Annotated in this window: 48 protein-coding genes and 2 pseudogenes (2 of these 50 cut by a window edge); 37 read left to right on the top strand and 13 right to left on the bottom strand. The window is 70.3% G+C overall.

Going from position 1 to position 57,671, the window contains the following annotated elements:
- From SMIR_RS09650 to rpmB, 3 genes are all read right to left on the bottom strand, one after another.
- Window positions 1-110: the beginning of an FAD-dependent monooxygenase gene (locus tag SMIR_RS09650; RefSeq protein WP_168495905.1), read on the bottom strand. The gene continues 1,135 nt to the left of window position 1, outside the view; the window shows 110 of its 1,245 coding nt (coding positions 1-110); the start codon lies at window positions 108-110; its stop codon lies off the left edge, out of view.
- Window positions 111-192: 82 nt separating this feature from the next.
- Window positions 193-3,270 carry an AfsR/SARP family transcriptional regulator gene (locus SMIR_RS09645; RefSeq protein WP_168495907.1) on the bottom strand — a complete coding sequence of 1,026 codons (3,078 nt, stop codon included), beginning with the start codon at window positions 3,268-3,270 and terminating at the stop codon, window positions 193-195.
- 205 nt (window positions 3,271-3,475) lie between these two features.
- On the bottom strand, window positions 3,476-3,661 hold the full coding sequence (rpmB, locus tag SMIR_RS09640; protein WP_003993230.1) for a 50S ribosomal protein L28: 186 nt from the start codon (window positions 3,659-3,661) through the stop codon (window positions 3,476-3,478).
- A gap of 259 nt (window positions 3,662-3,920) precedes the next feature.
- Between rpmB and fakA the strand changes: the two genes are divergently transcribed.
- Window positions 3,921-5,732 carry a fatty acid kinase ATP-binding subunit FakA gene (gene fakA / locus SMIR_RS09635; protein ID WP_168495909.1) on the top strand — a complete coding sequence of 604 codons (1,812 nt, stop codon included), beginning with the start codon at window positions 3,921-3,923 and terminating at the stop codon, window positions 5,730-5,732.
- A gap of 52 nt (window positions 5,733-5,784) precedes the next feature.
- Here fakA and SMIR_RS09630 read toward each other — a convergent pair whose 3' ends face one another.
- On the bottom strand, window positions 5,785-8,877 hold the full coding sequence (locus SMIR_RS09630; RefSeq protein WP_249938408.1) for a tetratricopeptide repeat protein: 3,093 nt from the start codon (window positions 8,875-8,877) through the stop codon (window positions 5,785-5,787).
- Entirely contained in the window at window positions 8,874-10,712 is a 1,839-nt protein-coding gene (locus tag SMIR_RS09625) for an HSP90 family protein (protein WP_168495911.1), read from the bottom strand. The genes SMIR_RS09630 and SMIR_RS09625 overlap by 4 nt, the downstream gene beginning before the upstream one ends.
- Before the next feature lie 166 nt (window positions 10,713-10,878).
- On the opposite strand from SMIR_RS09625, the gene recG reads away from it, so the two are divergent.
- From recG to mutM, 8 genes are all read left to right on the top strand, one after another.
- Entirely contained in the window at window positions 10,879-13,101 is a 2,223-nt protein-coding gene (gene recG / locus SMIR_RS09620; RefSeq protein ID WP_168495913.1) for an ATP-dependent DNA helicase RecG, read from the top strand.
- Window positions 13,102-13,140: 39 nt separating this feature from the next.
- Window positions 13,141-13,728: a 16S rRNA (guanine(966)-N(2))-methyltransferase RsmD gene (gene rsmD, locus SMIR_RS09615; protein ID WP_168495915.1), complete on the top strand. Its 588-nt coding sequence runs from the start codon at window positions 13,141-13,143 to the stop codon at window positions 13,726-13,728.
- A gap of 26 nt (window positions 13,729-13,754) precedes the next feature.
- Entirely contained in the window at window positions 13,755-14,234 is a 480-nt protein-coding gene (coaD, locus tag SMIR_RS09610; RefSeq protein ID WP_180362364.1) for a pantetheine-phosphate adenylyltransferase, read from the top strand.
- Window positions 14,235-14,333: 99 nt separating this feature from the next.
- Window positions 14,334-15,407: a F0F1 ATP synthase subunit B gene (locus SMIR_RS09605; protein ID WP_168495919.1), complete on the top strand. Its 1,074-nt coding sequence runs from the start codon at window positions 14,334-14,336 to the stop codon at window positions 15,405-15,407.
- Window positions 15,408-15,584: 177 nt separating this feature from the next.
- On the top strand, window positions 15,585-16,232 hold the full coding sequence (locus tag SMIR_RS09600; RefSeq protein ID WP_168501317.1) for a YceD family protein: 648 nt from the start codon (window positions 15,585-15,587) through the stop codon (window positions 16,230-16,232).
- A 2-nt stretch (window positions 16,233-16,234) separates the two neighbouring features.
- Entirely contained in the window at window positions 16,235-16,408 is a 174-nt protein-coding gene (rpmF, locus tag SMIR_RS09595; RefSeq protein ID WP_006139588.1) for a 50S ribosomal protein L32, read from the top strand.
- Between the two features lie 19 nt (window positions 16,409-16,427).
- Window positions 16,428-17,285 (top strand): ribonuclease III, encoded by an 858-nt coding sequence (gene rnc, locus SMIR_RS09590; protein ID WP_168495921.1) that lies wholly within the window; start codon window positions 16,428-16,430, stop codon window positions 17,283-17,285.
- Window positions 17,286-17,452: 167 nt separating this feature from the next.
- A complete protein-coding gene (mutM, locus tag SMIR_RS09585; protein WP_168495923.1) occupies window positions 17,453-18,337 on the top strand; it encodes a bifunctional DNA-formamidopyrimidine glycosylase/DNA-(apurinic or apyrimidinic site) lyase in 885 nt (294 codons plus the stop codon).
- Between the two features lie 31 nt (window positions 18,338-18,368).
- On the opposite strand, the gene SMIR_RS09580 is transcribed toward mutM, so the two are convergent.
- On the bottom strand, window positions 18,369-18,776 hold the full coding sequence (locus SMIR_RS09580) for a winged helix-turn-helix transcriptional regulator (protein WP_168495925.1): 408 nt from the start codon (window positions 18,774-18,776) through the stop codon (window positions 18,369-18,371).
- A 101-nt stretch (window positions 18,777-18,877) separates the two neighbouring features.
- Here SMIR_RS09580 and SMIR_RS09575 point away from each other — a divergent pair, with 101 nt between their 5' ends.
- Window positions 18,878-19,486, top strand: coding sequence for a flavodoxin family protein (locus SMIR_RS09575; protein WP_168495927.1), 609 nt, complete (start codon window positions 18,878-18,880; stop codon window positions 19,484-19,486).
- A gap of 156 nt (window positions 19,487-19,642) precedes the next feature.
- Here the strand turns inward: SMIR_RS09575 and SMIR_RS09570 are convergent, their stop codons facing one another.
- On the bottom strand, window positions 19,643-20,632 hold the full coding sequence (locus tag SMIR_RS09570) for a CAP domain-containing protein (protein WP_168495929.1): 990 nt from the start codon (window positions 20,630-20,632) through the stop codon (window positions 19,643-19,645).
- Between the two features lie 140 nt (window positions 20,633-20,772).
- Between SMIR_RS09570 and SMIR_RS09565 the strand changes: the two genes are divergently transcribed.
- The 4 genes from SMIR_RS09565 to SMIR_RS09550 all read left to right on the top strand — a co-directional run bounded on the left by SMIR_RS09565 (window position 20,773) and on the right by SMIR_RS09550 (window position 27,283).
- Window positions 20,773-21,054, top strand: coding sequence for an acylphosphatase (locus SMIR_RS09565; RefSeq protein ID WP_168495931.1), 282 nt, complete (start codon window positions 20,773-20,775; stop codon window positions 21,052-21,054).
- Window positions 21,055-21,435: 381 nt separating this feature from the next.
- A complete protein-coding gene (locus SMIR_RS09560) occupies window positions 21,436-21,639 on the top strand; it encodes a hypothetical protein (RefSeq protein WP_028802434.1) in 204 nt (67 codons plus the stop codon).
- A 213-nt stretch (window positions 21,640-21,852) separates the two neighbouring features.
- Window positions 21,853-25,611 (top strand): SMC hinge domain-related protein, encoded by a 3,759-nt coding sequence (locus SMIR_RS09555; protein ID WP_212726878.1) that lies wholly within the window; start codon window positions 21,853-21,855, stop codon window positions 25,609-25,611.
- Window positions 25,612-25,864: 253 nt separating this feature from the next.
- Entirely contained in the window at window positions 25,865-27,283 is a 1,419-nt protein-coding gene (locus SMIR_RS09550; RefSeq protein WP_168495935.1) for a sugar porter family MFS transporter, read from the top strand.
- Between the two features lie 87 nt (window positions 27,284-27,370).
- Here SMIR_RS09550 and SMIR_RS09545 read toward each other — a convergent pair whose 3' ends face one another.
- Both SMIR_RS09545 and SMIR_RS09540 read right to left on the bottom strand, forming a co-directional pair.
- Window positions 27,371-28,342: an LLM class flavin-dependent oxidoreductase gene (locus tag SMIR_RS09545; protein ID WP_075031213.1), complete on the bottom strand. Its 972-nt coding sequence runs from the start codon at window positions 28,340-28,342 to the stop codon at window positions 27,371-27,373.
- A 45-nt stretch (window positions 28,343-28,387) separates the two neighbouring features.
- A pseudogene (locus SMIR_RS09540) lies at window positions 28,388-29,570 on the bottom strand (purine-cytosine permease family protein); the annotation flags it as partial.
- A 244-nt stretch (window positions 29,571-29,814) separates the two neighbouring features.
- Between SMIR_RS09540 and ftsY the strand changes: the two are divergent.
- Window positions 29,815-31,023: a signal recognition particle-docking protein FtsY gene (gene ftsY, locus SMIR_RS09535; RefSeq protein ID WP_168495937.1), complete on the top strand. Its 1,209-nt coding sequence runs from the start codon at window positions 29,815-29,817 to the stop codon at window positions 31,021-31,023.
- A 93-nt stretch (window positions 31,024-31,116) separates the two neighbouring features.
- On the opposite strand, the gene SMIR_RS09530 is transcribed toward ftsY, so the two are convergent.
- Complete coding sequence (locus tag SMIR_RS09530) at window positions 31,117-31,779, bottom strand: bifunctional DNA primase/polymerase (protein WP_168495939.1); 663 nt, start codon at window positions 31,777-31,779, stop codon at window positions 31,117-31,119.
- 457 nt (window positions 31,780-32,236) lie between these two features.
- Between SMIR_RS09530 and nsdA the strand changes: the two genes are divergently transcribed.
- From nsdA to ftsH, 6 genes are all read left to right on the top strand, one after another.
- Window positions 32,237-33,712, top strand: a complete 1,476-nt coding sequence (gene nsdA / locus SMIR_RS09525) for a transcriptional repressor NsdA (RefSeq protein WP_168495941.1) — start codon at window positions 32,237-32,239, stop codon at window positions 33,710-33,712.
- Between the two features lie 337 nt (window positions 33,713-34,049).
- Window positions 34,050-35,387: an ammonium transporter gene (locus SMIR_RS09520; RefSeq protein ID WP_168495943.1), complete on the top strand. Its 1,338-nt coding sequence runs from the start codon at window positions 34,050-34,052 to the stop codon at window positions 35,385-35,387.
- Complete coding sequence (locus tag SMIR_RS09515; RefSeq protein ID WP_054235369.1) at window positions 35,384-35,722, top strand: P-II family nitrogen regulator; 339 nt, start codon at window positions 35,384-35,386, stop codon at window positions 35,720-35,722. Before SMIR_RS09520 ends, SMIR_RS09515 begins: the two co-directional genes overlap by 4 nt.
- Window positions 35,723-35,748: 26 nt before the next feature.
- On the top strand, window positions 35,749-38,199 hold the full coding sequence (locus SMIR_RS09510; protein ID WP_168495945.1) for a [protein-PII] uridylyltransferase: 2,451 nt from the start codon (window positions 35,749-35,751) through the stop codon (window positions 38,197-38,199).
- A gap of 162 nt (window positions 38,200-38,361) precedes the next feature.
- Window positions 38,362-39,915: a signal recognition particle protein gene (ffh, locus tag SMIR_RS09505; protein ID WP_168495947.1), complete on the top strand. Its 1,554-nt coding sequence runs from the start codon at window positions 38,362-38,364 to the stop codon at window positions 39,913-39,915.
- A gap of 147 nt (window positions 39,916-40,062) precedes the next feature.
- Window positions 40,063-42,000 carry an ATP-dependent zinc metalloprotease FtsH gene (ftsH, locus tag SMIR_RS09500; RefSeq protein ID WP_168495949.1) on the top strand — a complete coding sequence of 646 codons (1,938 nt, stop codon included), beginning with the start codon at window positions 40,063-40,065 and terminating at the stop codon, window positions 41,998-42,000.
- Between the two features lie 17 nt (window positions 42,001-42,017).
- Here the strand turns inward: ftsH and SMIR_RS09495 are convergent, their stop codons facing one another.
- Window positions 42,018-42,845 carry a class I SAM-dependent methyltransferase gene (locus SMIR_RS09495; protein ID WP_168495951.1) on the bottom strand — a complete coding sequence of 276 codons (828 nt, stop codon included), beginning with the start codon at window positions 42,843-42,845 and terminating at the stop codon, window positions 42,018-42,020.
- 199 nt (window positions 42,846-43,044) lie between these two features.
- Between SMIR_RS09495 and proS the strand changes: the two genes are divergently transcribed.
- From proS to SMIR_RS09415, 16 genes and pseudogenes are all read left to right on the top strand, one after another.
- Window positions 43,045-44,460 (top strand): proline--tRNA ligase, encoded by a 1,416-nt coding sequence (gene proS / locus SMIR_RS09490; RefSeq protein ID WP_168495953.1) that lies wholly within the window; start codon window positions 43,045-43,047, stop codon window positions 44,458-44,460.
- 251 nt (window positions 44,461-44,711) lie between these two features.
- Window positions 44,712-45,308, top strand: a complete 597-nt coding sequence (locus tag SMIR_RS09485; RefSeq protein ID WP_054235363.1) for a hypothetical protein — start codon at window positions 44,712-44,714, stop codon at window positions 45,306-45,308.
- A 308-nt stretch (window positions 45,309-45,616) separates the two neighbouring features.
- On the top strand, window positions 45,617-46,045 hold the full coding sequence (gene rpsP / locus SMIR_RS09480; protein ID WP_060901212.1) for a 30S ribosomal protein S16: 429 nt from the start codon (window positions 45,617-45,619) through the stop codon (window positions 46,043-46,045).
- Window positions 46,046-46,047: 2 nt separating this feature from the next.
- Window positions 46,048-46,287 carry an RNA-binding protein gene (locus SMIR_RS09475; protein WP_005479813.1) on the top strand — a complete coding sequence of 80 codons (240 nt, stop codon included), beginning with the start codon at window positions 46,048-46,050 and terminating at the stop codon, window positions 46,285-46,287.
- 107 nt (window positions 46,288-46,394) lie between these two features.
- Window positions 46,395-46,982 carry a ribosome maturation factor RimM gene (rimM, locus tag SMIR_RS09470; RefSeq protein WP_168495955.1) on the top strand — a complete coding sequence of 196 codons (588 nt, stop codon included), beginning with the start codon at window positions 46,395-46,397 and terminating at the stop codon, window positions 46,980-46,982.
- The gene (gene trmD, locus SMIR_RS09465) at window positions 46,982-47,803 is read left to right on the top strand and encodes a tRNA (guanosine(37)-N1)-methyltransferase TrmD (RefSeq protein ID WP_168495957.1); all 822 of its coding nucleotides are present in this window, start codon (window positions 46,982-46,984) and stop codon (window positions 47,801-47,803) included. The genes rimM and trmD overlap by 1 nt, the downstream gene beginning before the upstream one ends.
- Window positions 47,804-47,934: 131 nt before the next feature.
- Window positions 47,935-48,285: a 50S ribosomal protein L19 gene (gene rplS, locus SMIR_RS09460; RefSeq protein ID WP_054235359.1), complete on the top strand. Its 351-nt coding sequence runs from the start codon at window positions 47,935-47,937 to the stop codon at window positions 48,283-48,285.
- A gap of 45 nt (window positions 48,286-48,330) precedes the next feature.
- Entirely contained in the window at window positions 48,331-49,047 is a 717-nt protein-coding gene (lepB, locus tag SMIR_RS09455) for a signal peptidase I (protein ID WP_168495959.1), read from the top strand.
- A complete protein-coding gene (gene lepB, locus SMIR_RS09450) occupies window positions 49,040-50,122 on the top strand; it encodes a signal peptidase I (RefSeq protein ID WP_168495961.1) in 1,083 nt (360 codons plus the stop codon). Before lepB (SMIR_RS09455) ends, lepB (SMIR_RS09450) begins: the two co-directional genes overlap by 8 nt.
- Window positions 50,007-50,957 carry a signal peptidase I gene (gene lepB, locus SMIR_RS09445; RefSeq protein WP_212726877.1) on the top strand — a complete coding sequence of 317 codons (951 nt, stop codon included), beginning with the start codon at window positions 50,007-50,009 and terminating at the stop codon, window positions 50,955-50,957. The genes lepB (SMIR_RS09450) and lepB (SMIR_RS09445) overlap by 116 nt, the downstream gene beginning before the upstream one ends.
- An 80-nt stretch (window positions 50,958-51,037) precedes the next feature.
- A complete protein-coding gene (gene lepB / locus SMIR_RS09440; RefSeq protein ID WP_168495965.1) occupies window positions 51,038-51,781 on the top strand; it encodes a signal peptidase I in 744 nt (247 codons plus the stop codon).
- Window positions 51,771-52,301, top strand: coding sequence for an NUDIX hydrolase (locus tag SMIR_RS09435; RefSeq protein ID WP_168495967.1), 531 nt, complete (start codon window positions 51,771-51,773; stop codon window positions 52,299-52,301). The genes lepB (SMIR_RS09440) and SMIR_RS09435 overlap by 11 nt, the downstream gene beginning before the upstream one ends.
- 55 nt (window positions 52,302-52,356) lie before the next feature.
- Window positions 52,357-52,665 carry a DUF2469 domain-containing protein gene (locus SMIR_RS09430; RefSeq protein WP_003965949.1) on the top strand — a complete coding sequence of 103 codons (309 nt, stop codon included), beginning with the start codon at window positions 52,357-52,359 and terminating at the stop codon, window positions 52,663-52,665.
- 145 nt (window positions 52,666-52,810) lie between these two features.
- Window positions 52,811-53,182, top strand: a complete 372-nt coding sequence (locus SMIR_RS09425; protein WP_168495969.1) for a YraN family protein — start codon at window positions 52,811-52,813, stop codon at window positions 53,180-53,182.
- Complete coding sequence (locus tag SMIR_RS09420; RefSeq protein ID WP_212726876.1) at window positions 53,182-54,807, top strand: YifB family Mg chelatase-like AAA ATPase; 1,626 nt, start codon at window positions 53,182-53,184, stop codon at window positions 54,805-54,807. Before SMIR_RS09425 ends, SMIR_RS09420 begins: the two co-directional genes overlap by 1 nt.
- Window positions 54,804-55,475: pseudogene (locus SMIR_RS09415) on the top strand (DNA-processing protein DprA); the annotation flags it as partial. The gene SMIR_RS09420 and the pseudogene SMIR_RS09415, both read left to right, overlap by 4 nt.
- A gap of 199 nt (window positions 55,476-55,674) precedes the next feature.
- On the opposite strand, the gene SMIR_RS09410 reads toward SMIR_RS09415, so the two are convergent.
- On the bottom strand, window positions 55,675-56,196 hold the full coding sequence (locus tag SMIR_RS09410) for a DUF6262 family protein (protein WP_212726875.1): 522 nt from the start codon (window positions 56,194-56,196) through the stop codon (window positions 55,675-55,677).
- Window positions 56,193-57,671, bottom strand: partial view of a tyrosine-type recombinase/integrase gene (locus tag SMIR_RS43410; RefSeq protein WP_249938407.1) — the 3' portion only. 732 nt of this gene lie beyond the right edge of the window; the window shows 1,479 of its 2,211 coding nt (coding positions 733-2,211); the start codon falls outside the window, past its right edge — the gene reads right to left on this strand; the stop codon is at window positions 56,193-56,195. Before SMIR_RS43410 ends, SMIR_RS09410 begins: the two co-directional genes overlap by 4 nt.

Below are 57,671 nucleotides of genomic sequence, written 5' to 3'. Positions count from 1 at the left end.
GCCGGACCCGCGACGCTGGCGCCGGAGACGAGGACGTGGAGGTGGGCGAGCTTCCGCGCCGGGTTCTCCGCCGTGTTCTGTGTCGTGTTCTGTGTCGTGTTCGTTGTCATGGGCAGGAGCTTGGCGGGAGGCGCTGACCGTGCTCCTACCGTTCGCTGACCGTGTGCCCGGCCGCCGGTCGGAGCCGCCGTCCTAGTCGGCGGCGAGTGCCGCCGCCCCGAGCACTCGCCCCTGCTCAAAGGCCCTTTCGTACGCTTCGGGGGACAGCTTTTCGCGGATGTCCCGCTCATTGCGTACGGCTTCGGGATCGCCCCGCAGCGCCGCCCCGCGCAGGCCGACGGCGGCGCCCAGCAGGACGGCGGCGCGCTCGGGCGATTCGGCGAGGACCGCCAACGCCTCCGCGGACTCGGCGAGTTCCAGTACTCCGGGACTCTCGACGGCGAGGTCGGCCGCCTGGCGGGCCCACTCACGCGCCTCGTCGAGGCGCCCCTCCGCGGCCGCGGATCGGCCCAGACCGATGAGGATGCGCACGGTCTCTCCGATGCTGAACCAGTTGGCGGCGCAGGCTTCCAGGGCGCTTTCGTAGTGCACACGCGCGTGGCCGGTGTCTCCCGCGAGACGAGCGGCGTCGCCCAGGCCCCGCAGGGCGCCCGCCACCTTGTCGGTGAGGCCCACGGTGCGGGCCAGCGTCAGGGCCTGCCTGAAGTGCTCCCTCGCCTCGGCCAGTTCCCCCTGGTGCAGCAGCACGGTCGCACGGTTGCGCAGGAGGTCCGAGGTCTCCTCGGGGGCGGCCAACTCCCGGACGTACGAGAGCCCTTCGTCGAGCAGTTCGAGAGCGCGCCGGTGTTCCCCGCGCCAGTCGGCGAACATGCCCAGCGGGTCGAGGCAGTTCGCCATGCCCCAGCGGTCCCCGGTCGCGCGAAAACCCGCCAGAGACCGTGCGAACGACTCCTCGGACGCCGCCGGACGCCCGGCGAACTGCTCCTGGAAGCCGAGGCCGACATCAAGAAGAGCCCGCCCCCACGCGTCGCTCCCGACCTGCACCCGCACCCGGTCGTTCGCGTCGGGCCGCGGTCCGCCCACCACCGACCACAGCACCACGGTGAAGGGCAGCCGCAGGGGTCCGCTCAGCCCGGCCAGCACGTCCTCCACGCGGGCCAGGCGCTGCTGGTCGGCCGGATCGTCGCTCTCACCCGAGAGCGCGTTGATCACGCACAGGACGTACTCCTCCGCGAGACCCGACGGCGGCTCGGCGCCCACGGCCGCGAGCAGCTCCCTGGCCGAGGACGCCTGCTCTCCGTAGAGACCGCGCAACCGCCAGAACCAGGAGAGCCCGGCCATCAGCCGCAGGGCCTTCTCCCGGTCGGCGCGCACGAGATGACGCAAGGCCGCGTCCAGGTTTCCGTGCTCGGCGGTCAGCCGGTCCAGCCAGGGCAACTGGCCACCGCCGCGCAGAAGCGGCTCCGCCCGTTCGGCCAACCGCAGGAAGTACGCGGCGTGGGCGTCCCGCAGCCGGTGCTGCTCGCCCGCGCGGACGAGGTGCTCGGCGCCGAACGCGCGGATGGTCTGCAGCATCCGGTAGCGCCCCTCGGTGACCTCCAGGAACGATTTCTCGGCCAGCGAGGCCAGCAGATCCTCCGGAAAGGGCGTCCCGCACACGGCGTCGACCGCCTCGACCGTCGCGCCCCCGGAGAACACGGTCAGCCGTCGCGCCAGCTCCCGCTCCTCCTCGTCCAGCAGCTCCCAGCTCCACTCCACGACGGCACGAAGGGTGCGGTGCCGGGGTGCCTTGGTGCGGTCACCCCGGGACAGCAGCCGGAAGCGGTCGTCCTCGACGTGCTCGGTGAGGCGGTCGGCCAGTTCGTCCGGGGTCAGCGTCCGCAGTCGCGCCGCCGCCAGCTCGATCGCCAGCGGCAGCCCGTCCAGGGCGGCGCAGATGTCCGGCACACGCGCGTGCCCCGCGAAACCGGGGCGCACGGCGGCCGCCCGGTCCAGGAACAGTCGCGCGGCCGGCTCCGCCGACAGCGGTGGTACCGGGCACAGCACCTCACCGGTGATCCCCAGCGACTCACGGCTCGTGGCGAGGATCCGCACACCCGGGCAGGCGCCGAGGAGCAGCCCGGTGATCCGTGCCACGTCCTCGACCAGATGCTCGCAGTTGTCCAGGACGAGCAGCAGCTCGCTGTCCTCCAGAGCGGCGAGGAGGCGGTCGGTGGTGTCCCCCGCGGGGGTGCGGAAACCTTCGCGCAGACCGAGGGCGGTGAGCAGGGCGTAGGGGAGCTGGGAGGGGTCGGTGAGAGGGGCGAGCTCGACGAGGCAAACGTGTGCGTAAGCGTTTGCGCAATCGTTTACGCGAGCGTTTGCGTCGACGCGCGCGTCCGCGTTCGCATGGGCGAGCTCGATCGCCAGGCGGGTCTTGCCCGCTCCGCCCGGCCCGGTGAGTGTGACCAGGCGCTCCTGGGTGAGCAGAGCGCCGATGCGCGCGAGTTCGCCGTCGCGCCCGATGAAGCGGGTCAGCTGGGCGGGGAGCCGCCGGTGGGCGGGGCCCACGCCCTGGAGCAGTTCCAGGTGGAGGGCGGACAGGTCGGGCGAGGGGTCGACGCCCAGTTCCTCGGCGAGGGTGCGCCGCGCCTCCTCGTACACCGTCAGCGCCTCGGCGGCCCGGCCGCTCGCGTGCAGGGCCCGCATCAGCTGTCCGTACAGCCGCTCGCTCAAGGGATGCGCGCCGAGCCGTTCGCGCAGCTCCGGGACGAGTGCGGGGCCGCCGCCGAGCGCGAGGTCCGCGTCGACACGGTCCTGTACGGCGGTGAGCCTCAGTTCTTCGAGGCGGGTCACCTGGGCGTGCGCGCCCGGGAGGTCGGCCAGGGCCGGGCCGCGCCACAGGGTGAGCGCCTCCCGGAGCAAGGCCGCGGCTCGGGAGTGGTCGCCCTGGGCGAGGGCCGAGGCTCCCTCGCGGGAGAGCCGCTCGAAGCGGTGGGCGTCGACGGCGTCGGGGGAGACGGCGATGCGGTAGCCGGTGGGGTCGGCCTCGATCCCGGTGTCGGGGCCGAGCCGCCTGCGCAGCCGGGAAACCTGGGACTGGAGGGCGTTGGCGGCCCCGGCCGGCGGCTCGGTGCCGTACAGGCCGTCGGTCAGCCGCTCCACGGAGACGGTCCGGCCCGCATCCAGGAGGAGCAGGGTGAGCAGCGCGCGGGGGCGGGGGCCGCCGGGGTCCAGGGGGCTGCCGTCCGTGGTGCGGATCTCGAGGGGGCCCAGGATGCCGAAGCGCATTCGGCAGATTCTGGCAGGTCCGGAAGACGGGGGCTACGCGCGCGTGGGACACCCCACGCCCGATACGGCACAGCGGAAGGAAGCAATGAAGACAACAAAAAACCGGCCCACCGTGAGGTGGACCGGTTCTTAAGCGAACCAGCAGTGGCCGCGCGCATGGGGGTTCCCCCTGCTCGAGCGGAGTCGAGAGCTTGGGGGAGTTGCGTCAGCGCGAGACCTTGCCGGCCTTGATGCACGAGGTGCAAGCGTTCACGCGCTTCGGCGTCCCGCCCACCACGGTACGGACGCGCTGGATGTTGGGGTTCCAGCGACGGGACGTACGGCGGTGCGAGTGCGAGATGTTGTTGCCGAAGCCCGGCCCCTTGCCGCAGACGTCGCAGTTGGCAGCCACGGGTCACTCCAAAGACTTCAGATGCTCTTACGGTTGATCCCGGCATGCCGGAATCGAGATCTAGGATCTGAGTGGCGGTGCCAGGGGGAAGACCCGATCGAATCGGGCAACTGGAGCAGCATACAACGACTGCGTCCGGAGAACGAAACTACCATGGCTGCCCCGGGGCTCATCCCAGCCCTCCTTGGGGCCCCCTACCGTCAGTAACCCGTCCTGGGTCTACGCTGCGTGCCACGTCCAGAAGCTCAAGGAGGCGCAGGTGCCGCAGGTGCCGCAGACATTGGATGCTCTCGCGGTGCGCACCTGGTGCGGCCTCGCGCTGGAGGCGCTGGGGCGGGCCCGCGAGGAGATCGACGCCATCAATGTCTTCCCGGTCGCGGACGGGGACACCGGGACGAACCTGTATCTGACGGTGGAGTCCGCGGCAGCGGCGGTGGAGGCGGTTTTCGCGGGCTACGAGACGGTGACGGGGGCCGGTCCCACGGGGTCCGCTCCCACTGGAGCCGTTTCCACGGGGGTCACGGGGATCGGTCTGCCTACTCTCGCCGACGCCGTGCGGGCGATGGCGCACGGGGCGCTGATCGGGGCCCGCGGGAACTCCGGGACGATCCTCGCGCAGCTGCTGCGCGGCATGGCGCAGGTACTCGCCGCCGATGGTGAGGCCGGGAGCGAGACCGCCGGTGAGTCCGAGGGTGAGACCGCTCACACCGACGGACAGGGCCTTCGGCTGGCCCTGCGACAGGCCGCCGACTCCGCACGCGAGGCCGTGGCGCACCCCGTGGAGGGCACGGTCCTCACGGTCGCCGCGGCCGCCGCCGAGGCGGCCACCGGTACGGAGGGCGACTGCGCCACGGTCGCGTGCGCGGCGTACGAGGGAGCGCGGGCGGCCCTCATGGCGACCCCCGGTCAGCTGGCCGTGCTGGAGCGCGCCGGTGTGGTCGACGCGGGTGGGCGGGGGCTGCTGGCGGTGCTGGCGGCACTGGCGGAGACGTTCACGGGGGAGTCCCCGGGCGCCGGACGGGTGGCGGGCGAAGTCCATACGCGCGTGAATGGCATGGACGGAGTGAGTGGCGTGGACCGTGTGGACGGCGTGGACCGTGTGGATGTGAACGGCGTGTGCGTGGACGACCGGCCCGGGGAAGACAACCCGGCCTTCGAGGTGACCTATCTGCTGGAGGCCGAGGACGCGGACGTGGCGCGGTTGCGGGCCCGGCTCGACCGCCTCGGCAACTCGCTCGTCGTGGTCGGCGGGGACGGGCTGTGGAACGTCCATGTGCACGCGGACGACGCCGGTGCCGCCGTGGAGGCGGGGGTCGAGGCCGGGCGGCCGTACCGGATCAGGATCACGCACTTCGGGCTCGGCGACGCCCACACGGCGGGCGCGGCCGGGAGGCCGCCCCGGGAGCGGGCGCAGCGGGCCGTGGTGGCGGTCGTGCCCGGCGAAGGGCTGGCCGGGCTGTACGCCGAGGCCGGGGCGACCACCGTGCTCGCGCGGCCCGGGGAACCGCCCGCGAGCGGGGAACTCGTCGAGGCCGTACGCCGGGCCCACGCGCGCGAGGTGGTGTTGCTGCCCAACGACGCCGATCTGCGCCACACCGCGGCGGCCGCCGCCGAGCAGGCTCGTACGGAGGGCATCCGGGTCGCGCTGATCCCGACCCGCTCCGCGGTCCAGGGCATCGCCGCGCTCGCCGTCCACGAGCCCGAACGTCGCTTCGACGAGGACGTCGTCGCCATGACCTCGGCGGCGGGCGCCACGCGTTACGCCGAGGTCGCCGTCGCCGAGCGTCAGTCCTGGACCATGGCCGGCATCTGCCAGGCCGGCGACGTCCTCGGGCTCATCGACGGCGATGTCGCCGTGATCGGCTCCGACATCACCGCCACCGCCGAAACCGTCCTCGACCGCATGCTCGCCGCCGGCGGGGAGATGGTCACCCTCGTCCTGGGCGACGAGGCTCCCGGCTCCATCGCCGCCCATCTCGAAGCACGGGTCCGGGAGTCGTACTTGGCCGTGGACACGGTGGCGTACCGGGGCGGGCGACAGGGTGCGTTGCTGCTGATCGGGGTGGAGTAGCCGCCTGGGGCGCCGCCTCAGGACCCCGGGTGTGTTCTTCGGCCCCGGCCCGTCACTGGTCCCGCTGCTGCTCCATCACGCCCAGCATGTTCTCTGCCTCGGCCCGACGTGCCTCCGCGGCCTCCCCGTCCACACCCGCGTACGCGGAAAGCACCGCACGCGCGCGTGCGGCCGCCGCCGCGGGCCGGAGCAGATCGGCCTCCAGCCACCCCGCCGCGAGCTCGGCCCCGGTGCGCGCGTCGAGGGCGTCGTCGCCGAGGGACGCGAAGACGGAGATGGCCCGCGTGTAGTGGGCCAGAGCCTCCCGCGCGTCGTCCGGAACGGAACGGGCGACGAGGTCACCGAACTGCCGATGTGTGTGACCGAGTTCGGCGACAAGGCGATGACGGGCCTCCACGGCATCGGAGTCCTCCACGGCATCGGAGCCCACCACAGCCTCGGCCCCGACGGAGGACGACATCGCCAGAAGCCCGTCCTCGCACTCCCGCACCGCCGCCGCCATCGACTCCCGCGCCCCGTCCGGCCCCGAGTCCGTACGCAACGCGACCCACGCCCGGGCCCGCAGCGACCGGATCAGACCGTGGACGTTGCCGACGGCACGCCACAGGTCACCGGCGCGCGCGTACGCCTGCTCGGCCTGCGCGGGCAGTTCGGCGTGGCCGAGCGCCTCGGCGGCGAGATGGGCGAGCATCGCGTGGTCACGCTGCTCGGGCCAGTGCCGGGCGATGTCCGCGGCCCGCAACCAGTGCTCGGCCGCCGCACGGTGTTCGCCGAGCTCGGTGAGACAGTCGCCGAGCCACCACCGCGTCTGCACGATCGCACCGTCGCCGTGCATCTCGGTGGTCAGGTCGGGCAGCGCCGACTCCAGGATCTCCGCGGCCTCGGCCCACCGCTCCTGACGGAGCAGGAACCCGCCGAGCTGGTGCCGGGCCCAGGCGCCGAGGGTGGGCCCCTGGCCCGCCTCGTCGGCCCAGTGCGCGGCCTCCAGGGCGTGTTCCGATGCGGGCCCGAACTGCCCGGTGGCGCCCAGGACCTCGGCGAGCTGCAGGTGCAGCTGCGCGTGCCCCATCGGCTCCAGGCGAGGCCCTCCGTGCTCCAGCGCCGCGCGCGCGGCCCGCTCGGCCCCCTCCGTGTCGCCCAGGTGCCGGGCGATCCCGGCGAGCCGGGACTCGTACTCGACGGCGAACCACGGCAACCCGGCCGCCACGAACGCCTCCGAGGCCTGCCCGAGCAGTTCCGCGGCGGCCTCGGCGTCCCCGGCGTGCGCCGCGAGCTCCCCGAGCATCGCCCGCGCCTCCGCGGCCCGCGAGGCCATCCGCACGTCCGAGATGTGCGGCCCGGCCAGCGCCAGCAGCTCCCGCACGGCCGCCTCGGCGGCGCCCACGACCTCGTCCCCGGCGGTCCCGGAATCGGCGGTCCCGGAGCCGGCCGTCCCGGATGCCGTCGCCCCCGGCTCGTCCTCGTCCGCGCCCTCCTGCACCAACTGCATCAATATCCGCGCCCGCCCCACCAGCACGGACGCCACCTGGGAGACCCCCGTCCCGCCGTCCGCGAGGAGGGCGAGCACCCCCTCGTACAGCTCCGAGACGGTCGCGAGCGCCTCCTCGGGTCCGCCGGTGAGGGCGAGGACGTACGCGGCACGGGCACGGGCCGCGAGCGCCTCGCCGGGGTCGCCCGCCTCGGCGTAGAGCCCGGCCGCCTCGTGGAAGAGTTCGATGCCCTCGGGACCGCGTTCCATCGCTGCGTGGTCGGCGATCTCCGCACGGTCGCGGACGTCCAGCTCCCGGCCCTCGGCGGCCCGTGAGACCGCCGCCCAGGCGTCGACGGCGTCCGGGCTCCGGGTCGCGGACAGCCGCCGGGCCTCGGCGAGCAGCGCCGAGAGCGAGGACGGGTCCGAGCCGGCATCCGACTCCACGAAGGCGGCAGACGATCGGGCCGAAGCCGAAGCCGAAGCCGAAGCCGAAGCCGAAGCCGAAGCGGAACTCGAACCTGTAGCGGAGCCCGAAGGCGACAAGTGTCGCGCGGACCGGGACCGCACTCCCAGCGGCAACCGCTCGACCAACGGCCGCTGATCCATCCGCCCACGAGCCCGCTCACTGACGTACAACGTGCCGTTACGCGCGTCGAAGAGCGCAGCCAGCGAAAGGGCCTGCCCGCGCGCGTGGGCAGCGAGCCCGCTCGCGGTCCACTCCCGGCCGGCCGGTCCCGGCACCGGCTGATCGCCGAGACCGAGCCCGGTCAGGCGGTCCATGAGGAGAGCCGTCACTGCCATGAAGTCGAGCTTGCTGCGCGGGTCCCCGGAGTCGGTGAAGTAGGCGGGGCGCTCCGCGAGCAGCTCCAGGGCGCGCGCCTCGTTGCCGGAGAGCGCGCAGAACTCCACGTGGTCCGCGTACGCGCCGCGCATGCTCTCCATGGGGCGAACCAGCCGGAAGCCCCGCAGGTGGTGGGCACGGGCCTCGTCCAGGCGGCCCAGACGCAGCAGGGGGACCAGGGAGGACGCCAGGACGGTGTGCGGCTCGTGGGCGCAGGTGTACTCGCCCTCCAGGACCGGGCGCCACAGTTCCAGCGCCTCCTCGTCGGCGTCGCGCTCCGCCCGCCACCACCCCTGGCTGTGGAGTTCGCACGCGTGGCAGTCGGCCATGGTGTCCCGGTCGGCGGCCAGCCACGCGGTGTACGCCCGCTCGGCGCGATCCAGGTCGCCCAGGTGCGCGGCGACGCTGAACTCGGCCCCGCGCACGGCCCGTTCGGAGTGCCCGGCCAGCCGGTAGCGGTGCTCCATCTCGCCGAGCCACTTCTCTATGGAGGCGAGCGGGATGTGCGGCTGGTCGAGCATGCCGGCCGACATCCACTTGAAGACCCAGTGCAGGGAGTGGGTCTCGTACTCGTCGAAGTCCTCGGGGCGCTCGTCCCACATGCGCAGCAGGCGCGCGAAGGGGACGAACATCTTGTCCTTCTCGGAGCTGTAGTTGTAGACCTTCAGCTGGTGTCCGAGCGCCTCGATCACGGCGAGCGGGATGTTCAGTTTCTCGGCCTCGACGAGCAGTTGCTCCGCGCGCGCGTTGCGGGCGGGACCCTCCGGCTGCTCCTGGTTGTCCGCCATCGCCTGGCGCAGGGTGTCGAAGTCCATGCCCATGGCCTGGCTCATCGGAGGTCGTCCTTCCCGGGCTCGGTGTGGGTGGCCCACTCCAGGAGGCCGATGAACGCGCGGTTGAGGAGCGCGGAGTCGGCGGGCCGCAGGGGGCGCTGCGCCATGAGGAGGGCCTGTCCGTAGAGGGACTCCGTGGCGGTGCCCATCAGCTCCGGGTCGCGCAGTGAACTGATCCTTCGGATCAGTGGGTTGAGGTGGTTGAGGACCAGGCGGGCGCGGGGCGCGCTGCCGCGCAGCGAGCCGAGAATGCCCGCCCACAGGTCGTCGGCCTGCTCCTCGGCCTCCGCGCGGGCCTGCTCGTGGCGGGCCGCCCGGTCGTCCAGGTGCAGGGCGGGCACGGAGAGCGGGTGGAAGGCGCGCAGCACCACGTCGCAGCCCAAGGGGTCGAGCTTGGCCCGGGCCGCCATCAGGAAGCCCGAGAGGGCCAGCTCCTCGGCCGGGTCGACGGCGTCCAGGTGCGCCGTCACGGTGTCGGCGTCCAGTTCCGAGACGACCGTCCCCGGACGCACCGACGGCAGCGCCTCCACCAGCTCGGTGTCGTACGTGTAGCCGCCGTTGATCACGCCGATGCCCTGCGCGGAGGCGATGGGCGCGACCTGCCGGTACTCCTCCACGGTCCGCGTGAAGTGCACCACCGGGTGACGCAGCGCGAACTCCTCCAGGGACAGCCGTCCGTCGGTCGTCTCGAAGGGCAGCCACGGCAGCATCGTGCGCAGCATCTCGTTGTCGTGCCGCGCCAGGGACTTCACGCCCAGGTGGTGCACCGACAGGAAGGCCGCCAGACGCTCCGGGTCGCCCGCCGCGAGCCCCGTCAGCCACGACCGGATGCGCTCGCCCAGGGCCTCGCGTACGGCCGCCAGGGTCTCGTCCTCGTACAGCGACTCGCGCGAGGCGGTGGGCCGCAGACTGTCCGTGTCCAGGACGCAGCGCACGAAGAACGCCCAGTCGGGCAACAGTTGTTCGGCCCGCTCGGTGAGCAGCATGCCCTTCAGGTGCACCCGATGGCTCGCGCGCTGAGCGGGGCTGACCGCGGACGGCAGGACGTACGCCACGCCGCGGACTCCGGCGAGCGGCACGTTCAGGTCGATCGTGTCCAGTGGTGTGAAGCCGAACAGGTCGTGGCAGTGGCGGGCCAGGGCCACCCTGCGGGTGGCGGGGCTCGGATGGGTGCGGTCCCAGGGCGCCGGAAGGTCCGCGATCGCCTCGTCGCCGACGCGTACGTCGTACGGCAGCAGCGAGCCGAAGTCCCGGGCCAGGGAGCGGACCCGCTCCTCGGTGAGCCATTCGCCGGCTCCGGCGCGCGCCACCAGGTGCACGGTGGTGCCCGGTTCAGGACGGGCCTCGTGCGGCAGCGTGCGCACGGTGTACGAGCCGTCGTCGGTCGCCGTCCACTCCACGGGCGCCGCCTCGGGCGTACGCGCGCTGCGGCTGACGACGCGGATGCGTTCGGCGACCACGAAACAGGCCAGCAGCCCGATGCCGAACTGCCCCAGGAAGTCGGAGCGCGCCGCCTGCAGGCCGTCCTCCCGCTTGGAACTGCGGCCGATCGTCGCGAGGAGGCTGTGGACGTCGGATTCGGTGAGCCCGATGCCGGAGTCCTCCACACGCAGCGTGCCGCCCTCGGCGTACAGGCGCACGGCGGCCGGGGCGTCCGGCTGCTCCGCCCGTCGGGCGGTGATCGCGTCCACGGCGTTCTGCAGCAGTTCGCGCAGGTAGACCTTGGGACTGGAGTAGAGGTGATGGGAGAGCAGGTCCACCAGACCACGCAGGTCGACCTGGAAGGTGTGAGGTGACTGGGATGCCTGTGATGACTGTGAGGTCTGGGAGTCCATCGTCGCTGCGCCGAGGGTGGGGGGACGTGCGACGGCGCGGGGTCGGGCGGTCCCGGGGGACGGTGACCGCGAAGAGGGCCGGAGCGCGTCATCCTAGGCCCGGAACGAGCCGTCTGACCAGCGGATTTCCGGGACGTATACGGCAATGTCAGTGGTGTGGTGTGCAATGGATCTCGTGCCCGCGCTCGATGAACCACTGAAGAAGGTACTCGGTCCCCCCACCGCGAAGGTGATGGCCGAGCACCTCGGCCTGCACACCGTCGGCGACCTGCTGCACCACTACCCGCGCAGATACGAGGAGCGCGGGCAGCTCACCCACCTCGCCGACCTGCCCATGGACGAGCACGTCACGGTGGTCGCCCAGGTCGCCGACGCGCGCCTGCTCACCTTCGCCTCCGCCAAGGCGCCCCGCGGCAAGGGCCAGCGCCTCGAAGTGACCATCACCGACGGCAGCGGCCGCCTCCAGCTGGTCTTCTTCGGCAACGGCGTGCACAAACCCCACAAGGACCTGCTGCCCGGCACCCGCGCGATGTTCTCTGGCAAGGTCTCCGTCTTCAACCACCGCCTCCAGCTGGCCCATCCGGCGTACGAGCCGCTGCGCGCCGACAGCGACGACGCCGCCGAGACCGTCGACTCCTGGGCGGGCGCGCTCATTCCGATCTACCCGGCCACCGCCAAGCTGGAGTCCTGGAAGATCGCCAAGTCCGTGCAGACGGTGCTGCTCAGCGCCCAGGAGGCCGTCGACCCGCTGCCGGACTCCCTCCGGGACGGTCGTGGCCTGGTCTCCCTCCCCGAGGCCCTCCTGAAGATCCACCGCCCGCACACCAAGGCGGACATCCATGACGCCCGAGCCCGTCTCAAGTGGGACGAGGCCTTCGTCCTCCAGGTCGCCCTGGCCCGCCGCCGCCACGCCGACGCCCAACTCCCCGCCATGGCCCGTCTCCCCAAGCCGGACGGGCTGCTGACCGCCTTCGACGCCAAGCTGCCCTTCACTCTCACCGAGGGCCAGCAGAAGGTCTCCAAGGAGATCTTCGACGACCTCGCCACCGAGCACCCGATGCACCGGCTGCTGCAGGGGGAAGTCGGTTCCGGGAAGACGATGGTCGCCCTGCGCGCCATGCTCGCCGTCGTCGACGCGGGCGGGCAGGCCGCGATGCTCGCGCCGACCGAGGTGCTCGCCCAGCAGCACCACCGGTCGATCACCGAGATGATGGGCGAGCTGGCCGAGGGCGGCATGCTCGGCGGGTCCGAGCACTCCACCAAGGTCGTGCTGCTCACCGGGTCCATGGGGGCGGCGGGGCGGCGGCAGGCGCTGCTCGACCTGGTCACCGGTGAGGCCGGGATCGTGATCGGCACCCACGCGCTGATCGAGGACAAGGTGCAGTTCCACGACCTGGGCCTGGTCGTGGTGGACGAGCAGCACCGCTTCGGTGTCGAGCAGCGCGACGCCCTGCGCGGCAAGGGCAAGCAGCCGCCGCACCTCCTGGTGATGACCGCCACGCCCATTCCACGCACGGTCGCGATGACCGTCTTCGGCGACCTGGAGACCTCGGTCCTCGACCAGCTCCCCGCCGGGCGTTCGCCGATCGCCAGCCATGTCGTCCCCGCCGCCGACAAGCCGCACTTCCTCACGCGCGCGTGGGAGCGCGTGCGCGAAGAAGTGGAGAACGGCCATCAGGCGTACGTGGTCTGCCCGCGCATCGGCGACGACATCGATGAACCTGCCGACCCGAAGAAGGCCAAGAAGAAGTCCCCCGAGGACGAGGCCGAGAAGCGCCCGCCCCTCGCCGTCCTCGACGTCGCCGACCAGCTCGCCAAGGGACCCCTCCAAGGACTCAAGGTCGAGGTCCTGCACGGCCGTATGCAGCCCGACGACAAGGACGCCGTGATGCGTCGTTTCGCCGCGGGCGAGACGGACGTCCTGGTCGCCACGACGGTGATCGAGGTCGGGGTGAACGTGCCGAACGCCACGGCCATGGTGATCATGGATGCCGACCGGTTCGGCGTGTCCCAGCTCCACCAGCTGCGCGGCCGCGTCGGCCGTGGTTCCGCCGCCGGACTGTGCCTCCTGGTCACCGAGATGCCGGAGGCGAGCCCGGCCCGCCAGCGACTGACGGCGGTGGCGTCCACGCTCGACGGCTTCGAGCTCTCCCGCATCGACCTCGAACAGCGCCGTGAGGGCGACGTGCTCGGCCAGGCCCAGTCCGGCGTCCGCTCCTCGCTGCGCATGCTCGCCGTCATCGAGGACGAGGAGATCATCGCCGAGGCCCGCGAGGAGGCCGCCGCGGTCGTCGCCGCCGACCCCGAGCTCACCGCCCTCCCCGGCCTGCGCACGGCCCTGGAGGCGCTCCTCGACGAGGAGCGCGAGCAGTACCTGGACAAGGGCTGAGAGACTGGCCCCGACACACTTCCAGCGCAAAGGACCCTCATGACCCGCGTGATCGCCGGCCGGGCCGGCGGACGCCGTCTGGCCGTCCCGCCGGGCACAGGCACCCGCCCCACCGCCGACCGGGCGCGCGAGGGCCTCTTCTCCACCTGGCAGTCGCTGCTCGGCGGCCCGCTGGAGGGCGAGCGCGTCCTCGACCTGTACGCGGGCTCGGGCGCCGTCGGCCTGGAGGCGCTCAGCCGCGGCGCCGGGCACGCCCTCCTCGTCGAGGCCGACGCCCGCGCGGCCCGGATCATCCGCGAGAACGTGAAAACGCTGGGCCTGCCCGGCGCCGAGGTCAGATCGGGCAAAGCGGAGCAGATCGTCCAGGGATCGGCGCCTACGGATCCGTACGACCTGGTCTTCCTCGACCCGCCGTACGCCGTCTCCGACGACGATCTTCGCGAGATTCTGCTCACACTCCGGACGCAGGGCTGGCTCGCGGACGAAGCGCTCGTCACCGTGGAGCGCAGCACCAGAGGCGGCGAATTCGGCTGGCCGGACGGTTTCGACGCGATCCGGGCCCGTCGTTACGGCGAGGGGACGTTTTGGTACGGTCGCGCCGCCTCTACGTGCGAAGACGCACGATGACCGGACCGGAGAGCGAGGGATCACAGTTGCGCCGCGCCGTCTGTCCGGGGTCATTCGACCCCATCACCAATGGACACCTCGACATCATCGCCCGCGCTTCCAGGCTCTACGACGTCGTGCACGTCGTGGTGATGATCAATCAGTCGAAGCAGGGCCTGTTCACCGTCGACGAGCGGATCGAGCTGATCCGTGAGGTCACCGCAGAGTTCGGCAACGTCCAGGTCGAGGCGTACCACGGCCTCCTCGTCGACTTCTGCAAGCAGCGCGACATCCCCGCCATCGTGAAGGGCCTGCGCGCGGTCAGCGACTTCGACTACGAACTCCAGATGGCCCAGATGAACAACGGCCTCTCGGGCGTCGAGACGCTGTTCATCCCGACCAGCCCCACCTACAGCTTCCTCTCCTCCTCGCTCGTGAAGGAGGTCGCCCAGTGGGGCGGCGACATCTCCCACCTGGTGCCGGAGGTCGTCCTGGAGGCGCTCAAGGGGCGGCTCGGAAAGAGCTGAGCCCCTGACAGTGCGTCACCAGGTGTCGGGCGGGGTGGGAGTGGTCGTACAGTCGACCCGTCCGTCTCCATCACAGCTGTAGAGAGTGGCGAGCACACGGTGGACGTGCAGAAGAAGCTCGATGAGATCGTCGCGGCGGTCGGCAGCGCCCGTTCCATGCCCATGTCGGCCTCGTGCGTGGTCAACCGCGCCGAGCTCCTCTCGATGCTCGAAGAGGTGCGCCAGGCGCTGCCCGGCTCCCTCGCGCAGGCCGAGGAGCTGATCGGCGGCCGCGAGCAGATGGTCGAGCAGGCCCGCCAGGAGGCCGAGCGGATCATCGAGTCGGCGCACGCCCAGCGCGGCTCCCTGATCTCCGACACCGAGGTCGCCCGCCGCTCCCAGAACGAGGCGGACCGCATCCTCGCCGAGGCCCGCCAGGAGGCCGAGGAGATCCGCGCGGAGGCCGACGACTACGTCGACTCCAAGCTCGCTAACTTCGAGGTCGTCCTCACCAAGACCCTCGGCTCCGTCGGCCGCGGCCGCGAGAAGCTCCTCGGCACCGGCCCCGGCACCGACGAGCAGGGCTACGAGGACGAGGACGCTCCCGAGCGCAGCCACGACCCGGAGACCCTGCGCCGGGACGCCGACGTGTACGTGGACGTCAAGCTCGGCGCCTTCGAGGCGGTCCTCGCCAAGACCCTGGAGGCCGTCGGCAAGGGTCGCCAGAAGCTGCACGGCCGCATCGCCAGTGACGACCTGGGCGAGCTGGGCACCTTCGCGGAGGACGGGACGCCCGGCCATCACACCAGCGACTCCGACTACCTGGCCGGCCTCGCCGAGCTCTCGCAGACCCCCGAGCGGCCCGTGCAGACCCCCGAGGTGCCGGCCCAGCCGAACTACGGACAGCAGCAGGACGCCTACGCGTACCAGCAGCAGCCCGACCCCTACGGCTATCAGCAGCAGTACGCCCAGCAGGACGCGTACGGCTACCAGCAGGCCGACCCGTACGCCGCCTACCCGCAGCAGCAGGGCTACGACCAGCAGGCGGCGTACGACCAGAGCGGGCAGCAGGCCTATCCGCAGCAGCAGCCGGGGGCGCTGGACCCGATGGCGAACGCCCTGGACGAGACCAGCCTCTTCGACACCACCATGATCAGCGCCGAGCAGCTGCGGGCGTACGAACAGGGTCGCTGACCCCGAACGGACACCGGACGGACATTGTCCGGGTACCGGCTGGGCACCGGATTGGGCCGAGAGGGAAAGGTCCAGTATCCTGGTTCTTCGGTCGCGTGTACGTCCGCGATCACTGCTGCCCGGGAACATCAGGGGCGGCGACCCCTCGAGTTTCGAAGATCGAAAGCAGGAACGGCTCTGAACACCCACCTTGACCACCGCAACCCTCTCGTGTTCGACACACACGAGCTGGGGCGGCGTCCTGGTGCGCTGCAGCGCTTGACCCGCACGATCGACGCCCCCAAGGATCTCGGGATCCAGGGAGTCATCGGAGTGCCGGAAGGCGCCCCGATGGAGCTCGAGCTCCGGCTCGAGTCGGTCATGGAAGGTGTGCTTGTCACAGGCACCGCCCGTGCACGGGCCGAGGGGGAGTGCGTAAGGTGTCTGGAGCCGCTCGAGCTGGAGCTCGCAGCGGACTTCCAGGAGATGTTCTCGTACCCTGACGCCGACGACCGGGGCCGTGTCAAAGCGGAGCCGGCCGACGACGCCGAGGAAGACGAGGACAGGCTCTTCATCGAGGACGGACTGTTCGACCTCGAACCCGTGCTGCGTGATGCGGTGGTGCTCGCACTGCCGATGCAGCCGGTGTGCCAGGACGACTGCCTGGGCCTGTGCTCCGAATGCGGAGTCCGGCTCGCGGACGACCCGGACCACCACCACGACGCCGTCGACATCCGTTGGGCGGCACTGCAGGGACTCGCTGGTTCATCCGGAGACGGCGAGAAGGACGAGTTGAGCGGCGGCGCGCTTCCATCAGCGCACGTCGACGAGAAGCAGGAGAAGTAGCCGTGGCTGTTCCGAAGCGGAAGATGTCGCGCAGCAACACGCGCCACCGCCGGTCGCAGTGGAAGGCTGCGGTCCCCACCCTGGTTGCGTGCGAGCGCTGCCACGAGCCCAAGCTGCAGCACATCGCGTGCCCGGCTTGTGGCACTTACAACAAGCGCCAGGTCCTCGAGGTCTGAGCGGCTGGTGAGAGGTCTGATGTCTGACGCCAAGGCGGACTCAAACGCCAAGAAAAAGGCGGACAACACAGCCTCGTCCCACACGCTTCTGGAAGGGCGGCTCGGGTACAAGCTCGAGTCCGCCCTTCTGGTGCGTGCGCTGACCCACCGTTCCTACGCGTACGAGAACGGCGGTCTGCCGACCAACGAGCGTCTGGAGTTCCTCGGGGACTCCGTGCTCGGCCTCGTGGTCACGGACACGCTGTATCGCACCCACCCCGACCTGCCCGAAGGCCAGCTGGCCAAGTTGCGGGCCGCGGTGGTCAACTCGCGTGCGCTGGCGGAAGTGGGCCGCGGCCTCGAACTCGGCTCCTTCATCCGGCTCGGCCGGGGCGAGGAAGGCACGGGAGGCCGGGACAAGGCATCCATCCTCGCCGACACCCTTGAAGCGGTGATCGGCGCGGTCTATCTCGACCAGGGTCTGGACGCGGCGGGCGAACTCGTCCACCGGCTCTTCGACCCACTGATCGAGAAGTCCTCGAATCTGGGCGCAGGCCTGGACTGGAAGACCAGTCTCCAGGAACTCACCGCGACCGAGGGGCTCGGCGTTCCCGAGTACCTGGTCTCGGAGACCGGCCCGGACCACGAGAAGACCTTTACTGCTGCCGCCCGCGTCGGAGGCGTCTCGTACGGCACCGGCACCGGCCGCAGCAAGAAGGAAGCGGAGCAGCAGGCCGCGGAGTCCGCGTGGCGTGCCATCCGCGCCGCCGCGGACGAACGAGCGAAGTCGGCCCAGGCCGCCGAGGAAGCGGCCCAGGCCGCCGAGCAGGCTGCCAAGGTCGCCGAGGGGACCGCCGACACCCCCTCGGCTCCGACGAGCGACTCGGCCACGGCCTGATTCCTTCGTAGCACCTTCGTAAGCATCGGGCCCCTGTCGCAGCGCACGCGCCGCGACAGGGGCCCGATGCGTCTTGTGTCCGTGTGTCCCGGACCCCCGTCCGGGTGACGCGAGCACGAGGTAACCTTCGGGCGTCGTTCCCGTGCCCGCCCCTACGGAGGAGTCCCGTGCCCGAGTTGCCCGAGGTCGAAGTCGTGCGGCGCGGCCTGGCGCGGTGGGTCAGCGGGCGGACCGTGGCCTCGGTCGAAGTACGGCACCCGCGCGCCGTACGGCGGCATCTCGCCGGACCCGAGGGGTTCGCGAAGGCGCTCGCGGACCACCGCGTAGGACCGGCCATGCGCCGCGGCAAATACCTCTGGCTGCCCCTCGAAGACTCCCCGTTCTCCGTCCTCGCGCACCTCGGCATGAGCGGCCAGCTCCTGGTGCAGCCGGAGGACGCCCCGGACGAGAAGCACCTGCGCATCCGCATCCGCTTCGACGACACCCGGACGCCCGCCCCCGCCGGGGCGGAGGGCACCGAGCTGCGCTTCGTCGACCAGCGCACCTTCGGCGGGCTCTCCCTCCACGAGAACACCCCGGACGGCCTGCCGGACGTCATCGCGCACATCGCCCGCGACCCGCTGGACCCCCTCTTCGACGACGCCGCGTTCCACACGGCCCTGCGCGCCCGGCGTACGACGATCAAACGCGCCCTGCTCGACCAGTCGCTGATCAGCGGGGTCGGCAACATCTACGCGGACGAGGCGCTCTGGCGCGCCAAACTGCACTACGAACGTCCCGTGGCCGGCTTCACCCGGCCGCGCACCGCCGAACTCCTCGGCCACATCCGCGACGTCATGAACGAGGCCCTCGCCGTCGGCGGCACCAGCTTCGACAGCCTGTACGTCAACGTCAACGGCGAGTCCGGCTACTTCGACCGCTCGCTCGACGCGTACGGCCGCGAGGGCGAGCCCTGCCGCCGGTGCGGGACACCGATGCGGCGGCGCGCCTGGATGAACCGGTCCAGCTACTTCTGCCCGCGCTGCCAGCGTCCGCCGCGCGTCACGCCGTAGCCGCTCGGCCTGTCGTGGCCGCAGGCCCGGATCAGCTCTCGCGGGTCTCGTCGTAGCGCTCGCGAGCCGCCAGGACATCGTCCATGCGGCCCTCGACGAAGTGGATGAGGGTCAGCAGGCGCTCGGAGACCTCGCGACCGAGCGGGGTGAGGGTGTAGTCGACGCGCGGGGGGTTCGTGGGCTGCGCCTCGCGGTGCACCAAGCCGTCACGCTCCAGCGCGTGCAGTGTCTGGGAGAGCATCTTCTCGCTGACGCCGTCGACTCTGCGCCGCAGCTCGTTGAAGCGGAACGTTCCCTCGTGCAGCGCTCCGAGCGTGAGCGATCCCCAGCGTCCGGTGACGTGCTCCAACGTGCCCCGGGACGGGCAGCTGCGTGCGAACACGTCGTACGGGAGGTCCTGACACTCACCGCGCTCGGCGGTCTGCACGCTGGGTTTCATGGGCTCACCATACTCCGGCGCAGCGCTAACCAGAGAGTTGCGCTAACTAGAAGTTAGTGCTTTCCTTTGGTTCGTTGTCACCACCTGGAGGAGTCCCCATCGTGAGTACCCCGAGTACCCCTGTCGTTTCCATCGCCTACCACTCCGGCTACGGCCACACCGCCGTCCTCGCCGAGGCCGTTCGCTCCGGTGCCGTCGAGGCAGGTGCCCAGGTGCACCTGATCAGCGTCGACTCGATCACCGACGCCCAGTGGGAACTGCTCGACGCCTCGGACGCGATCGTGTTCGGCTCGCCCACCTATATGGGCACCGCTTCCGGCGCCTTCCACGTCTTCGCCGAGGCGTCCTCGAAGCGCTGGTTCGGACAGGACTGGCACGACAAGCTGGCCGCCGGTTTCACCAACTCCGGCTCCAAGAGCGGCGACAAGCTGCACACCCTGCAGTTCTTCCAGATCCTGGCCGCCCAGCACGGCATGAACTGGGTCAACCTCGGTCTGCACCCGGGCTGGAACAGCTCCTCGGCCTCCGAACACGACCTCAACCGGCTCGGCGTCTTCGCCGGCGCCGCCGCCCAGACCAATGTCGACGAGGGTCCGGAGACGGTTCACAAGGCCGACATCGCCACGGCGGAACACCTCGGGCGCCGGGTCACGGAGGCGGCGCGGGTGTTCGCGCTGGGGCGCGCGGCGGTGGCCGAGGCGGCTGCGTAAACGCTTGCGCAATCGTTTGCGTAAACGCTTGTGCGGGGCCGCGCAAAGGTTTGCGTAAGCGTTTACGCAATCGTTTACGCACCCGCACGACAATGCCGCGCCCCATCGTTCAGCGAGGGGCGCGGCTTCGTCTTGTAGTGGGGGGTGGGTCGTCGGCTAGTAGCCGAAGTCCTGCGTCCACCAGGGGCCGCCGGTGCCGAGGTGCACACCCACGCCCAGGGTCTTGAAGTCGCAGTTCAGGATGTTGGCGCGGTGGCCGGGGCTGTTCATCCAGGCGTCCATGACGGCGGCGGCGTCGGCCTGGCCGCGGGCTATGTTCTCGCCGCCGAGGCTGGTGATCCCGGCCTTGGCCGCCCGGTCCCAGGGGCTGAGCCCGCTCGGGTCGGTGTGGTCGAAGAAGTCGCGCGTGGCCATGTCCTCGCTGAAGGCCTGGGCGAGGTCGGACAGGGCGCTGTTCGCCGCCACCGGACTGCAGCCGACCTTGGCCCGCTCGTCGTTGACCAGCTTGAGCACCTCGGTCTCGGCCGCAGTTTGGGCGGAGACGTCGACCGGGGCGGTGGTCGTGGGCACCTTCGTCTTCGAGGCCTGGCCGGGCGGAGTCGCGGGCTTCTTCGCGTGGGCGGACTTGCCCGGCTTGGTGGTGGTGGGCTCCTGGGAGGGCGCCGTCGTCGGCGCGGCCGGCGAGGTCGAAGGGGCGGCCGATGCGGATGCCGAGGGCGACGCGGTGCGGTCGGCGTCACGGCTCGTCGACGTGCCTTCGCGGCCGTCCGCGCTCGCGCTGCCCGACGTACCGCCCTGCTGGGTCTCCTGGCTGGACGGGGACCCCACTGCCTGCACGTTGTCGGAGTTGTTGCTGCCACCACCGAGCGAGTAGTTCTCGGTACCGGGCAGCACGCCGGAGGCGACGGCCACGGTGCCCAGTGCCACGGCCGCGGAGACGCCGAGCAGACCCGTGCGTACCGGCGTCGCGGTCTTCCGCTTGCGGTGCGAGCGGGCGGCGGCGGTCGGCGGGAGGTCGGCGACGGCGGCGTAGCCGTACAGGTTCTCCGGGCCGTAACTTTCCGTAACGGGTCCGTGGTTCTCCGTGACCCCGGTGGTGCGGCCCGTGGCGGCGCGACCGGCGGCGGAGCGTCCGTGGCGTCCCATCTCCTGGCCTTCCTCGTTCCTGGTCAGCGTCCCTCACTCGAAAGAGTGAGTTTCATATGAGACTCATTGGGTCGGGACGGTACCGCATGGCGGGAGGGGAGGAAGTGCTGCGAGAGACTTTGTCCGGTTAGCGTGCACCCATGAACGAGGTTGTACGGCTGGTCGTCTGGGTGCGCGGACGTGTCCAAGGTGTGGGTTTCCGCTGGTTCACGCGGGCCAAGGCGCTGGAGATCGGCGGGCTGAGTGGCTTTGCTCTCAATTTGGACGACGGACGGGTCCAGGTGGTCGCGGAAGGAACCCAGGCCGGATGCCAGGGTCTGCTCGACTGGCTCCAGGGGGACGACACACCCGGGCGTGTGGACGGAGTCACTGAGATCTGGGACACGCCCCGGGGGATCTACGACGGCTTCGCGATCCGGTGACGGCGACGTGCGCAACACCCCTGGCGGAAGCGGTATGGCATGCCACCGGCACCTGCCAGAAGCAGAAATGACCTGGTGGTTGCCAAGAACGGCTCGGCGTGGCAGGCTCCGCAGAGAAGGATGATCTCCACGCCCCCGGGCCCCGCAGGAGTCGCAGCGCAGCCGTCCGAAGGGCCGCGCGACAGTGGGTTGCCCGCCAATACGGGGCGTGATCGTGTTGACCGTCAAACTTTTTGGTGAGACGCTGAAAGCCCCGCGCACCTTAGCTGTTTGGCATGTGGAACCGCAGCAAAAATTTAGTAAGTGTCAAGCATCGCGGGTGCGATTCCCTCACGACCCACACCGCTTCGGTCGGTCACTCAGTGTGGAGGACCATCCATCATGGCAAAGGCGCTTCTCGGTTACGTCGGCGGTTCCGACCCGCGACTCATCGCCGAGATGCGACGGCTCCAGCAGCGTGTACAGGACCTCGAATCCGAGCTCGTACGGATTCAGGCCGAGAACGACGCGCTCGCGGCTGCCGCTTCTCACGACTCGCTTCTCGAGAGCATCGACGTACCCCAGGCGGAGCCTGCGCTCACCTGACCACTGCACCGCACTACGACAGCAGTGGTTGGGCTGCCCGTGTCAACCGCTAAGTTGTCAGCTGTCAGAATTGCAAGGGACGCCTCTTCGGCGTCCCTTCTTCTTTCCCCCGCGTGCCCCCCCACTCTTTAACGTCTGGTGTGCCCTGCACGTTCATGGGTGAAACCGTGGGTTCATGGAGTGAGACCGGCCCGAAAGGTAGAGTCCGGCGGCGTGCACCTCAAGGCCCTGACCCTGCGCGGGTTCAAGTCGTTCGCCTCGGCGACCACGCTGCGGTTCGAGCCGGGCATCACCTGCGTCGTGGGCCCCAATGGTTCGGGCAAGTCCAATGTCGTGGACGCCCTGAGCTGGGTCATGGGTGAGCAGGGGGCCAAGTCGCTGCGCGGCGGCAAGATGGAGGACGTCATCTTTGCCGGCACCACCGGGCGGCCGCCTCTCGGCCGGGCCGAGGTGTCCCTGACCATCGACAACTCCGACGGGGCGCTGCCCATCGAGTACGCCGAGGTCACCATCACGCGGATCATGTTCCGCAACGGCGGCAGCGAGTACCAGATCAACGGTGACACCTGCCGTCTCCTCGACATCCAGGAACTGCTGTCCGACTCCGGCATCGGCCGCGAGATGCACGTCATCGTCGGTCAGGGCCAGCTCGACTCCGTCCTGCACGCCGACCCGATGGGCCGGCGCGCGTTCATCGAGGAGGCGGCGGGCGTCCTCAAGCACCGCAAGCGCAAGGAGAAGGCGCTGCGGAAACTGGACGCGATGCAGGCGAACCTGGCCCGCGTCCAGGACCTCACCGACGAACTGCGCCGCCAGCTCAAGCCGCTGGGCCGGCAGGCCGCCGTCGCCCGTCGCGCCGCCGTCATCCAGGCCGACCTGCGCGACGCCCGCCTGCGCCTCCTCGCCGACGATCTCGTACGACTGCGGCAGGCGCTCCGGTCCGAGATCGCCGACGAGGCCGCGCTCAAGCAACGCAAGGAAACCGCCGAGGCCGAACTGAAGAAGGCGCTCCAGCGGGAGGCCCTCCTGGAGGACGAGGTCCGGCAGCTCACGCCCCGGCTCCAGCGCGCCCAGCAGAGCTGGTACGAGCTCTCGCAGCTCGCCGAGCGGGTGCGCGGCACGATCTCGCTGGCCGACGCGCGGGTGAAGAGCGCCACTTCGGCGCCCGCCGAGGAGCGGCGTGGGCGCGACCCCGAGGACATGGAGCGCGAGGCGGCGCGGATCCGTGAGCAGGAGGCCGAGCTCGAAGCGGCCCTGGAGGCGGCCGAGCACGCCCTGGAGGACACGGTCGCGCACCGGGCCGAACTGGAGCGCGAGCTCGCCGTCGAGGAGCGCCGCCTCAAGGATGTGGCCCGCGCCATCGCCGACCGCCGCGAGGGCCTGGCCCGCCTCAACGGCCAGGTCAACGCCGCCCGTTCACGGGCCGCCTCCGCCCAGGCCGAGATCGACCGGCTCGCCGTCGCCCGTGACGAGGCCCAGGAGCGGGCGTTCGCCGCGCAGGAGGAGTACGAGCAGCTGAAGGCCGAGGTCGACGGCCTGGACGCGGGCGACGCGGAACTGACGGAGCGGCACGAGGCGGCCAAGCGGGCGCTGTCCGAGGCGGAGGCCGCGCTGAGCGCCGCCCGTGAGGCGGCCACGGCGGCCGAACGCAGGCGCGCCGCCACCCAGGCCCGCCACGAGGCTCTCGCCCTCGGTCTGCGCCGCAAGGACGGCACGGGGGCGCTCCTGGGGGCCAGGGACCGCCTCACGGGGCTCCTCGGCCCCGCCGCCGAGCTGCTGTCCGTCACCCCCGGCCACGAGGTCGCGCTCGCCGCCGCCTTCGGTGCCGCGGCGGACGCCATCGCGGTCACCACTCCCGCCTCGGCCGCCGAAGCCATCCGCCTGCTGCGCAAGCAGGACGCGGGCCGCGCCGCCCTGCTGCTGGCCGGGGCTCCGGAGGAGGCGGGGGCACGCGAGACCAAGGGCACCGACGGCACCGGGCAGCACCGGGCGGCGGCTGACGACGCTTCCGGTGCGGTGCCCCTCGGCGGTCACCCCGACGGGCATGACGCGTCCGGCGGCGCGGGACCCTCCGCGGCCTCTCTGGGCGACACAACCGCAAGAGCCGCCTCCGGGGCCCTGACTCCGAACGCCACCCCCGGTGACGTAGCGCCGCAGACGGCCCCCACCGGGCCGCCGTACGCCGCCGACCTCGTCCGTGGTCCCGCCGAGCTCATGCCCGCCGTACGGCGGCTGCTGCGCGGGATCGTCGTGGTCGGCACCCTCGAGGACGCCGAGGACCTGGTCTACGCACGGCCGGAGTTGACCGCGGTCACCGCGGAGGGGGACCTGCTCGGAGCGCACTTCGCGCACGGTGGGTCCGCCGGGGCGCCCAGCCTTCTCGAAGTGCAGGCGTCCGTCGACGAGGCGGCTGCCGAGCTCGAGGAGCTCGCCGTGCGGTGCGAGGAACTCGGCGCGGCGCAGCACCGGGCCGCAGAGGAGCGGGGGGAGCGGGCCGCGCTCGTCGAGGAGCTGGGGGAGCGGCGGCGGGCCGCCGAGCGTGAGAAGTCGTCCGTGGCGCAGCAGTTGGGGCGGCTGGCCGGGCAGGCGCGCGGCGCGGCCGGGGAGGCCGAGCGGAGCACCGCCGCCGCGGCGCGGGCGCAGGAGGCGCTCGACCGGGCCGTGGAGGAGGCAGAGGAGCTGGCCGAGCGGCTCGCCGTGGCCGAGGAGATGCCCGTCGAGGAGGAGCCCGACACGGCCGTACGGGATCGGCTCGCCGCGGACGGCGCGAACGCGCGGCAGACCGAGATGGAGGCCCGCCTCCAGGTGCGCACGCACGAGGAGCGGGTGAAGGGGCTCGCGGGACGGGCCGACGGGCTCGACCGGGCCGCGCGGGCGGAACGTGAGGCACGCGCGCGTGCGGAGCAGCGGCGGGCGCGGCTGCGGCACGAGGCGGCGGTCGCCGAGGCCGTCGCCTCCGGAGCGCGGCAACTCCTCGCGCACGTCGAAGTGTCGCTGCGCCGGGCGGAGGAGGAGCGCACCGCCGCCGACACGGCCAAGGCCCGCCGTGAGCAGGACCTCGTCGCCGCCCGCAACGAAGGCCGCGATCTCAAGGCGGAGCTCGACAAACTCACGGATTCGGTTCACCGCGGCGAGGTACTCGGTGCCGAGAAGCGGCTGCGGATAGAGCAGCTGGAGACGAAGGCGCTGGAGGAGCTCGGTGTCGAACCGGCGGGGCTTGTCGCGGACTACGGTCCGGACCAGCTCGTGCCGCCCTCGCTCCCCGCCGAGGGCGAGGAACTGCCCGAGGATCCGGAGCACCCGCGCAACCAGCCCCGGCCCTTCCACCGCGCTGAGCAGGAGCGACGGCTCAAGTCGGCCGAGCGGGCCTACGCGCAGCTGGGGAAGGTCAATCCGCTGGCGTTGGAGGAGTTCGCCGCGTTGGAGGAGCGTCACAAGTTCCTCAGCGAGCAGCTGGAGGACCTCAAGAAGACGCGGGCCGATCTGCTGCAGGTGGTGAAGGAGGTCGACGAGCGTGTCGAACAGGTCTTCACCGAGGCGTACCGGGACACTGCACGTGAGTTCGAGGGTGTCTTCAGCAGGCTGTTCCCGGGAGGGGACGGGCGGCTGATCCTGACCGACCCGGACAACATGCTCACCACGGGTGTGGACGTCGAGGCGCGGCCCCCCGGCAAGAAGGTGAAGCGGCTGTCCCTGCTGTCCGGTGGGGAGAGGTCTCTCACCGCCGTCGCACTCCTTGTGTCGATCTTCAAGGCGCGGCCCAGTCCGTTCTATGTGATGGACGAGGTGGAGGCGGCGCTCGATGACACCAACCTGCAGCGGCTGATCCGGATCATGCAGGAGCTGCAGGAGGCCTCGCAGCTGATCGTGATCACGCACCAGAAGCGGACGATGGAGGTCGCCGACGCGTTGTACGGCGTCTCCATGCAGGGCGACGGTGTGTCGAAGGTCATCAGTCAGCGGCTGCACTAGATGCGTGTAGCGCACACCGGTCATGACCTGGGCTTCTAGTTGAGTTCAAGTAGTGAATGCGCGATGACCGCTTGGGTGCGAAAAATTCACAGCTACGGAACTGTTGACTTCGAAACTTGAAGGCATAGTCTCTGCAACGTTGCTTTTACCTTCAGGTGGTGGCAGGCGTGAAGTTGTGCGCCACTGGTACCACCACCGAAGGGCTTGCCCCCACACCCCCGGCAGCGAGGCCGGGTGGCCCGAGGAGTTACACGTGACCAGCACCGCGCAGGCACCCCAATCAGGAGCCAGGACGGCTCACCCCGAACATCTCGGGCATGTCATCTTCATCGCGGCGGCGGCCGCAATGGGCGGCTTCCTCTTCGGTTACGACAGCGCCGTGATCAACGGTGCCGTCGAGGCCATCCGGAGCCGCTACGACATCGGCTCGGCAACCCTGGCCCAGGTCATCGCCATCGCGCTGATCGGCTGCGCCATCGGTGCCGCGACCGCGGGCCGCATAGCCGACCGCATCGGCCGCATCCGATGCATGCAGATCTCCGCCGTCCTCTTCACGGTCAGCGCCGTCGGTTCCGCGCTGCCGTTCGCGCTGTGGGACCTCGCCTTCTGGCGCATCATCGGCGGATTCGCGATCGGTATGGCCTCCGTCATCGGCCCCGCCTACATCGCCGAAGTCTCCCCGGCCGCGTACCGCGGACGCCTGGGCTCCTTCCAGCAGGCCGCGATCGTCATCGGCATCGCCATCTCGCAGCTGGTCAACTGGGGCATCCTGAACGCCGCCGGCGGCGACCAGCGCGGCAAGCTCATGGGCGTCGAGGCCTGGCAGGTCATGCTCGGCGTCATGGTCATCCCGGCCGTCCTCTACGGTCTGCTCTCCTTCGCGATCCCCGAGTCGCCGCGCTTCCTGATCTCCGTGGGCAAGGAAGACCGCGCCCGTGAGGTGCTCAAGGAGGTCGAGGGCGACAAGATCGACCTGAAGGCCCGCGTCGCCGAGATCGAGCACGCCATGAAGAGCGAGCACAAGTCGACCTTCAAGGACCTGCTCGGCGGCAGCTTCTTCTTCAAGCCGATCGTCTGGGTCGGCATCGGCCTCTCGGTCTTCCAGCAGTTCGTCGGCATCAACGTCGCGTTCTACTACTCCTCGACGCTGTGGCAGTCGGTAGGCGTCGACCCCTCGGAGTCGTTCTTCTACTCGTTCACGACGTCGATCATCAACATCATCGGCACCGTGATCGCGATGATCTTCGTGGACCGGATCGGCCGTAAGCCGCTGGCCCTCATCGGTTCCGTCGGTATGGTCATCGGTCTCGGACTCGAGGCCTGGGCCTTCTCGTACGACCTCGTCGACGGCAAGCTGCCGGCGACACAGGGCTGGGTCGCCCTCATCGCCGCGCATGTCTTCGTCCTCTTCTTCGCCCTGTCCTGGGGTGTCGTGGTCTGGGTCTTCCTCGGCGAGATGTTCCCGAACCGGATCCGCGCCGCCGCCCTCGGCGTCGCCGCCTCCGCGCAGTGGATCGCCAACTGGGCCATCACCGCGAGCTTCCCGTCGCTGGCCGACTGGAACCTCTCCGCGACCTACGTGATCTACACGATCTTCGCCGCGCTCTCCATCCCCTTCGTGCTCAAGTACGTCAAGGAGACCAAGGGCAAGACGCTGGAGGAGATGGGCTGAGCCTCCTGAAGAGGCCCCGAGACTCGAGGAGAAGGGCCAAGTCCCCGCTGCCCCTCTCCTCGTACCCGTAAGACGTACTGCCCCGGCTCAATCCCCGAGCCGGGGCAGTACGTCTTCGCAGAACAGGTGCAGGCTGCGCCAGCCCTCGTCGATCGGCATCCCGCCGGACAGCGGGTGCAGCACGTGATTGTCGAGACCCTGCGCCACGCACTGGTCGGGCGTCAGGATCCGGTACACGCCCTCCGCGCGCAGTTCCTCGACCGTCGTGGCAGCCGACTTCACGGCCGAGCGGATGTCACCGGACTGCCAGGAGGCGTACGTCCGTGCCTCGTGCAGGAAGTGCCCGCCGTACTCGGCCCACGCCCGGTCCGGGTCCTCGGCGATGTGCAGCAGGGGGGTCTCGGCGGCGGGCATCATGGTCCAGCCCTCGGTGCCGTACTCGACGAGCCGCTCCTTGTAGTACGCCTCAAGCTCGGGGAGGTGCGCGCTGGGGAAGAAGGGGAGCCCGAGCCGGGCGGCGCGCCGGGCCGCGGCCCTGGACGAGCCGCCGACCAGCAGTAGCGGGTGCGGATCGGAGAACGGGCGCGGTGTGACCCGTACCGTACGGTCCCGGTAGGTGAACTCCTCGCCGGTCCACGCCTTCAGCACCGTCTCCAGGAGCTCGTCCTGGAGCGCCCCGCGCCGCTTCCAGTCGACGTCGAAGAGGGCGTACTCCTCGGGCCGGTAGCCGATGCCCGCGACGGTGACGAGGCGGCCGCCGCTGAGCAGGTCGAGCACGGCGATGTCCTCGGCGAGGCGCAGCGGATCGTGCAGCGGGCCGATGACGGCGGAGACGGTGACCGCGAGATGCCGGGTCGCTCCGAAGACCGCGCCCGCGAACGCGAACGGCGAGGGCAGCCAGTTGTTGGCGACGCCGTGGTGTTCCTCGGTCTGCACGGTGGTGATGCCGCGGTCGTCGGCGTAGGCGGCCATCTCGATGGCCGCCTTGTAGCGGGCACTCAGCGACGCGGGGGTGGCGGCGGGGTCGACGAGGTTGAAGCGCACGACGGTTACGGGCATGGAAGCCCCCCTTCGGTGTGGAGGGGGACGGTAGCTGACGGTACGTCAGACAACCATAGTCGCGGACCCTTTCGCGGGCTGCGCCGCGGGCGCCACCGCGGGCTTCGGCGGCACCACGTACAGCAGGAAGGAGACGGCGATGGTCGCCAACCGGCCGAGGCCGTACTCGCCGACGGGGTTGTTCGACGCCAGCGGACCCGTGAACCAGCCGGACGTGCTGAACAGCAGGCCCGAGCCGAGCCCGAGCGCCCACGCGGCGACCGCGGCCGGGCCGAAGCCGCCCCGGTACCAGAAGGCGCTGGTGCGCGTGGTGTCGAGCAGGGCCCCGGCGTCGTACGCCTCGCGGCGCAGCATGTCCGCGCCGAGGACGCCGACCCAGGCCGAGAAAGCGTCCGCGAGCAGCGACAGGAACGCGATGAACGAGCCCATGAAGGAGGTCGCCACCAGCATCAGGACACCGCCGAGGACCAGTGAGATCACGGGGCTGACCGCGACCGCCCGGTGCCGCGACACCCTGATGCCGAGGGTCTGCGCGGTGAAGCCCGCCGAGTACATCGACATCGCGTTGATCAGCAGCATGCCGACCAGGGCGATGAGCAGGTAGGGCACCGCGATCCACAGCGGCAGGATCGTGCCGAGGAAGGAGACCGGGTCGGCGGCCGAGGCCAGGTCCGGCGTCGAGACCGCCATCACCGCGCCCATCAGGATCAGAGGGAATACGACGATGCCGGCGCCGCCCAGCGAATTGCGCACGATCGCCGCCGACGAGGCCGTCCGCGGCGGACAGCGCGTGAAGTCCGGCGCCGACGGTGCCCAGCTGATGCCGCCGCCGCGATCAGTGCGACCCCCGTGATCATCAGGGATGCCGGGCCGGCGGGCTGCCCGAACACCCTGCCCCTGTCCATGTCAGCGACCAGATGGCCGAGGACGAGCAGGGAGAGCCGCCGCAGAGGCACGTCACCCATGTGCTGCACGTCCGGACGGTGCTGATGCCGAGGCCCGAGATCGCGAACGTCGTGACCACGAGGGCCGGCAGCGAACCCGGCAGGAGGTTTCCGCGCCGGCCGAAGACCGCGCGGGGCAAGGTCATGCCGGGAGCGCCGCCCCGCTTGCCCGCGATGCCGACCAGACCCACCAGGCCGTACGACACGACCGGCGCCGCGAGGCCGACCGCCAGGGCCTGCCAGAAATTGAGTCCGAAGGAGACGGCCGACGTCGCACCCATGGTCGGCGACACGTCGATGTCGGCGGCGAGGGCGTGTCACGGTCCACGGTATGGGCCGTGACACGCCCTGGGTACGCTGCGCGCACTCGACGCGTCCTTTCGCACACTGGACGCGTTGTGACTCCACCCCTGAGGGGCTTCCCGGCCGACGCGAGGTCGGGCGGCGGGCCAGCCCGACCCGTAGGACATGCAGCCCTACGCGGACAACGAACGGTCGAGCGGGTGGTCACGCCATACTGGGCTTGTTATGGAAACCGTCATCCTTGCTGTAGTCATCGCCGTGGTCGTGATCGGCGCACTCGGCGGGCTCGTCATCGGCAGTCGCCGTAAGAAGCCGCTGCCCCCGGCGCCCCCCACCACGCCCGACATCACCGCCCCTCCGGCCGAGCCGCACATCGGCGACGAGGCCGAGACCCCGCACGACGAAGATCGCCGGACGATAGAGGAGGTGGATCTCCCGGACGGCTCGGCAGGGCCGGTCGTCGTCGAGGAACCCGCACCCGTTGTCGAAGCCCCCGCGATCGAGATCCCGGAGCCGACCGCCGGGCGTCTGGTGCGGCTGCGTGCCCGCCTCTCCCGCTCGCAGAACGCGCTCGGCAAGGGGCTGCTCACGCTCCTCTCGCGCGAGCACCTCGACGAGGACACCTGGGAGGAGATCGAGGACACGCTGCTGACCGCCGACGTCGGCGTGCAGCCCACCCAGGAGCTGGTCGAGCGGCTGCGCGAGCGCGTGAAGGTGCTCGGTACGCGGACGCCCGACGAGCTGCGCACCCTGCTGCGCGAGGAACTGCTGCAGCTCCTCGTCCCCGAGTTCGACCGGACGGTCAAGACCGACTCGAACCTCGACACCCCGGGCATCGTGATGGTCGTCGGTGTCAACGGCACCGGGAAGACCACCACCACCGGCAAGCTCGCCCGCGTACTCGTCGCCGACGGCAAGAACGTGGTGCTCGGCGCCGCCGACACCTTCCGTGCCGCCGCCGCCGACCAGCTGCAGACCTGGGGTGAGCGCGTAGGCGCCCGTACCGTGCGGGGCCCCGAGGGCGGCGACCCCGCCTCGATCGCCTTCGACGCGGTCAAGGAGGGCATCGAGGAGGGCGCCGACGTCGTCCTCATCGACACCGCCGGACGACTTCATACCAAGACCGGGCTCATGGACGAGCTCGGCAAGGTCAAGCGTGTCGTCGAGAAGCACGCCCCGCTCGACGAGGTGCTGCTCGTCCTCGACGCCACGACCGGCCAGAACGGTCTGGTGCAGGCCCGCGTCTTCGCCGAGGTCGTCGACATCACCGGCATCGTGCTGACCAAGCTCGACGGCACCGCGAAGGGCGGCATCGTGATCGCGGTCCAGCGCGATCTGGGAGTGCCGGTCAAGCTGGTGGGTCTGGGCGAGGGCGCGGACGATCTGGCGCCGTTCGAGCCGGAGGCGTTCGTTGACGCCCTTATCGGAGAGTGACCCCCACCTCCCGAAGTCGGTAGGTGGTTCAGGAAGCGTCCGCCCCCGCGGTGCAGTTCGGGGGCGGACGCTTTGCTGTGTACGGCGTTGTCGCTACGCGCGCGACCGGTGCGCCACGTACGCCAGCGTCCCCAGCAGCAACCGTGCCTGCGGCGGCTTCGTCGCCGAATCCAGGGCGGGGGAGCGCAGCCAGCGGACCGGACCGAGGCCGGCGCGGTCGGAGGGCGGGGCGGTGACGTACGTACCGGGGCCGAGGCCGTGCAGGTCGAGGGAGGCGTCGTCCCAGCCCATCCGGTAGAGCAGCTCGGGGAGCTCGGCCGCGGCGCCGGGGGCGACGAGGAAGTGGGCGCGGCCGTCCGGGGTCGCGGTGACCGGCCCGGTGGGCAGTCCCATCCGCTCCAGACGGACGAGCGCGCGGCGACCGGCGGCCTCGGCGACCTCGATGACGTCGAACGCGCGGCCGACCGGGAGCATCACCGCGGCACCCGGGAACTCGCCCCAGATCTCGGAGACCTCGTCGAGCGTGGCGCCCGCTTCGAGCACCGGTGCGAAGTCCAGCGGATGCGCCCCCGGCTCGGGGCAGCCGGCCTTGCCACAGGAGCACGCGCCCGCGGCGGCCCGGGCGCCGGGGATCACGTCCCAGCCCCACAGCCCGGTGAACTCGGCCACTGCGGTGCACTCCGACGAGCGGCCGCGGCGACGGGTGCCGGGCCGGCTTTCGCGCATCCCCCGACTGCTGCCGATCGTGAAGCCCATGCCCCCTCCAACGGGTCCGACGCACCGACGGTTACGCCATGAACGCGGAACATTACTCAGTGTGTTCCCGTCCCCGGATGTCACGTGCTTGGCGACGCGATCCCGGCGGCGCCCGGAAGCGTCCCGGGTGGTGACCCGGCGGCGTGCGCCCCCGAATGCATCGCAGCGCCACTTCTGGCTGTCCTATGTCAAGTGAATCGCGTACAGGCGATCAGGAGTTCATTCGAAGGGGTGGCGAATGGTGGCGTTTCCGGGATCGCCATGGTTGGACGCGTGATCGTAGGATTACTTTGAGTGCACGAGTCCTGGGGACGTATGCACTCGTGGGTATGCCGGAGGCAACTCGGCTTCCCGTTCGAAGGGTGAGAACTGCCGGACGTGCGGCTGTATTTACCGGCATTCTGATAGGGCTTGGCGCACGCAGCGTACAAGTGGTCTCAGGGATGGGGGCGTTCCAGTGGGCGGCAACGGCGGAAGCGGTACGAACGCTGACAAGCGCCCGAATGAGCTGTTGGGCTCGTGGTTCGTGCGCAGTGGCTGGTCGAAGGGCGAGCTGGCGCGGCAAGTGAACCGAAGGGCCCGCCAGTTGGGGGCCAATCACATCTCCACGGACACCTCCCGGGTGCGCCGCTGGCTGGACGGCGAGAATCCGCGCGAGCCGATTCCGCGGATCCTGTCCGAGCTGTTCTCCGAGCGGTTCGGCTGTGTGGTCGCCGTCGAGGACCTCGGCCTGCGCGCCGCCCACCAGTCACCGTCCGTGTCGGGTGTCGACCTGCCCTGGACCGGCCCGCAGACCGTGGCGCTGATCAGCGAGTACTCGCGCAGTGACCTGATGCTGGCGCGGCGCGGCTTCCTCGGCAGTTCGCTGGCCCTCGCCGCGGGCCCCGCCCTCATCGAGCCCATGCAGCGCTGGCTGGTGCCCTCGCCCGCCGCGCCCCAGGAGGAGCCGGAGTCCCCGGCCGCCGCGCGCCGCCCCGGCCGGCTCTCCCAGCCCGAGCTGGACCTCCTGGAGTCCACCACGGTGATGTTCCGCCAGTGGGACGCCCAGTGCGGCGGCGGTCTGCGCCGCAAGGCGGTCGTCGGCCAGCTGCACGAGGTGACCGACCTGCTCCAGGAGCCGCAGCCCGGGGCGACCAGCAAACGCCTGTTCAAGGTCGCCGCCGAGCTGGCCGAGCTGGCGGGCTGGATGAGCTACGACGTGGGGCTGCAGCCCACCGCGCAGAAGTACTTCGTGCTCGCCCTGCACGCCGCCAAAGAGGGGGGCGACAAGCCGCTGGGCTCGTACATCCTCTCCAGCATGAGCCGCCAGATGATCCACCTCGGCCGGCCCGACGACGCGCTCGAACTCATCCATCTGGCCCAGTACGGGAGCCGTGACTGCGCGAGCCCGCGCACCCAGTCCATGCTGTATGCGATGGAGGCCCGCGCCTACGCGAACATGGGCCAGCCCGGAAAGTGCAAGCGGGCCGTCCGGATGGCCGAGGACAGCTTCGAGGACGTTCACGAGTGGGACGACCCGGACCCCGACTGGATCCGCTTCTTCTCGCTGGCCGAGCTGCACGGCGAGAACTCGCACTCCTACCGCGACCTGGCCTACGTCGCGGGCCGCAGCCCCACGTACGCCTCGCTCGCCGAGCCCCTGATGCAGCAGGCCGTCGACCTCTTCGCCAAGGACGGCGAGCACCAGCGTTCGTACGCACTCAATCTCATCGGCATGGCCACCGTGCACCTGCTGCGGCGCGAGCCCGAGCAGAGTGCGGTATTGGCCAAGGACGCGATGGCGATCGCCAAGAAGGTGCGCTCCGAGCGCGTCAACACTCGTATCCGAAAGACGGTCGACACGGCCGTCCGCGACTTCGGTGACCTCGCCGAGGTCGTGGACCTCACCGAGCAGCTCGCCGTCGACCTTCCCGAGACCGCGGAAGCGGTCTGAGCGCGGGCCGCGGAAGCGGTCCGATCCCAGTACCCCGGCCACGGCCGGTCGTCCCGAACCGCCCGACTCGGCTCCCCCATGCCAGGTCATCGGACGACCGGCCGTGGCCGGTTTGTTTGCCTTCTGGGAAGGTTGCGCCACGATAACGATCGCTCCGCCCGGTATCAGCCAGTTCATGGAGGCGTAACACACGAGGTGCCTTCGTCACTGCGGCGAAACATCGAGGGGCGTCGACGGAAACCGCGCTGCGTCAATCTCATGGCGCATAACCGGCCCACCCCTCATGACCGCTCAGGCTTCGCCCGCACGGGGCCGTACCAACGACGAGGAGACGCCGATGGCACCAGCCATCACGCTAGCCGCAGAAGCTCCCAAGCTCTCGGCCGCCAACACCGGGTTCATGCTCATCGCTTCCGCCCTGGTGCTGATCATGACCCCCGGCCTCGCCTTCTTCTACGGAGGCATGGTCCGTGTCAAGAGCACCCTGAACATGCTGATGATGAGCTTCATCAGCATGGGGATCATCACGATCCTGTGGGTGCTGTACGGCTTCTCGCTCGCCTTCGGCACGGACAAGGGTTCGTTCATCGGCTGGACCTCGGACTGGGTCGGCCTCAGCAACATCGGCCTGACGGAGCTGTGGCCGGGCTACACCATCCCGATCTTCGTCTTCATGGTCTTCCAGCTGATGTTCGCCATCATCACGCCCGCGCTGATAAGCGGTGCGCTGGCGGACCGGGTGAAGTTCACGGCGTGGTCGCTGTTCATCGCGCTGTGGGCCACGGTCGTCTACTTCCCGGTCGCCCACTGGGTCTGGGGCACCGGCGGCTGGGCATTCGACCTCGGCGTGATCGACTTCGCCGGTGGTACGGCGGTCCACATCAACGCGGGTGCCGCGGCGCTCGGCGTGATCCTGGTCATCGGCAAGCGCGTCGGCTTCAAGAAGGACCCGATGCGTCCGCACAGCCTCCCGCTGGTGATGCTCGGCTCCGGTCTGCTGTGGTTCGGCTGGTTCGGATTCAACGCCGGTTCGTGGCTCGGTAACGACGACGGCGTCGGCGCGCTGATGTTCGTCAACACGCAGGTCGCCACCGCGGCCGCCATGCTGGCCTGGCTCATCTACGAGAAGATCCGCCACGGCGCGTTCACCACGCTGGGCGCCGCCTCCGGCGCGGTCGCCGGTCTGGTCGCCATCACCCCGTCCGGTGGCGCGGTCTCCCCGCTCGGCGCGATCGCCGTCGGTGCCATCGCCGGTGTCGTGTGCGCCATGGCCGTCGGCCTCAAGTACAAGTTCGGCTACGACGACTCCCTCGACGTGGTCGGCGTGCACCTCGTCGGCGGTGTCATCGGCTCCCTGCTGATCGGCTTCTTCGCCAGCGGCAAGGGCCAGTCCACCGTCGAGGGCCTCTTCTACGGCGGCGGCCTCACCCAGTTCTGGAAGCAGTGCGCCGGTGTCTTCGCCGTCCTCGGCTACTCCCTGGTCGTCTCCGCGATCCTCGCCTTCATCATCGACAAGACGATGGGCATGCGGGTCACCGAGGACGAGGAGATCGCCGGCATCGACCAGGCGGAGCACGCCGAGACCGCATACGACTTCAGTGGAGCGGGCGGCGGCATCGTCGGCGGCTCGGTTTCCGCCCTCGCGGGTACGGAGAGCAAGAAGGTGGACGCATGAAGCTCATCACCGCCGTCGTGAAGCCCCACCGGCTCGACGAGATCAAGGAGGCCCTGCAGGCCTTCGGGGTGCACGGTCTCACGGTCACGGAGGCCAGCGGCTACGGTCGGCAGCGGGGACACACCGAGGTCTACCGTGGTGCCGAGTACACCGTCGACCTGGTCCCCAAGATCCGTATCGAGGTGCTGGCCGAGGACGACGATGCCGAACAGCTGATCGACGTCGTCGTGAAGGCGGCCCGCACCGGCAAGATCGGTGACGGCAAGGTGTGGTCCATCCCGGTCGAGACGGCCGTCCGGGTCCGGACCGGCGAGCGCGGCCCGGACGCGCTCTAAACAAAGAAAAGAACAGGAGCCACTGGGTGACGAGTACGGGCATGCGTACGGAAGCAGAGGACTCGGGACCCAGCGGCTACGCGGCGGCCCGGCTGCGCCTCCTCCAGGAGGGGGCGCAGTCCGGGCCGCCGCGCCGTGCTGCCCTCGCCGAACTCACGGACGAGTGGCTGACCGGCTTGTTCAGCGCCGGCGCCGAGGGTCTGCGCGGCGTCTCACTCGTCGCCGTCGGCGGCTACGGCCGCGGCGAACTCTCCCCACGCAGCGATCTCGACCTGCTGCTCCTGCACGACGGCGCAGACTCCAGCGCGGTCGCCGCCCTCGCCGACCGCATCTGGTACCCCATCTGGGACCTCGGCCTGGCCCTCGACCACTCGGTGCGTACGCCCGGGGAGGCACGCAAGACCGCGGGCGGGGACCTCAAGGTGCAGCTCGGCCTGCTGGACGCCCGCCACATCGCGGGCGACCTCGGCCTCACCGCCGGATTGCGTACGGCCGTCCTCGCCGACTGGCGCAACCAGGCGCCGAAACGTCTCCCCGAACTCCAGGAGCTGTGCGCCGAGCGCGCCGAGCGCCAGGGCGAGCTGCAGTACCTCCTGGAACCGGACCTGAAGGAGGCTCGCGGCGGCCTGCGCGACGCCACCGCCCTGCGTGCCGTCGCCGCCTCCTGGCTCGCGGACGCGCCCCGTGAGGGCCTCGCGGACGCCCGTCGCAGGCTCCTGGACGTCCGTGACGCCCTCCACCTGACCACCGGCCGCGCCACCGACCGCCTCGCGCTCCAGGAGCAGGACCAGGTAGCCGCCGAACTCGGACTCCTGGACGCCGACACCCTCCTGCGCCAGGTGTACGAGGCCGCGCGCGTCGTGTCGTACGCCAGCGACGTCACCTGGCGCGAGGTGGGGCGCGTGCTCAAGTCGCGCGCGGTGCGGCCACGGCTGCGCGCCATGCTCGGCGGCGGTGCCAAGCCCGCCGTGGAGCGCTCACCGCTCGCCGAGGGTGTGGTCGAGATGGACGGCGAGGTGGTACTCGCCCGCGCCGCGCGCCCCGAGCGCGACCCCGTACTCCCGCTGCGTGCCGCGGCCGCCGCCGCGCAGGCCGGGCTCCCGCTCTCCCTGCACGCCGTACGGCGCATGGCCGCCGTCGCGCGTCCACTGCCCACACCCTGGCCCGCCGAGGCCCGGGAACAGCTCGTCACGCTGCTCGGCTCGGGCCGCCCGACCATCGAGGTCTGGGAGGCACTGGAGGCCGAGGGCCTGATCACCCGGCTCCTGCCGGACTGGGAGCGGGTGCGCTGCCGCCCGCAGCGCAACGCCGTACACATCTGGACCGTCGACCGCCATCTCATCGAGACGGCCGTCCGCGCATCCGAACTGGCCCGCCGCGTGGGCCGCCCCGACCTCCTGCTCGTCTCCGCCCTGCTGCACGACATCGGCAAGGGCTGGCCCGGCGACCACTCCGTCGCCGGCGAGATCATCGCCCGGGACGTGGCCGCCCGCATCGGCTTCGACCGCGCCGACGTGGCGGTGCTCGCCACCCTCGTACGCCACCACCTGCTGCTCATCGACACCGCGACCCGACGCGACCTGGAGGACCCGGCGACCGTCCGGTCGGTCGCCGAGGCCGTCGGATCGCAGGGCACCCTCGAACTGCTGCACGCTCTCACCGAGGCGGACGCGCTGGCCACCGGGCCCGCGGCCTGGTCCTCCTGGCGCGGATCCCTCGTCGCCGACCTGGTCAAACGGGTCGCCGCCGTACTCGCCGGAGACGCCCCCGACGAGCCGGAGGCCGCCGCGCCCACCGCCGAGCAGGAGCGGCTCGCCATCGAGGCGTTCCGCACCGGCGGCCCCGTACTGGCACTGCGCGCGCAGACCGAACCGCCCACCGAGGAGGAGCCCACCGGCGATCCAGAGCCCCTGGGCGTGGAACTGCTCATCGCCGTACCCGACCAGCCCGGAGTGCTCCCCGCGGTCGCCGGTGTCCTCGCGATGCACCGCCTGACGGTGCGCACGGCCGAGCTGCGCGCCCTGGACCTGCCCGACGGCGTCGAGGGCTCGGTGCTGCTGCTCAACTGGCGGGTCGCCGCCGAGTACGGCTCCCTGCCGCAGGCCGCCCGGCTGCGCGCCGACCTCGTGCGCGCCCTGGACGGCTCCCTGGACATCGCGGCCCGGCTCGCCGAGCGCGACGCCGCCTACCCGCGCCGCCGGGGCACGATCGCGCCGCCGCCCCGGGTGACGGTCGCCTCAGCCGCCTCCCGCCACGCGACGGTCATCGAGGTCCGCGCCCACGACGCTCCCGGTCTGTTGCACCGCATCGGCCGGGCCCTGGAGGAGGCGAGCGTATGGGTGCGCAGCATGCATGTCTCCACCCTCGGCGCCAACGCCGTGGACGCCTTCTACGTGACCGGCCCCAAGGGTGCGCCCCTGCCGGCGGAGGAGGCGGTCTCGGTGGCGCGTGGGCTGGAGGAGATGCTGCGGGGATGACCTCGTGGCAGATGCCGCGGGAGTGACCTCGCGGTCTTCTCTCCGTCCATCGAGTGCGGTCCCTGTCGGGTATTCACACCGGGCAGGGGCCACCAACCCTTTTCGGGCAGATACCCTGGAGGGCAACCCAAACCGCCCCCGACTCCGAGGACCGACGCCACCGTGTTCGATACCCTCTCAGACCGCCTGAGCGCGACTTTCAAAAACCTCCGCGGGAAAGGCCGGCTCTCCGAGGCGGACATCGACGCCACGGCCCGCGAGATCCGCATCGCGCTCCTCGAAGCCGATGTGGCCCTGCCGGTCGTGCGGACCTTCATCAAGAACGTCAAGGAGCGCGCCCTCGGCTCCGAGGTCTCCAAGGCGCTGAACCCTGCCCAGCAGGTCCTGAAGATCGTGAACGACGAGCTCGTCACGATCCTCGGCGGCGAGACCCGCCGCCTGCGGTTCGCCAAGAACCCGCCCACCGTGATCATGCTCGCGGGTCTGCAGGGTGCCGGTAAGACCACGCTCGCCGGAAAGCTCGGCAAGTGGCTCAAGGACCAGGGCCACTCCCCGCTGCTGGTCGCCGCCGACCTGCAGCGCCCGAACGCCGTGAACCAGCTCAGCGTCGTCGCCGAGCGCGCCGGTGTGGCCGTCTACGCTCCCGAGCCGGGCAACGGCGTCGGTGACCCGGTCAAGGTCGCCAAGGACTCCATGGAGTTCGCGAAGACCAAGGTCCACGACATCGTGATCGTGGACACCGCCGGCCGCCTCGGCATCGACCAGGAGATGATGAAGCAGGCCGCGGACATCCGCGACGTCGTCTCCCCGGACGAGATCCTCTTCGTCGTCGACGCGATGATCGGCCAGGACGCGGTCAACACCGCCGAGGCCTTCCGTGACGGCGTCGGCTTCGACGGCGTCGTCCTGTCGAAGCTCGACGGTGACGCCCGCGGTGGTGCCGCGCTCTCCATCGCCTCGGTCACCGGCAAGCCGATCATGTTCGCGTCGAACGGCGAGAAGCTCGACGACTTCGACGCCTTCCACCCGGACCGGATGGCCTCCCGCATCCTCGACATGGGTGACCTGCTCACCCTGATCGAGCAGGCGGAGAAGACGTTCAGCCAAGAAGAGGCCGAGAAGATGGCCTCCAAGCTGGCGTCCAAGAAGGGCCAGGACTTCACCCTGGACGACTTCCTGGCCCAGATGGAGCAGGTCAGGAAGATGGGCAGCATCAGCAAGCTGCTCGGCATGCTCCCGGGCATGGGCCAGATCAAGGACCAGATCAACAACCTCGACGAGCGCGACGTCGACCGCACGGCCGCCATCATCAAGTCGATGACGCCGGGCGAGCGCCAGGAGCCGACGATCATCAACGGCTCGCGCCGCGCCCGTATCGCCAAGGGCTCGGGTGTCGAGGTCAGCGCGGTCAAGAACCTGGTCGAGCGCTTCTTCGAGGCCCGCAAGATGATGTCCCGCATGGCCCAGGGCGGCGGCATGCCCGGGATGCCCGGGATGCCGGGCATGGGTGGCGGCCCCGGCCGCGCCAAGAAGAAGCAGAAGGTGGCCAAGGGCAAGCAGCGTTCCGGCAACCCGATGAAGCGCAAGCAGCAGGAGGAAGAGGCCGCGGCGCGCCGTGAGGCCGGTGCTCAGCCGGGCGGCGCCTTCGGTCTGCCGGCCGGGCAGCAGGCCGAGGACTTCGAGCTGCCGGACGAGTTCAAGAAGTTCATGGGCTGACGGTTCGTTTCCGTACGGGTCTTCCGTACAAGGCCTTCCGTACGGGGTCGTTCTCGTACGCCACTGGGGGCGCCCCTCGCTGGAGGGGCGCCCCCAGTGGCATTTTCTGCGCATGCTGGCGAGTATTTCGTGTCGTAACGTCCTAATATGAGCAACCCTGTGCCGCCGCGCAAGGACCCTGACCAGCCGTGGCGTACCGAGGGAACGCCACCGGACTCGACCGGTCCGCCCTCCGGCCGAAGGAAGATGCCCGGTGGCTGGATCGGCCTCGTCGTCGCCGTCCTGGTCGTGTTCGTGATCGCCCTTCTGGTGCTGTCCTTCTTCAACGAGGGCACCGAGCCGACGATCTCGTACACGGAGTTCAGCAAGCAGGTCGACAACGACAACATCACCAAGATCTACTCCAAGGGCGACGCGATCCAGGGCCAGCTCAAGACGGCCCAGGCCAATCCGGACGGCGGCGCGAAGTACACCAAGTTCAAGACCCAGCGCCCGTCCTTCGCGGACGACAAGCTCTGGCAGAACCTGGAGACGCACCACGTCACGGTGACCGCCTCACCGGTGGTCCAGCAGCGCAGCTTCCTCTCCAACCTGCTGATCTCCCTGGCCCCGATCGTGATCCTGGTACTGCTGTGGATGTTCTTCGCCCGGCGGCTGCGGGCGGGCATCGGCGGCCCGGGCGGCATGCTCGGCCGCAAGGCGCCCCCGAAACCGGTCGAACTGCAGCCCGGCGCCCAGCGCACGACCTTCGCCGACGTGGCCGGAATCGACGAGGTCGAGGGCGAACTGAACGACATCGTCGACTTCCTCAAGAATCCGGACGCGTACCGCAGGATGGGCGCGAAGATGCCGCGCGGTGTGCTCCTCGCGGGTGCGCCCGGCACGGGAAAGACCCTGCTCGCGCGTGCCGTGGCGGGGGAGGCGGGCGTTCCGTTCTTCTCGGCCTCGGCATCGGAGTTCATCGAGATGATCGTGGGCGTGGGTGCGTCCCGGGTCCGGGAACTCTTCGCCGAGGCCCGAAAAGTGGCCCCTTCGATCATCTTCATCGATGAGATCGACACCATCGGGCGGTCCCGGGCCGGCGGCTCGGCGATGGGCGGCCACGACGAGCGCGAGCAGACCCTGAACCAGATCCTCACCGAGATGGACGGCTTCTCGGGCTTCGAGGGCGTCATCGTCATCGCGGCGACGAACCGTGCGGACATCCTGGACCCGGCGCTGACCCGCCCCGGCCGCTTCGACCGGATCGTCAACGTCGCGCCCCCCGACCGCCGTGGCCGTGAGGCGATCCTGCGGATCCACACCCGCAAGATCCCGCTGTCCCCGGAAGTGGACCTGGCCCAGGTGGCCCGCACGACGCCGGGCATGACCGGTGCGGATCTGGCCAACCTCGCCAACGAGGCGGCGCTGCTCGCCGTCAAGCGCAAGCAGGACGAGGTGGCGCCGCCGGACCTCTCCGAGGCGCTGGAGAAGGTGCAGCTCGGTGCGGAGCGTTCCCTGGTGATGCCCTACGAGGAGCGCCGCCGGACCGCGTACCACGAGAGCGGCCACGCCCTTCTCGGCATGCTGCAGCCAGGTGCCGACCCGGTTCGCAAGATCACCATCGTCCCGCGCGGGCGCGCGCTGGGCGTCACGCTCTCGACACCGGACACCGACCGGTACTCGTACACCGAGGAGTACCTGCGCGGTCGGATTATCGGTGCCCTGGGGGGCATGGCCGCCGAACACGTCGTCTACGGAGTCGTCACGACCGGCTCCGAGAACGACCTCGAGCAGGTCACCAACGTCGTTCGCGGCATGGTCGCCCGCTGGGGCATGAGCGAGCGGGTCGGCCGCCTCTCCGCCCTCCCGAACGACGCCCAGCAGGCCTACGGCCTCGCCGCCGCGCCCGCCACCCTCGACGCCATCGACCACGAGATGCGGCGCATCGTCGACGAGTGCTACGAGGAGGCGTGCCAGAAGCTCCGCGACCACCGGGACCAACTGAACGCCCTCGCGGAGGCCCTCCTCGCGAACGAGACGCTGGAGGAGGCACAGGCATACCGGATCGCCGGCGTGACGCGCGTGAAGAAGGAGGAGGCGTGAGGCAGTTCCCCGCGCCCTCAGCCCGTGCGCGCGATCAGGTACCGGAACACGTTCGGCATCCACACCGTGCCGTCCGCGCGCTGATACGGATGCAGCGCCTCCGTCAGCTCCTTGCCGACCTGCACCACATCCGTCGCACCGACCGCCGCGTCGAACAGCCCGGTCGACAACAACCCCCGCACCGCGCTCTCCACGTCCGCGTACCCGAAGGGACACGCCACCCGCCCGGACCCGTCCGGCCGGAGCCCGGCCCGCTCGGCGACCTCCTCCAGGTCGTCCCGGCGAGGAGCCTGCCCGCACCCCTCGCCCGGCAGCACCGCGGACGTGGCACACCGCTCGGGCGGCCCCCATCCGACCAGCACCACGGCCGCCCCCCGCTCGGCAAGCGGAGTGGCTGCCGACAGCAGCTCCCCGAGTTCCTCGGCGTCCCCCGGCGCGCACCCGATCGGCTCGAACGCGGTCACCAGCGTGTACGCGACCGCCGCCGGGTCGACGAGGTCCGAGGGGGACCCCTCCACGATCCGGGCGTCGGCACGCGCGCGTGTGCCCCACCCGTCCGGCAGTAACCGTTCCCGCGCGAGTGCCACGCGTTCGGGCGAAGAGGAGTCGACGCCGGTCACCGCCGCTCCCCGGGAGGCCGCCATCAGAAGGGCCAGCCCCGTACCGCACCGCAGGCCGAGGACCCGTGTCCCGGCGCCCACTTCCAGCCGCTCGTAGACGGCTTCGTAGAGCGGCACCAGCATCCGCTCCTGGATCTCGGCCCAGTCACGCGCGCGTGCACACGGATCCACCCGGGGCGGCGCGGCCGCGTGAGGTAGGTGATGCCGCACGAGCGTAGGTGTCATCGAAAGCGCCCCAATCCGCCGAGAGTTGCCGCTGCGCCCCGTTTCCCTTGCCCCCGTGCAGTGCGCTCGCTCTTCCCCCGTATGTCAGGTAACTCCGCACTCGTCGCGCCGTCCAGGGGTTGTGGCGCGCTGCTTGCGCGCTGTCCGCGCGCGGCACAAGAATTCACATGCCCGCAACGTGTGCCCGTACCATCGCGCCATGGCAAAGGCACCCGTTCTCACCCCCCAGGCGGACGACTTCCCGCGCTGGTACCAGGATCTGATCGCCAAGGCCGAGCTGGCCGACAACGGACCGGTGCGCGGCTCCATGGTCATCCGACCGTACGGGTACGGGCTGTGGGAGCGGATGCAGGCGGAGATGGACGCCCGCATCAAGGAGACGGGTACCCAGAACGCGTACTTCCCGTTGCTGATCCCGCAGTCGTACCTCACCAAGGAGGCCGACCACGTCGAGGGCTTCGCACCGGAGCTCGCGGTGGTCACGCACGGCGGCGGCAAGGAGCTCGAGGAGCCCGTGGTTGTTCGCCCCACCTCCGAGATGATCATCAACGACTACTTCTCGAAGTGGGTGCAGAGCTACCGCGACCTGCCGCTTCTGATCAACCAGTGGGCGAACGTGGTCCGTTGGGAGCTGCGGCCCCGCCTCTTCCTGCGCACGTCCGAGTTCCTCTGGCAGGAGGGCCACACCGCGCACGCCACGTACGAGGACGCCCGCGACTTCGCCGCGCACATCCACCGCCAGGTGTACGAGGACTTCATGCTGAACGTTCTCGGCATGGATGTCGTCCCCGGCCGCAAGACCGCCAAGGAGCGCTTCGCGGGTGCCATCAACACCCTCACGCTCGAAGGCATGATGGGCGACGGCAAGGCCCTCCAGATGGCCACCAGCCATGAGCTGGGCCAGAACTTCGCCAAGGCCTTCAACACCCAGTACCTGTCGAAGGAAGGCAAGCAGGAGCTGGTCTGGCAGACCTCCTGGGGCTCGACGACCCGCATGATCGGCGCCCTGGTGATGATGCACGGCGACGACAACGGACTGCGCGTCCCGCCGCGGCTCGCGCAGATCCAGGCCGTCGTCCTCGCGATCAAGGGCGACGATGCGGTTCTGGCCAAGGTCCGCGAAATCGGCGACCGGTTGAAGGGGGCGGGTGTACGCGTCCACGTGGACGACCGCACCGACGTCCCGTTCGGGCGGCGCGCCGTCGACTGGGAGCTCAAGGGCGTCCCCGTCCGCGTCGAGGTCGGGCCCCGTGACCTGGAGAACGGCACCGCGATGCTGGTTCGCCGTATCCCCGGCGGCAAGGAGCCGGTCGCCATCGACGCTCTGGTGGAACTTCTCCCCACCGTCCTCGAAGAGGACCAGGCGCTGCTTCTGAAGCAGTCGCGTGAGCGCCGGGAGTCCCGCACTTCGGAGGTGTCGACGATCCAGGAGGCCGTCGAGACGGCCGCCGCCGGCGGCTGGGCGCGCATTCCGTGGGCCGACCTCGGGGAAGAGGGCGAGGCCGAGCTCGCCGAGCACTCCGTGTCCGTACGGTGTCTGGTCGCCGAGGACGGGTCGGTGCCCGACACCGACGACGCACCCGGTAACGTCGCGGTCGTCGCGCGCGCTTACTGAGTAGGCCGCCAGCGAGGCCGAAACGCCTCTTGCGCATCTGATGACCACAGGGGCCCCGGCGTGCGGACACCGTCTACGCGCCGGGGCGTACGCGTTACTACGTACCAGCTTGGTGTGAGCTGTGAGGCTTCTCCGCAGATCAGCGCACCCGCCCTCGTCCGGACGCATCAGCGGCAACTGACGGGTACGTGCAAATTATTTGGGATGCCCCGGAATAGGAACACAGAGGCCCCCCGGCTCGTTGTCATTACGTGAGCACGACACCACCTGTTCTCGCCGCAGAGCTGGCAGGGGCGTGGGCCGACATTCAGCGGCACCACCCCGAACTGCCCGATCTTGCCGCGCCAGAGTCCCTGATCGGAGAGTCGTCGTCCGCCTGCGGGCACGAACTCTCCTTCGAACGACTGCTGCATGAGGCAGTCCATGGCATCGCAGCCGCCCGCGGAGTCCGCGACACTTCGCGCGCCGGCCGGTACCACAACCGCAGATTCCTCGCCATCGCCGAAGAGCTGGGCCTCGACCACCCGGAGGAACCGCACCCCAGCAGTGGCTTCTCCCTGGTCACGCTCAACCCCGAGGCGAAGCGGCGCTACCGCCCGACGATCGAGCGGCTGCAGCGCGCCCTCAAGGCACACACCGCCGCGACCGCCGCGGACACGGCCCGCTCGTTCCGGGGCCCGGCCGCCCGGCACGGCTCCTCCGGGGGAGGCGTCCGCGTCAAGGCGGTCTGCGACTGCGGCCGCAACGTACGGGTCGTCCCGTCCGTGCTGGCGCAGGCGCCGATCGTGTGCGGAGGATGCGGGAAACCGTTCCGCATCCCCGAGGTCGTGGGCGCCGCGGCGAGCTGAGCGGACGGCTGCTCGTGGCAGCCGTACTCAGTCGGAGTCAGCCCCGCACGGCGGCACCCGGTCCGAGCCGGGCGCGCTGCCGACCTCGGCGGTGACCCCCGGTGCCGTGCATCCGGCGCCGGGGGTCACCGCACGCTGCCCCGTGAAGGCGACCCGCCAGGGTGTGGCACAATGGCTAGCTGTACTCGACAGCCGCACAGGACCCCTCTCTCCTCCGGCTGACGCGTCCATCGGGCACTCGGGTACCGCAACCCCACGCGGCCATCTCGCCGTGCCCAACCACGTCAAGACCAGGAGACACCACTTCCGTGGCAGTCAAGATCAAGCTGAAGCGTCTGGGCAAGATCCGTTCGCCTCACTACCGCATCGTCGTCGCCGACTCCCGTACCCGCCGTGATGGTCGGGCCATCGAGGAGATCGGTCTGTACCACCCGGTGCAGAACCCCTCGCGCATCGAGGTCGACTCGGACCGTGCGCAGTACTGGCTGGGTGTCGGCGCGCAGCCGACCGAGCCCGTTCTCGCCATCCTGAAGCTGACCGGCGACTGGCAGAAGTTCAAGGGCGAGCCCGCCCCTGCTCCGCTGCTCGTTGCCGAGCCGAAGGCGACGCGCCCGTCGTTCGACGCCCTGGGCGGCGACGACGAGGGCAAGGGTGAGGCCATCACCCAGAAGAAGAAGGCTGAGAAGAAGGACGAGGCCCCGGCCGCGTCTTCTTCGTCTGAGTCGACCGAGGCCTGAGCATGCTCGAGGAGGCTCTCGAGCACCTCGTGAAGGGCATTGTCGACAACCCCGACGATGTGCAGGTCGCTTCGCGCGACCTGCGCCGTGGGCGCGTTCTCGAGGTCCGGGTGCACCCCGACGACCTCGGCAAGGTGATCGGCCGCAACGGCCGTACCGCCCGCGCTCTGCGGACCGTCGTGGGTGCCATCGGCGGCCGAGGTGTCCGCGTCGACCTCGTCGACGTGGACCACGTCCGCTGACGTAACAGGCAGCACCGGCTCGGGCCGGGGAGGGCTTTCGAGCCGTCCCCGGCCCGTAGTCGTCTACGAACCCATGCCGTAGGCACATCGACAGGAGATCAAGCACAGTGCAGCTGGTAGTCGCTCGCGTCGGCCGCGCCCACGGCATCAAGGGCGAGGTCACCGTGGAGGTCCGTACGGACGAGCCGGAACTCAGGCTCGGGCCCGGCGCCGTCCTGCTCACCGATCCGGCCTCCGTCGGACCGCTGACCATCGAGACCGGCCGGGTGCACAGCGGCCGTCTGCTGCTGCGCTTCGCAGGCGTACGCGACCGGAACGCCGCCGAGGCGCTGCGCAACACCCTCCTGATCGCCGAGGTGGACCCGGACCAGCAGCCCGAGGACCCGGACGAGTACTACGACCACCAGTTGATGGACCTGGACGTGGTCACCAAGGACGGGGTGGAGGTCGGGCGGATCACGGAGATCTCCCACCTGCCCTCGCAGGACCTGTTCGTGGTCGAGCGGCCCGACGGGAGTGAGGTCATGATCCCGTTCGTCGAGGAGATCGTCACCGAGATCGACCTGGAGGAGCAGCGGGCCGTCATCGACCCGCCGCCGGGCCTGATCGACGACCGGGCGGAAATCGTCTCCTCCAGGGACACGGAGAACGCCTCCGTCAAGGACGACGAGGACTCCTCGGGGGCAGACGTCTGATGCGGCTCGACGTCGTCACGATCTTCCCCGAGTACCTGGAACCCCTCAACGTCTCGCTCGTCGGCAAGGCACGCGCGCGTGGGCAGCTGAATGTGCATGTGCATGATCTTCGGGAGTGGACGTACGACCGCCACAACACGGTCGACGACACCCCGTACGGTGGTGGCCCCGGCATGGTGATGAAGACCGAGCCCTGGGGGGACGCCCTGGACTCCGTCCTGGCCGACGGCTACGAGACCGGCTCGCATGGGCCCGTCCTGGTCGTGCCCACGCCGAGCGGACGCCCCTTCACCCAGGAACTCGCCGTCGAGCTCTCCGAGCGCCCCTGGCTGGTCTTCACGCCCGCCCGCTACGAGGGCATCGACCGTAGGGTCATCGACGAATACGCGACCCGGATGCCTGTCTACGAGGTGTCCATCGGCGACTATGTACTCGCCGGCGGAGAGGCCGCCGTACTCGTCGTCACGGAGGCCGTGGCGCGACTGCTGCCGGGTGTTCTCGGCAACGCCGAGTCCCACCGGGACGACTCGTTCGCCCCCGGCGCCATGGCCAACCTCCTGGAGGGGCCCGTCTACACCAAGCCCCCGGCGTGGCGCGGCCGTGAGATCCCCGGAGTGCTGGTCAGCGGCCACCACGGGAAGATCGCCCGCTGGCGCCGCGACGAGGCCCTGCGTCGTACGGCGGCGAACCGGCCCGACCTCATCGAGCGTTGCGACCCTTCCGCCTTCGACAAGAAGGACCGTGAAATGCTCTCGATCCTGGGCTGGCAGCCGGAACCCGGTGGTCGATTTTGGCGCAGACCAGAGGCCGTGGAAGAATAGGCCGCTGTTGTCTGCGTAGACCGGGCGCCCCTGCCACAGGGGGACACGACGTCCGCCCCGACGCGGCAGCACCCTCTTGGAAAACTAGCTCCCGTTGATGACCTGTGGCATCAGCGAAGAAAGCAGACGAAATGTCTCACCTGCTCGACTCCGTCGACAGCGCGTCGCTGCGCAGCGACATCCCGGCCTTCCGCCCGGGTGACACCGTCAACGTCCACGTCCGCGTCATCGAGGGCAACCGCTCCCGTGTGCAGCAGTTCAAGGGCGTAGTCATCCGCCGTCAGGGCGCCGGTGTCCGCGAGACCTTCACGGTCCGCAAGGTCTCCTTCTCGGTCGGCGTCGAGCGTACCTTCCCGGTGCACACCCCGATCGTCGAGAAGATCGAGCTCGTCACCCGTGGTGACGTGCGTCGCGCGAAGCTGTACTACCTGCGTGACCTGCGCGGCAAGGCCGCGAAGATCAAGGAGAAGCGCGACAACTGAGCTCGCGAAGGGGTTCACATGGACGCCGGATAACATCTGGCTCCGATGGACACCGAAGCACAGCACACGGAGCGCGACCGCTCCTCCCGCCCCACTGAGTCCGAGGACATCTCGGACGCCGAGGGGCCGGAGGGACGGTCGCGTTTCGCGTTGGTGGCCCGGGCCGCGGACCGGATCCCAGGTGGGCGGATCACTCTGACCGCGCTGGTCTGCCTGCTGTTCCTGGTGCTGTTCAGCAACTTTGTGATGCAGCCGTTCGAGATTCCCAGCAGCTCGATGGAGCGGGGATTGAGGATCGGGGACCGCGTTCTCGTAAATAAGTTGGCGTACCGTTTTGGTGCCGAGCCGCGGCGGGGCGATGTCGTCGTGTTCGACGGCACTGGGTATTTCGGGAACGCCGACTACGTCAAACGCGTCGTCGGTGTGGGGGGAGACCACGTGGTCTGCTGCGACAAGCAGGGGAGGCTCGAGGTGAACGGCCGGTCGGTCGACGAGTCGACGTTTCTGTATCCGGGGGACAGCCCGTCCGACGTCTCCTTCGACGTCGCGGTGCCCACCGGCAGCCTGTTCCTCCTCGGTGACCACCGCAGCGACTCGAGCGACTCCCGCGACCACTTGGGGTCTCCCGGCGGCGGCATGATCCCCGTCGGTGACGTGATCGGCCGGGCCGACTGGATCGCGTGGCCCGCGGGCCACTGGACCCGGCTGGAGCGTGCCGCCGCCTACGCGCGTGTGCCCACCGCGGACGGCGCCCATGGGTAACCGTGGCAGGCCGCGTGGGGTCTCCGACCATGCCGCCGACAACCTGCTGCCCACCGGTACCCGGCGCGCCGCCGGCGGCGCCGCCCGGCCCGGCCGTGCCGAGCGCCGCAAGCTCCAGCGAAAGGTCAAGCGGCGCCGACGGCGCTCCGCGATCAAGGAGATACCCCTCCTCGTGGGCGTCGCGGTGCTCATAGCCCTGGTCCTCAAGACCTTCCTCGTCCAGGCCTTCGTGATCCCGTCGGGCTCCATGGAGAACACGATCCAGATCGGCGACCGTGTGCTCGTCGACAAGTTCACGCCATGGTTCGGCTCCAAGCCCCAGCGCGGCGACGTCGTCGTCTTCAAGGACCCCGGCAACTGGCTGGCCGGGGAGAAGACCACCAAGAAGAACGACCCCGTCGTCGTCAAGCAGGTCAAAGAGGGGCTGACGGCCATCGGTCTGCTGCCCTCCGACAACGACAAGGACCTCATCAAGCGGGTCGTCGCGGTCGGCGGCGACACCGTGAAGTGCTGCGACACCCAGGGGCGCGTGACCGTCAACGGCATGCCGCTCGACGAGCCGTACATCCAGGCCGGGAACAAGCCGTCGGACTTCGCCTTCGAAGAGACCGTGCCCAAGGGCCGTCTCTGGGTGATGGGCGACCACCGGGCCAACTCCGCCGACTCCCGCTACCACCGCACCGAGAAATACGGCGGTACCGTCTCCGAGAGCTCGGTCGTCGGTAGAGCCATGGTCATCGCCTGGCCCTTCGGGCACTGGGCCCGTCTGAAGGAACCGGACACGTTCGCGTCCGTACCGAGCGGGTCGGCAACCGCTCTCGGCGCGTCGCATAGGGTGGCGTCCGCGGATCTCAATCGATTGATCCCGCTCCCGAGCCCTGCGGAACTCCCGCTCGTTATGGGAGTGGTGGGCCTGCGCCGGATCCGGCGCAGGCGGCGGCACGGAGTGAGGAGTGGATGTGGGGGATTTGGCGGTCGGCGCACGATCCGGACACGATGGCCCCGAGGAGCAGCCGGAGCGACCCGACGGATCGGCCACCCCGGCCACGAACGACGTCACTGGTTCCGGGAGTGACTCCGGGGACGGTGGCGGCGGTACGAAGGAGCAGGGCGAGCAGGAGCCGAAGCCCAAGAAGCCGCGTTCCTTCTGGAAGGAGCTCCCGCTCCTCATCGGTATCGCGCTCGTTCTCGCGCTGCTGATCAAGACCTTCCTGGTCCAGGCGTTCTCGATTCCCTCGGACTCGATGCAGAACACCCTTCAGCAGGGCGACCGGGTCCTGGTCGACAAGCTCACCCCGTGGTTCGGTTCGGAGCCCTCGCGCGGCGAGGTGGTCGTCTTCCACGACCCCGACAACTGGCTGGCGGGTGAGCCCACGCCCAACCCGAATGCCGTGCAGACGTTCCTCAGCAAGATCGGCCTGATGCCGTCCGCCAACGAGAAGGACCTCATCAAGCGGGTCATCGGTGTCGCCGGTGACACGATCGAGTGCAAGGGCAGCGGCCCGGTGAAGGTCAACGGCAAGGCCCTGAACGAGGACTCGTACGTCTACACCGGAAACACCCCGTGCAGCGTCGACGACCAGGGCGGCCAGTTCAAGGTGACGGTACCCAAGGGCAAAATCTGGGTCATGGGTGACCACCGGCAGAACTCGCTGGATTCGCGCTATCACCAGCAGGACGATCACCAGGGCTTCGTGCCGGTGGGCAATGTCGTCGGCCGCGCCATCGTGATCGCCTGGCCGCCCACCCGCTGGGACACGCTGCCGATTCCCGACACCTTCGACCAGAACCTCAGCGCGGCCGCTCCGGGCGCGCTCGGACTCGCCAGCGCGGTGCCGCTGGTGCTGTGGCGCAGGCGTCGCCTTACCGCCGGAAACCCGAGGGTTTCTGGTCGGGGTACCGCCGGGTAGGGTGCCGTCCCAGATCGCCGATCTTCCGCGGCCCACAGGTCGGGCCGTGGGATCGATTCTCCGAGTTGGGGAGCACTGGGATGAGCAGGACATCAGGTCGTACGGACGAGGGCCGCGGGCGGCTCGGCAGCGTGCTGTCGGGGCTGGCCGTGGCCCTCGGCTGTGTGCTCTTTCTCGGCGGCTTCGCCTGGGGTGCGATCGAATACCAGCCGTACACCGTGCCGACCGAGTCGATGGTGCCGACCATCAAGGCGGGCGACCGCATTCTGGCCCAGCGGATCGACGGCAGTGACGTCAAGCGCGGCGACGTCATCGTCTTCAAGCAGAAGAGCTGGGGCGACATGCTCCTCGTCAAGCGGGTGGTCGCGGTCGGCGGTGACACGGTCGCGTGCTGCACGAACGGCAAGCTGACCGTCAACGGCAAGCAGGTCGACGAACCGTATCTCCCCAAGGGCCAGGCCGCAGAGTCGAGCCAGATCCCGACCGTCGCGGTACCCAAGGACCGGCTCTTCCTGCTCGGCGACGAGCGCAGTGGCTCACTGGACTCCACGGCCCACCTCACCGAGGCCTTCAACGGCACCGTCGCGCGCAGTGCGGTGAAGGCCCGTGTGGACGCCATCGCCTGGCCGATGAACGGCATGCTGGCGCGCCCCACGGGCTTCGAGAAGCTGGGCGGGATCTCGTCGCCCGGGCCGCTGCGGCTGGTCCTGACCGCCATCGTGGTCGGGGCGGTGCTGGTGCTGGGCGGGGCGGCGTACGGGCCGATCGCCAAGCGGCTGAGCCGGCGCGGCCGGACGCGGACGGAGCTCGCCGGTGCCGCCTGAGGCATCGGACGGGGGTTCGGTCGAGAACTCCAGCGGCGGCGGGCCCCGGAAGGTGGCCCGGGTCGTGCTGCTCGACGCGGAGGACCGCATTCTGCTGCTGCACGGTCACGAGCCGGACGATCCGGCGGACGACTGGTGGTTCACGCCCGGCGGGGGCCTCGAGGGCGACGAGACGCGCGAGGAGGCCGCGCTGCGGGAACTCGTGGAGGAGACCGGCATCACCGAGGTCGAGCTGGGCCCGGTGCTGTGGCAGCGGAGCTGCTCGTTCCCGTTCGCGGGGCGGCGCTGGGACCAGGACGAGTGGTACTTCCTGGCCCGTACGACCCAGAAGGGAACCGTCGCCGCCGGGCTGACGGAGCTGGAACGGCGCAGTGTCGCCGGAGCACGTTGGTGGACGTGCCGGGAACTGACCGAGGCACATGAGACGGTGTATCCGACCAGGCTCGCCGGGCTGCTGCGCAGGCTGCTCGACGAGGGTCCTCCGGCCAGGCCCGAGATCCTCGACACCGAAATCGTCTAGAGGCTCGCGGGGCTGGCGCACAATAGGGGGACGCACGGCTGAAGGGGAACATGCCATGAGCGCCGAGGACCTCGAGAAGTACGAGACCGAGATGGAGCTGAAGCTCTATCGGGAGTACCGCGATGTCGTCGGTCTGTTCAAATATGTGATCGAGACCGAACGGCGCTTCTACCTCACCAACGACTACGAGATGCAGGTGCACTCGGTCCAGGGCGAGGTGTTCTTCGAGGTGTCCATGGCGGATGCCTGGGTGTGGGACATGTACCGACCTGCCCGTTTCGTGAAGCAGGTGCGTGTCCTTACGTTCAAGGACGTGAATATCGAGGAGCTGAACAAGAGCGATCTGGAACTGCCGGGCGGCTGATGACGGGTGGCCGATGGCAGGCGGCTGACGACGGACCAGGACCCCTCGTGTGGGTGAGGGAGTTGTCCACAGTCGGCCGCTTGTCCACCAAGATCCAATAGCCGGTCGAAGTGGCCTCAGTGTTGGCGCCGGAGGTGGTGCCGACATGAACACACCCGAGGCACGCAACGCACTGGGCAAGTACGGCGAGGATCTGGCCGCACGGCGGCTGACCGAGACCGGGATGACGGTCCTGGCGCGCAACTGGCGCGGCGGCAGGACCGGCGAGATCGACATCGTGGCCCGGGACGGCGACGCGCTCGTCGTCTGCGAGGTCAAGACGCGCAAGTCGGGAGCCTTCGAGCACCCGATGGCGGCCGTCACTCCGGCCAAGGCACAGCGCCTGCGCGGCCTGGCCGAACGCTGGCTCCAGGAACACGGCGGGGCACCACCCGGCGGCGTCCGCATCGATCTGATCGGCGTCGTCCTCCCCGAACGCGGCGCCCCCGTGGTCGAGCACGCCCGGGGGGTGGCCTGATGGGATTCGCGCGCACCTGTGCGGTGGCCCTCGTGGGCGTCGAGGGCGTGGTCGTCGAGGTCCAGGCGGACCTGGAGCCGGGCGTCGCGGCCTTCACCCTGGTCGGCCTGCCCGACAAGAGCCTGACCGAGAGCAAGGACCGGGTCCGGGCGGCGGTGGTGAACTCCGGTTCGGCGTGGCCCCAGAAGAAGCTCACGGTCGGCCTGAGCCCGGCATCCGTACCCAAGGGCGGCAGCGGTTTCGACCTGGCCGTCGCCTGTGCGGTGCTGGGAGCCGCCGAGCGCATCGATCCCCGGGTGCTCTCCGACATCGTGATGATCGGCGAGCTGGGCCTCGACGGACGCGTAAGGCCGGTGCGGGGCGTGCTGCCCGCGGTCCTGGCCGCCGCGGACGCAGGGTACGAGCAGGTGGTGGTGCCCGAGTGCGCGGCGGCCGAGGCCTCGCTCGTACCGGGGATCTCGGTGCTCGGGGTGCGCAGTCTGCGCCAGCTGATCGCGGTGCTCACGGACGAGCCGGTGCCCGAGGAGGATCCGGACCAGCAGGGGCGACCGGATCCGCTGGTGGCGGGACTGCGGATGCCGGGCACGGGCGCCGCCACCGGCATGCACGGCATGGGCGCGGCCCAGCACGACCACGGTCACGACCTCGCCGACGTCGTGGGCCAGCACGCGGCGCGGACCGCCGTGGAGGTCGCGGGGGCGGGCGGCCACCACCTTTTCCTGGAAGGCCCCCCGGGAGCGGGCAAGACGATGCTCGCCGAGCGGCTGCCGGCCATCCTGCCACGGCTCACCAGGGGCGAATCCCTGGAGGTCACCGCCGTCCACTCGGTCGCCGGCCTGCTGCCACCGGGCAAACCCCTGGTCGACATCGCTCCCTACTGCGCCCCGCACCACTCGGCGACCATGCAGGCCCTCGTCGGCGGCGGCCAGGGAATCGCACGGCCGGGCGCGGTGTCCCTGGCTCACCGCGGAGTACTCTTTCTGGACGAAACGCCCGAATTTGGCAGCCAGGCCCTCGACGCGCTGCGCCAGCCCCCGGAGGCGGGGCATGTGGTGATCGCGCGCAGCACGGGGGTGGTGCGGTTTCCGGCGCGGTTCCTGATGGTGCTCGCGGCTAACCCCTGTCCCTGCGGCCGTTTCTCGCAGCGGGACGACCTGTGCGAGTGCCCGCCCTCCATGATCCGCCGTTACCAGGCCAGGCTCTCCGGACCGCTGCTCGACCGCGTCGACCTGCGGGTCGAGGTGGACCGCGTCACCCGCTCCGAGCTGACCGGGCGCGGTGCGCGGGGCGAATCCACCGAGACGGTCGCCGACCGGGTGCGGGCGGCCAGGGAGCGGGCCGCCGCGCGACTGGTGGGCACTCCCTGGCGGACGAACAGCGAAGTGCCGGGACGAGAGCTGCGCAGCCGCTGGTACGCGTCCCCGGGCGCGATGGACGAGGCGGAGCGGAGCCTGGAGCGGGGTGCCCTGACCGCCCGCGGCCTCGACCGGGTGCTGCGTGTCGCCTGGACCGTCGCGGACCTGGTGGGACACGACCGGCCCGGCGCGACGGACGTCGCCCTCGCCCTGCAACTGCGCACCGGCGTCCCCCGTGGGGTGCCGATGGCGATCGGCGCGCTGTCGTGAGCCAGGAGGACGAGAGGCTTCAGCGGGCCTTCCTCGCGCGGGTGATCGAACCGGGCGACGAGGTCTGCGGGCGCTGGCTCCGTGCGGTCGGTGCCGCGGAGGCGGTCCGGCGGCTCGTCGCGGGCGGGGAGCGACCACGGGGAGTGACGGACCAGCGCTGGACGGGACTGCGGGCCAGGGCGGAGCGGGCGGATCCGGAGCGGGACCTCGCGGTGGCGCGGGATGCCGGGACCCGGTTCGTGTGCCCCGGGGACCCCGAGTGGCCGGCGCAACTCGACGACCTCGGCGACACGCGTCCCACCGGCCTGTGGGTACGGGGGCGGCCCAGCCTGCGGATATGGGCGCTGCGCTCGGTCGCCGTGGTCGGAGCGCGGGCCTGTACCGAGTACGGCGCCCACATGGCGGCCATGCTCGGCGCCGGGCTCGCCGAGCGGGGCTGGGTGGTGGTGTCGGGTGGTGCCTACGGGGTGGACGGCGCCACGCACCGGGGGGCACTCGGGGCGGGCGGCGCCACTGTCGCCGTGCTGGCCTGCGGAGTCGACCGGCCCTATCCGCGCGGACATACCGAGTTGATCACCAGGATCGCCGAACAGGGTCTGGTCGTGGGGGAGTTGCCGCCCGGCGACCATCCCACGCCGAGCAGATTCATCCTCAGGAACCGGGTCATCCAGCCTTCTCTGGGGGTTCCAGCGGATGCCGTGCCTGTGAAGCTCACATTGGTGCAGCTCAACGCTGGTGTGGAAGAGCCTAGCCATTGCAACAGGTGTGGTGCTATCCCCGGATCGGGTGATCCTGATGTGGTGCCTGAACGCGGTGGTGGCCCCGCCGAAGGCGGGGCCACCGAGTCGGAACCGGACTGACACTTGGTCAGCCTGGCTGGGGTTGGTTCAGGGCTCGCGTGAGTTCTCGGTTCGCGGCCCGCGCGGCTTCCAGTTCCTCTGTTCGCTCCTCCAACTCGCCGCGAGTGTCGACGAGTTCTTGTTCCAGCAGGGTGACGCGCCGCTGGAGGTCGTCGATGTCGGTAGGCGCCCCGAGTCCGGACGCCTCCCAGACTCGCTCGCCGAGCTCGGTCGATAGACGCTTCTCGAGCTGCCGAACTCGTGCGGCCAGGCGTTTGTTGCGCTCCAGGGCGTTGGCGAGGTCGGTCTGGAGCGAGACTCTGCTGACGGCTGCCACTCTGCCTTCCTCAACCGGAGTGCTGGCAGCGACGTGGACGCGTTCGAGCAGGTCGCGGTGGCGATAGAGGAAGGTCCGGTCGACGCGAGCGGCTCTGGCAAGCCCGGAGACCGTGAGGTCGCCCCCACTCTTCACGGCCGCATCCAGGGCCTTGAGGACCCGTTCCCGACGCCGGGCCGAGTCGGCCTTCTTCCCCTCGATCATGGATGTCATGCAGCGGACCCTCCTCCGCGGTAGTCGGGCAGCTCCGGCCGCACTCGGGGCATGCCGAGTGAGACGACTCGTCGGCTGCGGCGGAGCACGGTGACGGCTTCCTCGATCTGCATTCTGTCTTCCTCGGTGAGTTCCTCGAGTTGCTCCTTGACGCGTTTGACCAGGCGGCGGATGCGCGTGATCTCCTCGTCGGACGGCATCGCCTCGGCCTTTGCCCAGGAGTCGGCGGCGAAGGCCGCCAGCCGTTCCCGGCCGCGGAGGAGATCGGCGAGGTATGCCTCCAGGTCGGGGAGGTAGGACACATCGGTGCGGAAGTGTTCGCAGCCGACGCAGCGGAACCGGACGACGCAGTCCTCGCCGCCGGCGGCGACGTTGCTCGGCTCGGTGCAGAGCCCGTAGGGAACCTGTACTTCGCCGACGCCCCGGCGGGCGTGCTCGGACTCCAGTAGGGTCTCGGCCTGACGCCAGATCCGGTTGCCCTTCCGGTCGAACTGCATGACGGTGACCCGGTTGACGGCCTCGCGGCGGCGCTTGTCACTGACCCGGTAGTACCGCTGCGTCGTGTCGAGCCGCCGGTGATCCATCAAAACTCTGAGCACGTCAGGCGCCACGTTCTTGTCCGCGTGGCGCTGGGCGTAGGTGTGCCGGTAGGCGTAGAGGTAGATCTTCGACTTCTCGAAGGGCAGCATCTTCTTGACCCGTTTGCCGTCCTCCTCCACGACGACGGGGACGAAGAACTCCGGCAGGGAAGAGACCCACGCTCGGTGGACGTCGCCGACCCAGGCGCTGCTGATGGCCTTGGTGCCGTCCGGGTTGGCCACCGGCGAGGGCAGGAGGGCGAGCTCCTTGTGCGGGGTGTTGGGGAACCGCGCGAGGGTCCGTTTCTGCTGGGCGATGATCAAGGCAGCGGTCGCCTCGGCAATCGGAAGACGGCGGTCCTTGCGCAGGGATTTGTGGTTGTCGTAGATCAGCTCTGGATTGCCGTCTCCGTCCCGTCCCAGGCACTCCAGGTGCAGGGAGGCGATTTCGTCGGGGCGGCGGCCGGTGTCGATGAGGAGTTCGGTCGCCGTCCGGCTGAGCCGGTGACCGTCCGGGTCGAGACTGTCCAGGTGCTGGCAGAGCTGGCGCATCACCTCGACCGGGAGGTCGTGGCCGGCGTCGTCGTCCTCGTCGCACTCGGGCACGTCCTCCTCTCGGAGGGCGAAGTTGTCTGGGAGGCCGTGCAGGGGCTGTCCGGGCTGGGTCAGCCCCAGGGTCCTCATGCGGATGAGCAAGCGCCGGACGTTGCGCGCGTCCCAGTACCGATGCAAGGCCGAGATCTCGCCTTGGAGTTGGAGGAACAGCAGACGGTTGAGGAAGAGAACAATGTCGTCCCTGCCCAGGAGGCGTGGATCGCGACCGTCGTCGTCCCGGTTCAGGCGCAGGCTCTTGGAGAGCATGGCGATGGAGTTGATCTGACGCTGCAGGGGAGGGAT

Source organism: Streptomyces mirabilis, assembly GCF_018310535.1.
Taxonomy (GTDB): Bacteria; Actinomycetota; Actinomycetes; order Streptomycetales; family Streptomycetaceae; genus Streptomyces.
The sequence above is the reverse complement of the archived record's forward strand: the minus strand, read 5'-3'. Positions and strand labels throughout refer to the sequence as shown.

Coding starts and splice junctions, on each gene's coding strand:
- proS (WP_168495953.1), top strand. CDS start 43,045: ATGGCAAAGGCACCCGTTCTCACCCCCCAGGCGGACGACTTCCCGCGC.
- rsmD (WP_168495915.1), top strand. CDS start 13,141: ATGACCCGCGTGATCGCCGGCCGGGCCGGCGGACGCCGTCTGGCCGTC.
- SMIR_RS09495 (WP_168495951.1), bottom strand. CDS start 42,845: ATGACACCTACGCTCGTGCGGCATCACCTACCTCACGCGGCCGCGCCG.
- SMIR_RS09430 (WP_003965949.1), top strand. CDS start 52,357: ATGAGCGCCGAGGACCTCGAGAAGTACGAGACCGAGATGGAGCTGAAG.
- ftsY (WP_168495937.1), top strand. CDS start 29,815: ATGGAAACCGTCATCCTTGCTGTAGTCATCGCCGTGGTCGTGATCGGC.
- rplS (WP_054235359.1), top strand. CDS start 47,935: ATGTCTCACCTGCTCGACTCCGTCGACAGCGCGTCGCTGCGCAGCGAC.
- rnc (WP_168495921.1), top strand. CDS start 16,428: ATGTCTGACGCCAAGGCGGACTCAAACGCCAAGAAAAAGGCGGACAAC.
- lepB (WP_168495965.1), top strand. CDS start 51,038: ATGAGCAGGACATCAGGTCGTACGGACGAGGGCCGCGGGCGGCTCGGC.
- SMIR_RS09630 (WP_249938408.1), bottom strand. CDS start 8,877: ATGAGCCAGGCCATGGGCATGGACTTCGACACCCTGCGCCAGGCGATG.
- SMIR_RS09580 (WP_168495925.1), bottom strand. CDS start 18,776: ATGAAACCCAGCGTGCAGACCGCCGAGCGCGGTGAGTGTCAGGACCTC.
- SMIR_RS09560 (WP_028802434.1), top strand. CDS start 21,436: ATGGCAAAGGCGCTTCTCGGTTACGTCGGCGGTTCCGACCCGCGACTC.
- SMIR_RS09645 (WP_168495907.1), bottom strand. CDS start 3,270: ATGCGCTTCGGCATCCTGGGCCCCCTCGAGATCCGCACCACGGACGGC.
- recG (WP_168495913.1), top strand. CDS start 10,879: ATGGATCTCGTGCCCGCGCTCGATGAACCACTGAAGAAGGTACTCGGT.
- SMIR_RS09530 (WP_168495939.1), bottom strand. CDS start 31,779: ATGGGCTTCACGATCGGCAGCAGTCGGGGGATGCGCGAAAGCCGGCCC.
- SMIR_RS09545 (WP_075031213.1), bottom strand. CDS start 28,342: ATGCCCGTAACCGTCGTGCGCTTCAACCTCGTCGACCCCGCCGCCACC.
- trmD (WP_168495957.1), top strand. CDS start 46,982: ATGCGGCTCGACGTCGTCACGATCTTCCCCGAGTACCTGGAACCCCTC.
- SMIR_RS09515 (WP_054235369.1), top strand. CDS start 35,384: ATGAAGCTCATCACCGCCGTCGTGAAGCCCCACCGGCTCGACGAGATC.
- SMIR_RS09410 (WP_212726875.1), bottom strand. CDS start 56,196: ATGACATCCATGATCGAGGGGAAGAAGGCCGACTCGGCCCGGCGTCGG.
- SMIR_RS09475 (WP_005479813.1), top strand. CDS start 46,048: ATGCTCGAGGAGGCTCTCGAGCACCTCGTGAAGGGCATTGTCGACAAC.
- SMIR_RS09420 (WP_212726876.1), top strand. CDS start 53,182: ATGGGATTCGCGCGCACCTGTGCGGTGGCCCTCGTGGGCGTCGAGGGC.
- SMIR_RS09570 (WP_168495929.1), bottom strand. CDS start 20,632: ATGGGACGCCACGGACGCTCCGCCGCCGGTCGCGCCGCCACGGGCCGC.
- ftsH (WP_168495949.1), top strand. CDS start 40,063: ATGAGCAACCCTGTGCCGCCGCGCAAGGACCCTGACCAGCCGTGGCGT.
- SMIR_RS09425 (WP_168495969.1), top strand. CDS start 52,811: ATGAACACACCCGAGGCACGCAACGCACTGGGCAAGTACGGCGAGGAT.
- SMIR_RS09565 (WP_168495931.1), top strand. CDS start 20,773: ATGAACGAGGTTGTACGGCTGGTCGTCTGGGTGCGCGGACGTGTCCAA.
- lepB (WP_168495959.1), top strand. CDS start 48,331: ATGGACACCGAAGCACAGCACACGGAGCGCGACCGCTCCTCCCGCCCC.
- lepB (WP_168495961.1), top strand. CDS start 49,040: ATGGGTAACCGTGGCAGGCCGCGTGGGGTCTCCGACCATGCCGCCGAC.
- SMIR_RS09625 (WP_168495911.1), bottom strand. CDS start 10,712: ATGGACTCCCAGACCTCACAGTCATCACAGGCATCCCAGTCACCTCAC.
- SMIR_RS09520 (WP_168495943.1), top strand. CDS start 34,050: ATGGCACCAGCCATCACGCTAGCCGCAGAAGCTCCCAAGCTCTCGGCC.